This is a genomic window from Geobacter sp. (assembly GCF_027327745.1).
Lineage (GTDB): Bacteria > Desulfobacterota > Desulfuromonadia > Geobacterales > Geobacteraceae > Geobacter.
Genome location: NZ_DAHVYG010000018.1, coordinates 1 through 47,044, shown reverse-complemented (window position 1 = coordinate 47,044; position 47,044 = coordinate 1). Strand labels below are relative to the sequence as shown.

Here is a 47,044-nt window from a genome sequence, read left to right as displayed (position 1 = left end):
ACTCCCAAACGGTCCCAAATTGACAACCGGCCCGGGAGGGCTAGAATTTCCGGGGATATCCACAACAAGGAGCAAGCCCATGAACCGCAGCCATCGTTTCCTCGCCGGAGGGTTTTTCCTTTTCCTCCTTCTCGCGGCACTTCCCCTCATCGCTTCCGCGGCCCGTGGCGCCGGCCGGGACACCATCGTCGTCGGGATGGAGCTCGCCTATCCCCCCTTCGAGATGACCGACACGGCGGGCAAACCGACCGGGGTGAGCGTCGACCTCGCCACCGAGCTCGGCAGGTACCTCGGCAAGAAGGTGGTTATCCGGAACATCGCCTTCGACGGCCTGATCCCGGCGCTCAAGACCGGCAAGATCGACCTGATCATCTCCTCCATGACCGCCAACGAGGAACGGGCCAGGTCCATCGACTTCTCCGCCCCCTACCTCAACACCGGCCTCTGCCTGCTGCTGAAGAAGGATTCGCCGGTCAGATCGATCCGGGACCTGGACCAGCCCGACCGGACGGTGGCGGTGAAGAAGGGGACCACCGGTCACGCCTATGCCGCCAGACACATCAAACAGGCGAACCTCCTGGTGCTCGACAAGGAAGCGGCGGCGGTGCTGGAGGTGGTGCAGGGGAAGGCCGACGCCTTCATCTACGACCAGATGTCCACCTACCAGAGCTGGCGGAAGAACCCGACCACCACCCGCGCCATCCTGGAGCCGTTCCAGAAGGAATCCTGGGCCATCGGCATCCGCAAGGGGAACGGCGGACTCAAGGCCAGGGTCAACGCTTTTCTCAAGGATTTCCGCAGCAGGGGTGGCTTCGAGAGGCTCGGCGACAAGTACCTGAAGGAGCAGAAGGAGGCGTTCAGGAAGCTCGGCTACCCATTCTACCTCTAGCCCGATGCGCCCCCTGCTGACCCGCCTCTTCTGCGCTCCCCGTCCCGGGCCGGAGGAACGCCCCATCCCCCTCCCGGCCCGCATCGCCGGCTTTCTCTCGGCATTTCTTCTCGTGGCCCTCGTCTTCGCCTACGCCTTCCACTCCCTCCAGTACCACTGGGGGTGGGAGTCGGTCTACGCCTACCGGCAGAAGTTCGTCCTGGGGTGGCTCATGACCCTCGCCATCTCGGCGGCGGCCCTCTGCCTGTCGCTCCTGATCGGGCTATTCTTCGCCCTGGCCCGCCGGAGCCGCTTCCTGCCGCTGCGCTACTTCGGCACCCTCTACATCGAGGGTATCCGGGGGACGCCGCTGCTGGTCCAGATCCTCGTCTTCTTCTACGTGGTGGCCGACGCCTTCGGGGTGGAGGATCGCTACCTGGTGGGGGTGATCACCCTCTCGCTCTTCGCCGGGGCCTACATCTCGGAGATCATCCGGGCCGGGATCGAGGGGGTGGGAGAATCGCAGCTGGAGTCGGCCCGGGCCATCGGCCTGACCAAGGGCCAGATCTACCGCTACGTGATCTTTCCCCAGGCGCTGCGCCAGACCCTCCCCCCGCTGGCGGGGCAGTTCGCCTCGCTCATCAAGGACTCCTCGCTTCTCTCCATCATCGCCGTGAGCGAGTTCACCCTCAACGCCCAGGAGGTGAATGCCTTCACCTACAGCACCCTGGAGAGCTACCTGCCGCTGGCGGTGGGGTACCTTCTCCTCACCCTCCCGATCTCGCTCCTCTCCCGCTGGCTGGAGAAGAAATACCGCTATGAGACTTAGATTCTCCGGCATCACGAAACGGTTTGGACCCCTTGCGGCGCTGGACTCCCTCTCCCTCGACCTCCCGGAGTTCAAGGCCCTGGCGGTGATCGGCCCCTCTGGGGGTGGGAAGACGACGCTCTTGCGGGTCATTGGCGGGCTCATCGCACCGGACGAGGGGGAGCTGGAGATCGACGGGGAGCCGGTGGATTTTGCCGAAGAGAGCCTTCTCGCCCACCGGCGGCGGATCGGGACGGTCTTCCAGGCCTACAACCTTTTTCCCCACCTCTCGGCCATCGACAACATCACCCTCCCTCTCGTGAAGGTCCACGGCTTCGCGCCGGAGGCGGCCCGGGCCGAGGCGGGGACGCTCCTTGACCGCTTCCATCTCGCCCCCCATGCCGGGAAGAAACCGGCCCAACTCTCGGGGGGGCAGCAGCAGCGGGTGGCGCTCGCCCGCGCCATCGCCATCCGTCCGCGGTTTCTCCTCCTCGACGAGCCGACCTCGGCCCTCGACCCCGAGATGACCGCCGAGGTCCTCGACATCATCACGGAACTGCGGCAGGAAGGGCGGGACATCATCATGGCGACCCACCACATGGGGTTTGCCCGGAGCGTGGCCGACCAGTGCATCTTCGTCTGCGACGGCGGGATCGCCGAGGCGGGGCCGGCGGCGGAGCTCTTCGCCAGGCCGCGGAGCGAAAAACTGCGGAACTTCCTGGCGAAGGTCCTGAAATACTGAGATGTCCCGCCCCGACGGACGGGGCAACGCTTGACTCCGCGCCGGCGCCCGCTACCATTAATCTATGCCCGAATCGACCCTCGCCACCTTCTCCGTCAGACGGCTGGAGATCATCGACCCGGAGGGGAACGCCGACGAGGCGCTTCTCCCCGATCTTTCCGGCGACGAGCTCCGGCGGCTCTACTATCTCCTTCTCCTCACCCGCACCTTCGACGGCCGCGCCCTGGCTCTCCAGCGCGAAGGGCGCATCGGCACCTACCCGTCGGTCCTCGGCCAGGAGGCGGCCCAGGTGGGGAGCGCCGTCGCCCTCGCCGGGGGGGAGTGGATTTTCCCCTCCTTCCGCGAGATGGGGGTCTTCTTCACCCTCGGCTACCCGATCCACCAGCTCTTCCAGTACTGGGGGGGTGACGAGCGGGGCCTGCGCACCCCCGACGGCCTGAACGTTTTCCCGGTCTGCGTCTCGGTCGGCACCCACCTCCCCCACGCGGCGGGGGCGGCCCTGGGGGCCCGGACCAGGGGGGATCGGATGGCGGTGGTCGCCTACTTCGGCGACGGGGCCACCTCCAAGGGGGACTTTCACGAGGCGTTCAACCTGGCGGGGGTGTTCCGGCTGCCGGTGGTCTTCATCTGCCAGAACAACCAGTGGGCCATCTCGGTCCCCCTCTCGGCCCAGACCGCCACCCGAACCCTTGCCCAGAAGGCCCTCGCCTACGGCTTCGACGGCATCCAGGTGGACGGCAACGACGTCCTGGCCGTCCACCGCGCCACGCGGGAGGCGCTGGAGAAGGCCCGTAGCGGCGGCGGTCCCACCTTCATCGAGTGCCTCACCTACCGGATGGCCGACCACACCACCGCCGACGACGCCAGCCGCTACCGCCCCGCCGAAGAGGTGGCGGCCTGGCGGGAGCGCGACCCGCTCCTGCGCTTCGAGCGGTTCCTGGCGAAACGGGGGCTTTGGAACGAGGACTACGCCGCCGAGATGAAGGGCAAGGCCCAGGGGGAGATCGACGAGGCGGTGCGGCGCTTCGAAGCGGTGCCGCCGCCGGCGCCGGGGGAGATGTTCGATTTCGTGAGCGGGGAGCTGTCGCCGCGACAAAAAAAGCAAAAAGAACAAGCAAGCTAGCCACAGAGGACACAGAGGGTAAAGAGAGCGAACCAGCCCAGAGGGCAAGATCCGGGGAAATCTTCGCGTTTCCTTGCACGAATCAATTTTTCTGCGTTTTTTCTCTAGTTTTTCTCTGTGACCTCTGTGCCCTCTGTGGCGATAAAGGGTTGTTCGCATGCCACAACTGAACATGGTCCAGGCAATTAACCTCGCCCTGCGGGAGGAGATGACGCGGGACGACCGGGTGGTGGTCCTCGGCGAGGACGTGGGACGGGACGGCGGGGTCTTCCGGATCACGGAAGGGCTCTTCGAGGAGTTCGGCGCCGCGCGGGTAATCGATACGCCGCTCTCCGAGTCGGCCATCGTCGGCGCGGCGGTGGGGATGGCGGCCTACGGGCTGCGGCCGGTGGCGGAGATCCAGTTCATGGGGTTCATCTATGCCGCCATGGACCAGCTCTTCGCCCACGCCGCCCGGATCCGGACCCGTTCCCGGGGGCGCTTCACCGCCCCGCTGGTGGTCCGCACCCCCTACGGCGCCGGGATCAAGGCGCCGGAGCTCCACGAGGAGAGCACCGAGGCCTTCTTCTGCCACATGCCGGGGATCAAGGTGGTGGTCCCCTCGGGGCCTTACAGCGCCAAGGGGCTGCTGCTCGCCGCCATCCGCGACCCCGACCCGGTCCTCTTCCTGGAGCCGACCCGCCTCTACCGGATGGTGAAGGAGGAGGTGCCGGAAGGGGAGTACACCCTTCCCCTGGGGAAAGCCCGCATCGCCCGGCCGGGGGGCGCCGTGACCGTCGTCGCCTGGGGGAGCATGCTTCAACGGACCCTGAAGGCGGTGGAGGGGTACGACGCCGAGGTGATCGACCCCATGACCCTCTCCCCCTTCGACTGGGAGACGCTGCTGGCGTCGGTGGAAAAGACCGGCCGGCTCGTGGTCGTCCACGAGGCTCCCCTCACCTGCGGCCTCGGCGCCGAGATCGCCGCCACCGTGGCGGAGGAGGCAATCCTCCACCTGCGGGGGCCGGTGATTCGTGTCGCCGGCCCCGACGTCCCGGTGCCGCTGGCGAAGCTCGTCGATCACTACCTGCCGTCGCCGGAGAGGATCCGGGGGGCGCTGGATGAGGTTTTGCGTTACTGAGGAGAATCCCCATGCCCTACGACTTCAAACTCCCCGATCTCGGCGAAGGAATCACCGAGGCGGAGCTGCGCCGCTGGCTGGTACGCGAGGGGGAGAGCGTCCGCGAGCACCAGCCGGTGGCGGAAGTGGAAACCGACAAGGCGGTGGTGGAGGTCCCCTCCCCCCGGGCCGGGAAGGTGGGACGGCTGGCCCGGCGCGAAGGGGAGACGGTGCGGGTGGGGGAGACGCTCTTCACCATTGCCGGAGAGGAAGAAGAGCCGGCGGCGCCTCCGCCGAAGGTGTCGGTGGGGATCGTGGGCGAGCTCCCGGAGGCGGAGGAGGAGCACGAGATCCTCGCCACGCCGCAGGTCCGCAAGCTCGCCCGGGAGCGGGGGATAGACCTTCGGGAGATCCGGGGAAGCGGTCCCCGGGGGAGCATCATCCCGGAGGACCTGGAAAAGACGGTCCTGCCGGCGAAAGCCGCCGCCGAGGGCTTCGGCCCGGTGGAGCGGATTCCGCTGCGGGGGGTGCGGCGGACCATCGCGCGCAACGTCATCGCCTCCCAGCGGGCCACCGCCTTCGTCACCGGCATGGAAGAGGCCGACATCACCGAACTCTGGACCCTGCGCCAGCGGGAGCAGCCCGAGGCGGAGGCCCGGGGCGCCCACCTCACCTTCCTCCCCGTCTTCATCAAGGCGGTTCAGCACGCCCTGCGGGAGCATCCCTATCTCAACGCCGCCATCGACGACGCGGCCGGCGAGATCATCATCAAGAAACACTACCACTTCGGCATCGCCGTGGAGACCCCCGACGGCCTCATGGTGCCGGTGATCCGGGATGTGGAGAAGAAGAGCATCATCGAGCTGGCGGCGGAGGTTCAGGAGCTGGGCCGCAAGGCCCGGGAGCGGACCATCACCCTGGACGAGATGAAGGGGAGCAGCTTCACCCTCACCAACTACGGCCACTTCGGCGGCATCTTCGCCACCCCCATCATCAACTGGCCCGACGTGGCGATCCTCGGCTTCGGCCGGATCGCCGACCGCCCCTGGGTCCACCGGGGTGAGATCGCCATCCGCAAGATCCTTCCCCTCTCCCTCACCTTCGACCACCGGGTCACCGACGGGGCCGACGCCGCCGCCTTCCTCGCGCAGGTGGTCCGCTACCTGGAGGACCCGGCACTTCTCTTTATCGAGAGCATCTGACCTCGGTCCCGGCGCGCCTGCCTCATCCCCACCCCTCTCAAGCTAATTCCACTTTGCAATCAAGATGACGCCAATTGCCCATGGCTCATCCTTCGCCCTCACCCGGCCTGCGGCCACCCTCTCCCACGGGGAGAGGGTTTTGCCCCTCGCCCTGAGGGAGAGGGGCAGGGGTGAGGGGTTTGCAACCGGCTAATAAATCAAAATTTTTTTCCTCTAATTTTTTCTCCCCCGGCCTTGCAATAAAATTTTTTACGTTAAAATTACCACTATCAAATTTAAGCATCCCGCCATCATGAGTTGGAGCCAACAACGCCCTGAAAGGAATCGTCCATGAAGCGTCTCGTCGCCGGCACTGTCGCTATCATTCTCACCTCCGGTGTTTGCCGGGCCGCCGAGCAGAAGGCCCCGGGCAGCGAACAGGACAGGCTCAGCTACAGCATTGGGTACCAGGTAGGGAGCGACTTCAGGCACCAGGGGGTCGACCTCACCCCCGAGGTGGTGCTGCAGGGGCTCACCGACGGCCTCAAGGAAAACAGGAGCGCCATCCCCCTTGACGAGATGCGCACGATCCTCGTCGACCTGAAGAAGAAAATCGTGGCCGGCCAGACAGAGCAGATGAAACGGCTGGCGGCCAGGTATCGCGACGAAGCGCAGAAATTTCTGACCGAAAACGCCCGGAAGGAGGGGGTGCGGACCCTGGAGAGCGGGCTGCAGTACAAGGTGCTGAAGGAAGGGAGCGGCCGCAAGCCGACCCTCAAGGACACCGTCACGATCAACTATCGCGCCACCCTCACCGACGGGACCGAGTTCGACAGCACCTACCGCGACGGAAAGCCGCGGAGCCTCCCGCTCGGCAAGGTCATTCCCGGCCTGCAGGAGGCGCTCCCGCTGATGGCCGAGGGGGCAAAGTGGCAACTGTTCCTCCCGCCGCGGCTCGCCTTCGACGACCGGGGACCGCTGGCGGACCGCGCCGTGATCTACGAGCTCGAGCTGATTTCCGTGGAACCTCCGAAATGAGGGGTGGCAACTTTGCTCACGGAAACAAGGGGTTGTAAATTTTTCCGATACTCGGACCCCGTTTTTCGTCGGACTTCCTTACAAAATCGGAGGGTGCGATCTTACCCTTCAAGTGATTCCGTCAGGTTACAGTTTGGCACTCTATTTGCGAGTTCTAACTTGATCCAGGCGGTAGGAAATCGGACGTTCACCGTCCGTCAAGCCTAGACAATTTAAGAGGTTTTGAAAAAGCCAAACCCGTCGCGAGACGGGGACGGAAAGCCACGGATCTTCCGCACAGAAGACAGCCGGGTTGCCAAAGGAGTTACCATCCCCAGGCAGTCCGGCTTTTTTTCTTGGGAGCTGCAGCCCGAGAGAGAGGGAAAGGTCCCCCGCATGGGGGGCCATCAATGTTGCAAGGAGGTGAATTGTGTTACGGAAGAGAACAAGCCGTTCCCAGTTCGAACGAAAGGAGGAAAGCATCTTATGACGATCAGACCCAAACCGTGGAAAACCATGCTCACCCTGGGAATCGGCCTGCTCCTTCTGCAGGGCAACACCCACGCCCAGCCGGTCCCCGGGGGGACGCTGGACGCGACGACGATTCCCAAATACGTGACCCCCCTCGTCATCCCGCCGGTAATGCCGAAGAGCACGAGCCAGCCCGGCGCCCCGGCGGCCGACTACAACATCGCGGTCCGGCAGTTCAAACAGCAGATTCTTCCGGGCGGGGTATGGAACACCGTCAACGGCCGGAACGACACCTTCGGCGCGACCACCATCTGGAGCTACGGCCGGGCACAGGATGTCCTCCCGACCAACTTCACGGCGCCGTCTCCCCTGGCGAACAATATCTCCTTCAACTACCCGGCCTTCACGGTGGAGAACTCCTCGGAGAGCCCGACCTCGGTGCGGTGGATCAACGACCTCGTGGACGCCAACGGCAACTACCTCCCCCACCTCTTAGCCATCGACCAGACCCTCCACTGGGCCAACCCGACGGCAAAAGGGTGCGCCGACGGCACCAACCACACCGACTGCCGGACCCTGAACCCGAACCCCTATACCGGACCGGTGCCGATGGTCGTCCATGTCCACGGCTCCCATGTCAATGCCGAAAGCGACGGCTACCCCGAGGCGTGGTGGCTTCCCGCGGCGAAGAACATCCCCGCGGGGTATGCCAGGTACGGCAGGCTCTTCGACCAGTACAACAGGGCCAACAAGGTCCCCGGTTCGGCCTTCTACTACTACGAGAACGATCAGCCGGCCACCACGCTCTGGTACCATGACCATTCCCTCGGGATGACCCGGAACAACGTCTATGCCGGTCCGGCCGGCTTCTGGCTCATCCGCGACGGGGCCAACGGCGACGCGTTCGTGGATGACGGCACGACGCCGGAGGCCAACGACGGCAAACTCCCGGGACCGGCCCCCACCCTGAACGGCGGCGACCCGAACTTCGACCCCGCCGTCAGGGCAACGATCCGCGAGATCCCGATCGCCATCCAGGACCGCTCCTTCAACGCCGACGGCTCCCTCTTCTACCCGAGCAACCGGGCGTTCTTCGAACAGCTGAGCCTGCCGGGACAGCCACCCCAGTCCGGCTTCACCGGGATCCTCGACATCCCGTACATCCCGGTCTCGGACATCTCCCCCATCTGGAACCCCGAGGCGTTCTTCAACACCATGGTGGTAAACGGCTCCACCTGGCCGATCCTGGAGGTGGCCCCCGCCCGGTACCGCTTCCGGCTCCTGAACGGGTGCAACTCCCGGACCCTGAACCTGGCGCTGTTCCAGATGAACGGGCTGGTGCAGGGACCGGAAGTCCCCTTCTTCCAGATCGGCGCCGAGCAGGGGTTCCTCCCCAAGGTGGTGATGGTGCAGACCGGCTCTGCCACGCCGCTTCCCGGCGACGGCACGATCCCCGCGCCCGTTGCCGCCCCCGATCCGCAGTACGCCCTCCTCATGGGGGCGGCGGAACGGGCTGATGTGATCGTCGACTTCAGCAACATGCCCGATGGCACCGTGATCCGGATGATCAACACCGGCCCCGACGCCCCCTTCGGCGGCTTCCCGGATGCCCCGGCCGACCCCGGCACCAGCGGCCAGGTGATGCAGTTCGTGGTGAGAACGGCCCTCGCCCAGCCGTCCGACGCCCAGAGCACGCCGCCCCAGAAGCTGGTCCTCCCGGCCGAAGGCCCCCTGGGTGCTCCGGCCAAGGTCCGCCAGGTCACCCTGAATGAAGAGGAATCCTCGCAGCTCTGCGTGGCGGTCGATGCGGCCACCGGCAGCGTCACCACGCTCTTCAACACGCCGAACGATCCCAACTTCGTGGCCAACTGCGCCGCGGCCGGCGGCGTCCCGATGGCGCCCAAGGCGGCCAAGCTCGGGGTCTTCATGACCGATCCGGTCACCGGCGCCAAGACGATGAGCATGCCGATGATGTGGGCCGACGCCATCACGGAGGCGCCGATCCTGGGCGACACGGAGATGTGGGAAATCTACAACTTCACGGTGGACGGCCACCCGATCCACATCCACATGGTCCGGTTCGAGGTGATCGACCGGCAGCCGTTCGACGTCCTGACCTTTGCCACCACCGGGCCGGCAGTCCCGCCGAAGCCCAACGAACTCGGCTACAAGGATACCGTACTGACCCTCCCGGGACAGATCACCCGGGTGAAGGCCAAGTTCGACCGCCCCGGCCTCTACGTCTGGCACTGCCACATCGTCGAGCACGAGGACAATGAGATGATGCGCCCCTACGTGGTCAAGTTCAACCCGGCCTTCCCGGACCTGAACGGTGACGGCAAGCTGACCGTGGCCGACGTCCTGATCATCCTCCGCCAGCTCAGCGTCAAGACCGAGGCCAAGCTTGCCTACGACCTGAACGGCGACGGCAGGGTCGATCTTCTCGACGCCCTGCTGCTCCTCAAGAAGGTCCTCGCCCAGCCCAGGCTGGTCTGAGGAAAGGAGCAATCGATTCTCACGCCCCGTTCCTTCGGGGACGGGGCGTGAGTAAGAAGGAGGAAACGATGAAGCGAACCCTTGTACTCGGCATTCTCTGCCTGCTGCTCGCCTGCGGACAGGCCCTGGCGGCAAGCATCTCCTTCAGTCCGCTGGACCAGAGCATCTACCAGGGACAACAGGCCGCCATCGGCGTCGACCTGACCCTGGGCCCCACCGAGACCCTGAGCGGCTTTGCCCTCGACATCGCCTTCGACCCGGCGATCCTGGCCAACACCAACCCCGCCTGGGACGACAACGTCTTCCTCAATCTGGGGACGCTTTCGCCCGCCCTGGCCGACTATGCCGCCACGTTCTTCCAGGACCCCTTCGACCAGAGCCTGCTCCACCTGGCGGGGATCGGCCCCGTTGCCTCGGCGGCCGACCTTCTGGCCAACGGCACCTTCAACATCGCCACCCTGACCTTTGCCGGCACGGGGGTCGGCACCAGCCCCGTCGACCTGCTCGGCAGCAGCAGTTATCTCCTGCTGGACGCCACCACCATCGCCAGCTTCGCCCCCACGAGCGCCAGCGTGACCGTCGCGCCGGTTCCCGAACCGGGCACGTTCATGCTGCTCGGGCTCGGTCTGGCAGGATTCTTCACGTACCGGAAGAAGGCGACCCAGGGCTGAGAGCCCGAAGTTTGCGGCTGCCCGGCATCACGAGGCAGGGCCCCCCACGGGGTCCTGCCTTTTTTGCGTTCCGGCCGGAAAGCAGTTCGCATTTTTTTGACCCACATCATAATTTTTTCGCTGCATTAGGGGTAAGGTGGAATCATCACGAACGAGGGAGGACGACAATGGAACTGAAAAACGGTCTCGGCACCACGGCGATCCAGGACGTCATCGCAGCGTACCCCGAAATCGGCGAGATCCTGCAGCGCTACGACATCGGCTGCGTCACCTGCAAGGTGGGGATCTGTCTCCTGAAGGACGTGGTCTCGATCCACGGCCTCTCCAGGGAGGACGAGGCGCGGATCGAGGCGGAAATCAACGACTTCCTGTCGCGGAAAGCGGCTTAGGACAAAACGGCACACAACCCTCACACAACTAAAAAGGAGAACAGATCATGTCACATCTTGGTTGCGGCTGCCCCGGCAGCATGGCTCGCGTCATCGAAAGAGAAGAAACCACCACGAACGACACCGCCCGGACCCCCTCGGAGCTCCGCCAGTGGCCGGTCCAGCTCCACTTGGTGCCGCCGACGGCCCCCTACTTCAGGAACGCCGACATCCTCGTCTCGGCCGACTGCGTCGCCTTCGCCCTCGGCTCCTTCCACCGGGACCTGCTGAAGGGAAAGGCCCTCGCCATCGCCTGCCCCAAGCTGGATGAGACCGGCACCTACGTGGAGAAGCTCGCCACCATCTTCCGCGAGAGCGAGGTGAAGAGCGTCACCGTCGCCATCATGGAAGTCCCCTGCTGCCGCGGCCTCGACGTCATGGTGAAGCAGGCCCTGGCCCAGTCGGGGCGCGAGATCCCGCTGGAGACGATCGTCATCGGGATCGACGGCGAGAGAAGGAACTGACCCCCCGGAAAACGGGAGCCCCACGGAGGTACCGACCATGAAACCGGATATTACGCAGGCACTGGTTCACGAGCACACCCTGATCCTCCGGATGCTTGCCGTCCTGGAACGCAACGCCCTCCTCACCGCGGAGGGGAGATACGTCAACTACCGCTTCTACGAGGAGGCGGTGGATTTCATCCGCAGTTACGCCGACCGGTTCCACCACGCCAAGGAGGAGGATGTCCTCTTCGAGGCCCTGGTCCGCAACGGGATGCCGCGGGAGAACAGCCCGGTGGCCGCCATGCTCCTGGAGCACGACCGGGGCCGGGCCTACGTGAAGGCGATGGAAGAAGCGGCCCGGGCGGCCGCCGGAGGAGACGCCGCCCGCAACCGCGACATCGCGGAGAACGCCCTCGGCTACCTCACCATGCTGCGCGAGCATATCGACAAGGAAGACCACATCCTCTACCCCCTGGCGGAACGGGTCATCCCCGCCGGGATGCGCGACGGCATCACCGCCGCCTACCGAAAGGCCGAAGCCCGCACCCCGGCCGATTTCGAGCAGAAGTACCGGGAAGTGGTGGAGCGGTACGAGGCGGAGGCGGTCGCTGCGGCCGCCTGACACGCCGGATGAACCGGATCTCACTCACAAAAAAAAGCCCGCACATCGCGGGCTTTTTTCACTTCCCCCCTTTATTTCGGGGTTTGTCAGTCACCGAACGAACCGCTCTCCGGAAGCTGTACCGGATCACAGACGTCGGCAGGGTCATGGGCTTTTACGCCACATCTGCTGCACGACACGGTTGCATTGGCCGACAGCGAACTGATTCTGCTGCTCTCTTCGATCGTGCAGAGCTTTTCGTGCGCTCTTTCGTGTCTCATTGTTCACACCTCCTTCGAGGTGACGGCTAACCGCTCTTCCTGTTTTTATTAAAGCACATTTCAGACAAGAATCAAACCGGAAACACGACCGTAACCACCAGTTCCTCCTCCGGGGTCCAGGGGTGCAACGGTCAGCCGATCCGCCGGACCTCCGCCACGAGATCATCGAGGGTGAGCCCCTGGCGCACCGGGACGCCGAGCCGCCCCTCCTCCCCCCGGCGATAGAGGTCGAAGAGTGGACGGCGTTCGCCGTCGTCCCCCTTGACGCTCCTGACGGTGACGATCCCCACCTCGGCCAACTGGGGCTGGGAGCAGGAGTTGGGGCAGCCGGAGATGGACCAGTCGCGGCGAAGCCCTTCTTCCCCCATGGCTTTGATGAGGGCGAGGGTCACGTCGCGGGTGGGGGCGAGCCCCATGCGGCACTCGTGGCTTCCGGGGCAGACGCGGAACGCCACCTGCTGCTCCCGGATGGTGCCGCCGAAGCCGGCGGCGGCGAGGAGAGCTTCGGCTTCGCCGCGCCGAGCCGGGTCGACGAGCCGGAAGACGACGTTCTGCCCGCCGGTGAGCGCCATGAAGCCGCCGGCGAACCGGCGGGCGATGGCGGCCAGCTCCCGCAGCTCGTCGGTGCTGAGTTCGCCGGCAAAGACCGGCGCCTCCAGGTGGCTCCCCCCCCCGGCGGGGGTCGTCGCGAACTGCATGGGGCCGAAGGTGTCGACGAAGGGGAGGTCGTCCCCCCGAAGCTCCTCCACGCGCCGGAGGAGTTCGTCGCGGCCGAGCTCCCGCAGCAGGTGCTTGAGCCGTTTTCCCCTGGGGGTGTGGGCGCGGTAGACCCGCACCACCGCCTCGACCAGGGGGATGATCCGCTCCGCCGGCATCGCCGGCTCGAAGAGGAAGGCGGCGGACGGTTCGCGCCCGAGCCCCCCGGCGAGCCAGACATCGTAGCGGGGAGCGTTGCCGGCCGAATCGGCGAGCACCAGCCCGAAGTCCTGGATCAGGTGGCGTCCGTCGGCGCGGTCGGCGAAGACCCCGATCTTGAACTTCTTCGGCAGCCCCTCGAAGTGGGGGTTTCGGGTGAAATGGTGATGCAGCAGCTGGGCGAAGGCGCTGACCAGGGGGAACGCCGGGGCCCCGGCGGGGCCGCAGGTGACGCCGCGCACCGCACCGCCGCACGCCCCGCGGGTGGTGAGCCCGACCGCCGCCAGCATCCGCCATACCTTGGCCAGGTTCTCTTCTTTAAGCCAGTGGAGCTCGATGCTCCCCCGGGTGGTAAGGTGGACCGAGCCGCCGGCAAAACGGTCGGCGATTTCGGCGATCTGCACCGCCTGATCCGATGAAACAGTGCCGGCCGGCACCTTGATCCGGAGCATGAAATTACCGGGCTGACGCTGCTCGTAAATCCCGTCTATCCGGATCGTCTGGGGGTCTAGGGTCATGGATACCTCTCTGTCGGGAAATGTTTCTGCAGACAAAGTGGCATCCTACGCACAATCGGGCGAAAATTCAATCGGCGGATCGCGGCGTCCGTCCCTTCGACTCAAATCTTCTGAGTCAGCGGGAGCCCCTTCGAGCGCACCGCCGCCTTGCCAGCCACCCTCCTTCGGCTATACTGGTAGCTTATCCGCACCCGCCCGGAGGCCGCCATGACCCGCCCCCCCCTCGACTCCATCCGCAACATCGGCATCATCTCCCACATCGACGCCGGCAAGACCACGGTCTCCGAGCGGATCCTCTACTACAGCGGCGAGACCCACAAGATGGGGGAGGTCCACGACGGCGAGACCGTCATGGACTGGATGCCCCAGGAGCAGGAGCGGGGGATCACCATCACCTCCACCGCCACCGTCTGCCGGTGGGGGGGCTGCTGGATCAACCTGATCGACACCCCGGGGCATATCGACTTCACCATCGAGGTGGAGCGAAGCCTGCGGGTCCTGGACGGCGCAGTCGCCATCTTCAGCGCCGTGGAGGGGGTCCAGCCCCAGAGCGAATCGGTCTGGCGCCAGGCCGACCGCTACCGGGTCCCCCGCATCTGCTTTGTCAACAAGATGGACCGGGTTGGCGCCGACTGGCGGGCTACGCTGCGGCAGATGGAAGAGAAGCTCGGGGCGCGGCCGGTTCCGCTCCAGATCCCCGTCGGGGCGGAGAGCCACTTCGCCGGGGTGATCGACCTGCTCACCCGGGAGTTGGTCACCTTCGGCGAGGCCGATCTGGGGCGAAGCGTCCAGCGCCGGCCGGTCCCGGCCGAACATGCCGCCGAGGCGGATGGGGCCCGGGAAGAGCTCCTGGAGGCCGCGGCCGACTTCGACGACGCCATCCTGGCCGACCTCCTGGAGGGGCGGGAGATCGCCCCCGAGCGGCTCCGCCGGGCGCTCCGGGCGGGGACCATCGCCTGCCGGATCTTTCCGGTGCACTTCGGCTCGGCCCTGCGCAACAAGGGGATCCAGCCCCTCCTGGACGCCGTCGACGCCTATCTCCCCTCCCCCCTTGATCTTCCCCCCGTAACCGCTCGGCGACCCGACGGCGAATCCGTCACCCTCCCGTGCGATCCGAAGGGCCCCCTCTGCGCCTTTGCCTTCAAGGTCCAGTCCGACGAGGGGCGCAAGCTCACCTACCTGCGGATCTACTCGGGGACCCTCAGGGCCGGGGCGGCCCTCTGGAACAGCACGCGGGGATGTTTCGAGAAGGCGGGGAGGCTCTTCCGGATGCATGCCCACAAGCGGGAGCCGATCGACGAGGCGCTCGCCGGGGATATCGTCGCCGCCACGGGGCTCAAGGAGGTGCTGACCGGCGACACCCTCTGCGATCCGGGACATCGTCTCGCCCTGGCTGGGCTCTCCGTGCCGGAGCCGGTGGTCTCCCTGGCGGTGGAGCCCCGGGGGGTGGACGACCGGGAGAAGCTCCTCCCGGCGCTGGAGAAGCTCCAGTGGGAGGACCCGACCTTCCGGGTCCACGAGGACGAGGAGACCGGCCAGACGATCCTGACCGGCATGGGGGAGCTGCACCTGGAGGTGGTCACCGACCGGCTCGGGCGGGAGTTCGGGGTAAACGTCGCCACCGGGAGGCCCCAGGTGGTCTACCGGGAGACGGTCACCCGCCCGGTGGAGCGGCGGGAGGTCTACCGGACCGAGTTCGAGGGAAGGATCCAGGGAGGGGAGGTATGGCTGCGGCTCTCCCCTCTTCCCCGGGGGGAGGGGGTGCGGGTCGTCGTCCCGCCGGCTGAGGAGCTGGGCATCACGCGGGAGCTGCGGGATACGGTGGCGGCGAGCATCGGCCAGGCCTGCTCCGCCGGCTGCCGCACCGGCTACCCCCTGACCGATCTGGAGGTGAGGGTCACCGCCGTCCCCTTCGAGCCGGGGATTACCACCGAGACCGGCGTGCGGGCCGCCGCCGGCAGGGGGGTCCTGCTGGCGGCCCGGGAGGGGGGGGTGACGCTCCTGGAGCCGCTCATGGACCTGGAGATCATCGCCCCGGCCGACTACGCCGGCAAGGTCCTCGGCTCGGTGCAGCAGAAGCGGGGGCGGGTGGAGGGGATCTCGGTGCAGGGGGCGCTGGAGACGATCCGGGCCCAGGTACCCCTGGCCGAGATGTTCGGCTACATGACGGAGTTGCGAAGCGCCACCAAGGGGCGCGGGACCTTCACCATGGAATTCGCCCGCTTCGAGCAGGCCCCCCCGGACCTCCTCAGGCGCTTCGGGCTCTCCGGCTGATGGGTCCAAGACGACAGGAGGCCGGCGTGCCTGTCGCCGGCCTCCCCGGACGGAACAACGAAAATACCGCTTCACACCTGCCTGTGGGGAATCGCCTTCAATTCCTTTTTCAATTCTCCCAGTGCCGCCTCAATCTCGGCGATCTCCGCTTCCAGTACCCGAAAATCACCGCTCGCGTCGAGCTTCCCGGCGAATTCCCGGATAATCCCGATCTGCGCGGCCAGGACCTCCCTCACCCGCGATGTCTCCACAAGGGCCATGGTCTCTCCTCCCTCCGGCTATAATGGGCATCAAAACCCGATACTCAAGTATAGCCGTTCGGCCTTCCTTGACAACCGGCGACGGGCGCCGTCGATAATCTTCAGCGTCGGCTTTTCATCCGCCCAAAGCGTGGGATAATTGGCCCATACTAATCATCGCGCTGTCGCTGTCGCCCGAAACTGCCACAAAGGAGGTCTGCCATGCTGAAGGAGTTCAAGGAATTCGCCCTGAAAGGGAACGTGATCGACCTCGCCATCGGCATCGTCATCGGGGGGGCCTTCGGGAAGATTGTCACGTCGTTCGTCAACGACATCCTGATGCCCCCCCTGGGGCTCTTCCTGGGGAAGATGGACTTCGCCAACCTCTTCATCAACCTCTCGGAAAAGGAATTCCCCTCCCTCAAGGCGGCCAGGGATGCCGGCGCACCGGTCATCAGTTACGGCGTCTTCATCAACACGGTGCTCGACTTCATCATCGTCGCCTTCGCCATCTTCCTCGTCATCAGGCAGATCAACCGGATGAAGAGGGAGCCCCTCCCCGCGCCGCCGAACACCAAGGAGTGCGGCTTCTGCTTCTCGGCAATCCCGACCAGGGCGACCCGCTGCCCCCAGTGCACCTCGGAGCTGAAATAGCCTCCCCCGAAATGGGGAGAGGGCGCCCCTTTCGAAGCGCCCTCTCCCATGCTGCATCTGCCCGCATTTTCCGCTACGCCTGCGGCCGCATCCCCTCCGCCACCACCTCGGCGATGTCGCGCACCCGGGTCTGGCCGGCCTGCTTGTCCTTGAGGCCGTCCTCGAACATGGTCATGCAGTAGGGACAGGCGACGCAGATGGTGTCGGGTCTCTTCTCCAAGGCCTCGGTAACCCGGTTCAGGTTGATCCGGATGCCGGTCAGCTCCTCCATCCACATCCGGCCGCCGCCGGCGCCGCAGCAGAACGATCCCTCCCGTGCCCGGTCGAATTCGGCCGGCGCTGCGCCGGTGACGGTCGCCACCACCTGCCGGGGTGCGTCGTACACATCGTTATGCCGCCCCAGATAGCAAGAGTCGTGGAAGATGATCTTCCCGAGCTCGCCCACCTGCCGGTTCAGCTTCAGGCGGCCCGTGGCGAGGAGCTCTTTGATCAGCTCGCTGTGGTGGATCACCTCCAGCTCGATCCCGTACTGACGGTAGTCGTTCCTGAGGGTGGTGAAGCAGTGGGGGCACATGGTGATGACCTTGGTCACCCCCCGCTCTCGGAACAGGGCGACGTTTTCCTTCGCCATCCGGTCGAAGATGTACTCGTTGCCGAGTCGCCGCAGGCTGTCGCCGCAGCACTTCTCGTCCTTACCCAAGATCCCCCAGGAAACCCCGGCCGCATCGAGAATCGCCGCCAGGTTCACGGTCACCTGCTTGCTCCGGGAGTCGAAACTGCCGGCGCATCCCACGTAAAGGAGATACTCCGTCTTCCCCGCCTCGAACGGCTTCACGTCCATCTGGGCGGTCCATTTGGTCCGCTCGCCCGGGGCGATTCCCCAGGGGTTCGAGCGCTGCTCCATGTTCTCGAAAAGGTTCAGGAGCTCTTCGGGGAATTTCGACTCCATCTCCACCAGGTGCCGGCGCATCCCCACGAGCTTGGGGAGGTGCTCGATCATGACCGGGCAGGCCTGGAGGCAGGCACCGCAGGTGGTGCAGGCCCAGATGGTCTCTTCGGTGTTGGTCCCTTCCCCTTCGGCCCCGATCAGGGGGACCCGCGGCGGTTCCCCCGCCTTGAGGGCCGGCGCATTGGCCAGCAGATTGACCTTCAGGCTGTGCACCACCTGCCGGGGGTTGAGGGACTTGCCGGTGGCGTTGGCCGGGCAGGCGTCCTGGCAGCGGCCGCACTCGGTGCAGGTGAAGGAGTCGAGCAGATCTTTCCAGGTAAGGTCGGTGACTTTCTCCACGCCGTAGCGGTTGCCGACGGCGAACTCCTCCCGGGGCTGGGTGCTGATGCTCCCCAGGTTCTGGAAGAAGCAGTTGGGGATGGCGGTGAGGATGTGCATGTGCTTGCTCATGGGGAGGAAGCAGATGAACGCCAGGAGCACGCCGGCGTGCAGCCACCAGAAGAAGGCGCCCCACGTCTCCAGGTCGCTCCCGCTTTTTTCGAGCAGAGCGGCGGCTACGGTGGAGACCGGCATGAAGTCGGCCGGTTCGATCCCCAGGGAGATCTTGACCCCGTTCAGGCCGAAGGAGGCGAGCATCAGCAGGGCGATGAACGAGAGGATCAGGAACGCCTCGAAGCTCCTGGCGTTTACGTAGGCGCTGTCCAGGTAGGGAGGCTTGAACAGGAGCCGCCGGGCAAAGGAGAGGACGATGGCCCCCAGGGCCAGGAAGGAGACGATGTCAAAGGCGAATACCAGCGGGTGGTAGAGGCTTGGGGGGAGGACGTTCGCCAGCCGGAAGCCGGGGATGAGCCCCTCCAGGATGAAGGCGCCGTTGGCGGCGAGGAGCACGATGAAGGCCCAGAAGATGACGAAGTGGTTGATGCCGAAGGGACGGGCCACCACCCGCTTCTGGCCGAAGGCATAGAGCAGCATCTCCCGCAGCCGTAACGCCGGGTTGTCGAAGCGGTTCTCCGGTCTGCCGAGGCGGATGAGGCTCAGCTTCTTGCCGCACTGCCAGATGAATATTCCGAGGGCGATGAGGAACAAGGGAGTGAAGATGGTCATAGCGAACCTTTCGGGGCCAGGCTAAGGGCTGGTTTGGATCGTGTTGCGCGAGGGTGCGTCAGCCTTTTATTCTCGATGCTTTCAGTTCCCGCAGCCGGCTGATAATGGCCGGAACGACTTTGAACAGATCACCCACGATGCCGTAGGTGGCCACCTGGAAGATGGGAGCCTCCTTGTCGCGGTTGATGGCGATGACCACATCGGAATCCTGCATCCCGACGAGATGCTGGATGGCGCCGGAGATGCCGCAGGCGATGTAGATCTTGGGGCGCACGGTCTTGCCGGTCTGCCCGACCTGCCGGTCATGGGGCATCCAGCCGGCATCCACGGCGCTGCGCGACGCGCCGACCACCCCCCCCAGCTCGTCCGCCAGCTCCTGGAGCATGGCGAAGTTTTCCGGCCCCATCATGCCGCGACCGCCGGAAACGATGAACTCGGCCCCGGCGTTGTCGATCCCCGCCTTCTTGTCCTTGATGATTTCGAGGACCTTGGTGAGGATATCGGCCTCGTTGAGGGCTATCTCCTCCCGGACGATCACGCCGGCGGCGCCTTCCTTGCGCTCGGGCATCGGCATCACGTGGGGGCGGACCGTCGACATCTGCGGGCGGAACTTGTCGCACATGATGGTGGCCATAATGTTGCCGCCGAAGGCCGGGCGGGTCTGGCGCAGGTTGCGCTTGTCGTCCACACCGAGGCCGGTGCAGTCGGCGGTGAGACCGGTTTTGACCCGTGTGGCGACGGCGCCGGCGAGGTCCCGCCCCATGCCGGTGGCACCCATGAGGATGATCTCGGGCTTGTACTTGTCGATCAGGTGGCAGCAGGCGTCGAGGTACGGCTCGGTGCGGTAGAAGCGGAAGACCTCCTGGTCCATGAGGTACGCCTTCGTGGCGCCGTAGGCAAAGGCCTCTTGGCAGAGGGGCTCCACGCCGTGGCCGATGACGATGGCACAAAGCTCGGTGCCGATATCCCGGGCCAGTTGGGCGCCGACCCCCATCAGCTCCCAGGAGACCTTGGCCGGCTCTCCCTCGGTCTGCTCCACGAAGACCCAGACCCCCCGGTAGGCGGCAAGCATCTTCGCCAGGGCGGCCTCCTCGGCGTCTTCTTCCTCGGCAGCGCCCCCTTCGCCGGCGGCCTGCTGTCTGGCCAGCTCTTCGAGAATCTTCAACTCCTCGGGAGTGAAGAACATCTCCAGGGCCGAGGCGGGACAGACCTTGACGCATTTCAGGCAGCCGATGCACTTCTCGGTGAGGACGATCGGTTCCCCCGCCTCGCTCATCTCGATGGCATCCACCGGGCAGGCGCTCTGGCACCGGGCCCCGCATGAAATGCATTTCCCCTCGATGAGGCGGGCCTTCCCCCGGGGTTTTTTCAGTTTCTTAGGTTCGGTCATGTCAATGTCCCCTACAATAAAATCACACCGCAAGGAGATCCTTGCTCAGGAGTCTGTCGATCAGCAGGGCCGCCGTCCCCTCCGGGTCGTTCACGCCATAGCCGATGATCTCCCCCTTGTCGCGCTCAGGGGAGAAGATGCGGCTGACCCAGGTGGGGGATCCCTTCAGCCCCACGGAATTCACGTCCAGCTTCAGCACCTCGTTGTTCCAGACCTTCACCGAGGCGTTCACGGCGGCAAGGCGCATCGGAACGGTGGGATAACGGGGGCGGTTCAGCTCCCGCACCACCGTAATCATCACCGGCAGCGGCGCCTCGACGATCTCGTGGCGCCCTTCCAGCTTGCGGCTGACCCGGATGGTCCGCTTCTCCATATCCAGCGTCAGAATCTTGTCGACCAGGGTCAGCTGCCTGAAACCGAGCCGCGAGGCGATCCCCGGCCCCACCTGGGCGGTGTCGCCGTCGATGGTCTGCTTGCCGCAGAGGACGATCCCCACCTCGTCGCCCGCTTCCTCGGCAATCCGCGCGATGGCGGCGGCAAGGACGTTGCTGGTGGCCAGGGTGTCGGCACCGCCGAAACAGCGGTCGGAACAGAGGATGGCATCGTCGGCCCCCATGGAGAGGGCCTTGCGGAGCGCCGCCTCGGCGTTGGGAGGACCCATGGAAAGGGCCACGGCCCGGAAACCGTGGCGATCCTTCAGCCGGAGGCTCTCCTCCAGGGCATGGGTATCGTACGGATTGACGATGAAGGGGATTCCTTCCCGCACCAGGGTATTGGTCACCGGGTCGATCTGGACCTGGGTCGTATCGGGTACCTGTTTGATGCAGGCGATGGCAAGCATGGTCACTCTCCTGGGGGTCTGGATGATGGTTGGCAACAAGATGCTGCGGCGCAAAGAACGGTCAAACAATCATCATAAAGTACATACTGACGCTAATCAAGCAAAGTATGCCTAAAACATAGGCACCATTTTTTACCAATAGTAAAGGAACGGAACAAGCCGGGGGCGCTCACCACGACGGCCCGGCTATTTTACCTTTACGTAAATGAATGACACGTCCATACCATACGTTTTTTCCCGGAAAGGCGCAACCCCAATTTCACCCTATCCCATGCTTCCCATGGTGGCGAGGGCGAAGATCCGCTCCGGGTCATAGGCCGGCTCAATCCCGGCATACATGAGGGAGGTGGTGCCGGCCGGAGCGAACCCGCTGCCGGCAAGGAGGGTGGGGACGTGGCCGTTGCCGGCCGGCGCATCGAGAAACATCCCGCGCCCCTCCCCTGCAAGGTCACGGGCCTTTGCCAGCAGCTCCGCCGCCCGTTCCCTCCCCTCACAGCCCCATGGTCCCACCTGGAAGCCATCGCCGAAGGGCTGCAGAACGAGGAACCCATCCCCGTTCAGGAGCACCGTTCCGCGGGCCGCAACCGCCTCCAGGAGCAATCGCCGGTCATCACCCCACCCGGCGCGGTCGAGAAGCGTCATTTCCTCAAGATGGGTCGGCTCCCCGCCGCCACGGTGACCGCACCGTCCCGTACCGCGCCAGCGCAAGACCCGGTCGACTTCGCGAAACCCCATCCGCTCGTAGATGGGACGCCCCGCCGCCGAGGCCGTGAGCCAGATCGTCTTTGCTCCCGCATCGAGGAGCGCATCGATGGCGCGCTGCATGAGAAGCGTCCCGTACCCCCGCCCCCGGCGGGCGTTGTCGACGATCAGATTGCCGATCCAGCCGCTCTCGCCGTAGCGAACCGAGGTCACGAAGGCAACGGCGTCATCCCCTTCCGTCAGGGTGAAGCAGCCGCCGGGGAAGGCCCCGAGGAGAAAGTCGAATTCCCAGCGGTCGCAGAGCCACCCCTCCCCATCGGCAAGGGCGAGGAACGCGGGGAAATCCTCCCCGGAGAAGCACCTGACCTCCATCGCCTACCCCGGCACCACGCAGGCCGACTGGCCGACCGTGACATCCTGGCCGATGAGGCCTACGGCGTCGGCGCGGCACTGACGGCAATGCTTGAACTGGCCGATGATCGTCTCGTTCGCCGCCCGGACCGCGTCGAGCGTCTCCGGGGAGGGAGGGACCACATGGGCAAAATCCGCCTGGGGGATGAGGGGCATGATGTTCATGACGAAGGCGCCCAGCTCCTTGATCTTGCGGCCGATGAGCGGCACCTGTTCCTCGTTGATCCCGGGGATGAAGACCGTGTTCACCTTCACCGTCATCCCGTACCCGACGGCCCGGCGGATCCCTTCCAGCTGGTTCGCCACCAGGATCTCCGCCGCCTCGGTGCCGCGGTAGGTCTTGCCGTGGTAGGAGATGTGGCCGTAGATCTTCGCCCCCACGGCAGGGTCGAGGGCGTTGAGGGTAACGGTGAGACTGTGGAGGTCGAGGTCGTGGAGGCGGTCGATGGAGTCGGGGAGAAGGAGGCCGTTGGTGCTCATGCATTTCATGAGGTGGGGGAACTCCTCTCCCACGAGCCGGAACGTCTCGAAGGTCTCCTCGTTGGCCAGGGGGTCGCCGGGGCCGGCGATGCCGATCACCTTGATGATCGGTCCGACCACGGGGCTCGCCATCACCTCCCGCACCTTGGCAATCGCCTCGGCGGGGGTGAGGAGCCGGCTCGTCACGCCGGGGCGCGACTCGTTGGCGCAGTCGTGCTTGCGGGTACAGTAACCGCACTTGATGTTGCAGCGGGGAGCCACCGCCAGGTGCATCCTGCCGTTCTTGTGATGATTGCCGCCGAAGCAGGGATGTCCCTGGATCTTTTTCATCCGGTCGCATGACGTGGCCATGATCTACCTCCCTATGCGTTCTCGTGTCGGTTCGGCCGGCGCCGACCGAAAAAAGCCCGGCGGACTGCTCTCGCCGGGCTTCGATGCCTGTTTCGGACATACATCGTCGTATGGCCTCTCCCCCTCCCCCTATCATTAAGCGTGCCAGAATGTTCCCCGCACACTGCGTCGTCGCAACACTCCGTATTTCGGCGCTTTTCAGCGACACGAAACATACGTTGCGTGCCTACGTCTTGCCATGCTGATGAAATAATAGGCAAAAGTGCCTGTTCCTGGAAGGGAACGCCGGCGGGCCTTTTCCGCAGGCGCCCCAACGGTCTGGGTCCGCGGCTTCGAGACGACCCCGGTTTACTTATTGCATCCCCATCCGTCGTGACCTTACCGATCAATCTTCCCGATATCCGCTCCCGGGCCGCGGCGGCCTTCATCGGTCTGGCGGTGGGCGACGCCCTCGGCGCCCCCGTGGAGTTCATGACCGCCGGCGAGATCGCGGCGAAGTACGGCATCCTGAGTGAGATCGCCGGCGGCGGCTGGCTGCGGCTGAAACCGGGCCAAGTGACCGACGATACGGAGATGTCGCTCTGCGCCGCCCGCGCCATCGTCTCCGCCGGCGGCTGGTCCCTGGAGGGGATCGCCGGGGAGTTTGCCGCGTGGCTCCGCTCGAAACCGGTCGACGTCGGGGACACCTGCCGGCGCGGCATCCGCAACTTCATGCTGAAGGGGGTGCTGGAGACCCCCTTCAACCAGTGGGACGGCGGCAACGGCGCCGCCATGCGGATGCTCCCCACCGCCCTCTTCACCCTCGGCGACGATGGGCTGCTGGAGCGGTGCGCCGTGGAGCAGGCCCGCCTCACCCACAATCATCCCCTCTCCGACGCCGCCTGCATCGCCCTCGGGCGGCTCGTCCACCTTTCCCTCCTCGGCGCCTCCAAGCCGCGCCTGCGCCGCGAAGCGGAACGGCTCATCGCCGCCCACCCCACCTTCGCCTTCGACCCCTACCGGGGGCTCGCCACCGGCTACGTGGTCGACACCATGCAGACGGTCTTCCACCACTTCTTCCGGGGACGCACCTTCGAGGAATGCCTCGTGGGGACCGTCAACCAGGGGGGGGACGCCGACACCACCGGCGCCATCTGCGGCATGCTGGCCGGCGCGTTCTACGGCATGGAGAGCATCCCGCAGCGGTGGCTGAAGAAAATGGACCGGCGGGTGATGGATGAGATATCCGAGCTTTCGGAGCGCCTGATCGTGCTTTCTCCGGCATTTCGCGAGTAAACCGGCAATTTGTTCCCCTCTCCTTGACGAGGCATGGTTTTGCTGCTAAACCTTTAACGCTGCCTAATAAAAGGTGCCGAAATCATTAGCCGTGTTCGGCAAGGAGGGCCATCCATGAAGCGAATGTCGCGCCTCGCCACAACTCTCGCCGTCTTTTTCGCCCTCGGCGCCGCCGCAGCGGTCCTTGCCGCCGGTCCCCCCGTCTTCGAAGTCGACCGCGAGTTCTATCCCTACTACCCCTCGCTCATCAAGTGGAACAAGTCCGACGTCCCCTTCAACGAGCCGAAGACGTGCGGCGGCTGCCACTCCAAGCAGTACCGGGAGTGGAACGGCTCGGTCCACAGCCTGGCCTTCAAGGACCCGGTCTACCAGGGGGAGCTGAACAAGGGGGTCAAGGCGGTGGGGCACGAGATCTCCCGCCAGTGCGAGGGGTGCCACTCCCCCATCGGGATGATCACCGGCGAGATCAAGGGGCCGGGGACCGCAGGGCTCTCCGGGATGGCCCTGGCCGGCGTCTCCTGCGACGTCTGCCACTCCATCAGCGGCACGACCCACTGGCAGACCCCGTCCCATGAGCCGGAGAACGGCTCCTTCATCCTGACGCCCGGGGTGGAGACCAAGGATGGCAAGACCTTCATCAAACGTGGCCCCTTCAAGCCTTCCGACAACTGCGGCGGTGGCTTCCACCAGTGCGAGGAGTCACCGCTCCACCTGAAGGCCGATCTCTGTGCCTCCTGCCACCAGGTCTACCACTATGACGCCCACTTCCCCATCGAGGCCACCTACCTGGAATGGAAGCACGGTCCCTACGCCCAGAAGGCGATCCTCTGCCAGGACTGCCACATGGTCGACATCGAGACCTTCAAGCGCTCCGCCGACCAGTTCGTGAAGCCCCAGCGGGAGGAGTACCACCACTACTTCAGCGGCGCCAACTACCTCCTCACCTACCTGGCCGCCGGGGCGGCCAAGAAGGCGGGAGACGAGAAACTGGCCCAGAGCCTCATGCAGCAGTACGACATGGCGGTGGAGCGGCTCAAGTCCGCGGCCGACCTGGAGATCTTCCCCATTTACCACGACGGCACCCTGGACGAGCTGAAGGTGCGGGTGAAGAACATCCGGGCCGGCCACAACCTGCCGACCTCCCTCTCCAACGTCCGCCAGATGTGGCTGGAGGTCACCGCCAGGGATGAAGCCGGCAAGGTCGTCATGACCAGCGGCACCCTTAACCCCGACGGCTCGCTCCCCGACACCGCCCGCAACTTCAACTCCGACGGGATGGGGAACGACTTCCACTTCGCCATCGACCCGTGGGTGGTCACCGCCTTCGCCAAGCACGACACCATCCCCCCGCGGGGGTACAAGGACGTGTACTACGGCATCCACTTCCCGGCAGGGGTGAAGCAGGTCACCCTGGAGGTCAGGCTCCGCTACCGCCAGGCCGACCAGAAGGTGGCGGAGGCGCTTCTCGGCGCCGTGCCGAAGGACATCGACCTGGAGCAGGTCTACGGCCTGAAGAGCGTGCCCCCCCTCCCCGTGGTCGACATGGCGGTGAAGCAGGGGTCGTTCCCCACGAGCAAATAGCCCCCCGGACGGAAAAAGCCCCGGAAGGATACTCTCCCCCGGGGCTTTTCCGTTCGGTTTCCGAGACGCCTCACACCGTGCACATCACCCGCCGCACCCGGTACTCCCCCCCGATGATGAGGTACTCCCCCTCTCCCTTCATGATGCTGTTGGGGAGGAGGTCGTTGAAGAAAAAGACCTTCACCAGCGGCGCCCGAATCTCCCAGACGGTGGAGCCGAACTCCCAGGCCCGCTCCTCGTCGGAGGTGAAGGAGACGAGGTTGTTGAACCGGACGATCTTCTCCCGCCTGCTTATCTCCTCCAGCGCATCGTACTCGTCCGCATCGCAGGTCCCCCGGTAGAGAGTCACCCACCGCTCATGGGGGAAGCGGCGCGCCAGCTCGTACTGGCAGAACTCGTAGAGGATGTCGAGCTGGGAATTGATGGCGTTGGTGCGGGCGCTCCCCTTGGTCCGGTCGACGGCATACTGGTAGTACGCCTCGGTGTGGATCCCTTCAATCCGGGCCCGGTGATAGGTGGGGACGATCCCCATCCGGCTCTCCACCCACCCCTTCAGGACCGCCCCCTCGACGGAGTTGGAATCCATCATCCACCCCCGCAGATAGCGGAGATAGCTGTTCTTGAGGCTCTTGCGGGCCGTGTCGGTCCGCTGGTCCTGCCAGTGGTGGAGCTGGAACTTGACCGACATGTAGTCGTTGAAGACCTCGCCCCGCTCCTCGGGGGAGCCGATCCCGTCCAGTTTCCGGAAGAGGAAGCGGTTGGCCTGGCGGACCCCCTGGACCTCCAGGAGCTGGGGGTTGTCGTTGAAATGGCGGGAGGCGATGACCCAGGGAGGGAGGTTGCAGTGATTGAATGCCGAATTCAGCATCGGGTCATCCCCTCGTTGTGAAGGAAATGCAGGGGCGATCCTTGTGATCGCCCGATAAGGCATAAAAGACGGGCGAACACAAGGTTCGCCCCTACAAAACCTTGGCGATTTCCACCAGCGTCGCCTTGATGGGGCCGTCGGCCACGAAGGCATCGACGCCGAACCGCTCTATCTCCGTCTGGGGCCCCTGCCCGATCTGGGCGCAGACCACGGCGCGGCAGCCGGCAAGGGCATCGGCAATGCCCTGCAGGATCGGGGCACGCTGGGCATGATCCGCATTGGCGGTGCAGTAACGCTCCACCTTCTTTTCATCCACCAGCCGCGCCTCACCCCCATCCACCTCGAAGATGAGGAAGCGGTCGGCATGGCCGAAGTGCTGGTTGATCTCCCTTCCATCCCTGGAAGCAACGGCGATGAGCATGGGACACCTCCTCTTCTCAAAGACCCCCCGGAGGAGCGAGATATTTCGGGTTCTGGCAAGGCTTCGCGTCTCTCCCCGGCGGAGGCGTAGCAGCGCTACGCCGCACAACGGGGAGAGATGCGAAACGCGGCCAGGTTCCGGAAGAGCTCGCTCCTTTACATCTCCACCGGCGCGAAGGTGAAGCACTTCTTCGAGCAGGTCCGGCCGCAGGCCTGGCAGCCGATACAATTTTCCGGATTGGTGACCTTCATGAACATCTTGGCCGAATCGTCCTCATCCACCTCTTCGAAGGTCAGCACGTCGTGGGCGCAGACCTTGTAGCAGCGGGCGCAGCCGATACAGGTCTCGTCGTCGATGGAGACGACAAACTCGGGGGTATACTCGGTTTTGTTCCTTCTGAGTCCGGTGATGTAAGCCATTTTTTCTTCCTCCATTATGGGTTTTGTAGGGGCAAACCTTGTGTTTGCCCAGGGTTCGGGCGATCACAACGATCGTCCCTACGAAATCAATCGTCCTCGAACGAAACTTCCCGCCCCTTGTTCATCGCCTTGCGCAGCCAGGGAGGGGGGTTCCCCCCGAGAACCTCCTGGAGCTTCCCCACCATCTCGCTCAGGCTCACCGGGGTGTTGGTCTTCATCGGATGGATCTTGAGCGCCACGAGCTTGGCCGCCGCCGGCCCGCCGATGGCCATGGTGTAGACGATGGCGCAATCCTTCAGGGCGCTGGCCCGGGCCGCGATCTTGTCCTCCTCGTCGTCGCCGTGCGCTCCGATGGTAACCGTCTCCACGAAGGATGAGGCCTCGGGGCCGATCTCCCAGATGTGGAAATTTTTCGCCATGCCGAAGTGCTCGTCGATCATCTCGCCGGTCGTCGATGTGAATGCGACTTTCATGATTTCATCCTTTCGTCCCCTCACCCCCAGCCCCTCTCCCTCAGGGAGAGGGTGGCCGAAGGCCGGGTGAGGGCTTAGTTATGCGCCAGCTTCTGCGCCTCTTTCGCGTTGGCCTGGAAGATATTCGCCGTCTCGAACAAAAGATTCATGGTCCCCCGGTACCCGATCCACATCTTCTGGTGGGCGCCGAGCCGGTCGAAGACCGGGAGCCCCGCCCGGAGATGGGCCTTGATGCCGAGCTTCGCCGCCGCCTGGCGGCCGTTGGAGTTGGCCACGATCAGGTCGCTTCCTGCCGCCGCCGTCTCCAGGTCCTCCAGATCCCCCACGAAGACCTCCTTCGCCGGGAGGCCATCGAGCCCCCTGACCCGCGTTGCCGCGATGGCCGCCTGGATCTCGCACCCCATGCCGGCCAGGAAGCCGGTCATCGCCTTCAGGTTGTCCGCCTCCAGGGCGATGGTCACCTTCTTGAGGCCGAACTGGTAGTGGCTGTCCACCATGGCGTCCATGAGCCGGCTCCGCCAGCGGCGAAACTTCTCGGGGACCGGCCGGCCGGCGATGGCCGCAAGGGTCTCCACGAAACCGTCCACCTCGGCCAGGCCGGTGATGGAGGTGAAGCCGTAACAGGGGGTGCCGAACTTCTCCTTCAGGGCCAGCCCCGCCCTGGCCAGGGAATCGCCGATGTAGATGGTCGCGCAGCTTCGTCCCGCCTGCCTGATCCGCTTCATCGACACGCCGCCGGTGGAGAGGGGGGAGACCGTGTCGTCGATGTGGCCGTCCAGGGCACAGGAGATGTCGGGGACCATGATCGGGTCGAGACCGAACGCCTCGCAGATCTCCTTCACCTCCTCCACGTCGGCCGGGGTGAGGTGGGCGCCGGGGAGGACCGTCACCTGCCCGGGGATCGTCTCGCCCCCCTCGGGGACGCTCTTCACGATCGCCTCCACTGCCGCCGCGTACCCCTCCTGCAGGGAGCCGGAGTAGTCGGGGGTGGATGCCCAGATGATGGGCACGCCGTCATGTTCCGGGTTCTCCTGCCGGAAGTGGACAATGGCGCTCCGCACATCATCCCCCATGGTCTCGGTGAGGCCCGAGGTCATGACCCCTACCACCGTCGGTTTGAACTTCTCGATGACCCGCTTGATCCCCTTCTTCAGGTTCTCCCAGCCGCCGAAGATGGCCGTGTCCTCGCTCATACTGGTGGAGTTGAGGGCGATGGACTCCTTGAAGTGCCGGGAGAGCTGGAGCCGGATGAAGGTGGAGCACCCCTGGGCGCCGTGGAGAAGCCCCAGCATCTGGTCGATGCCGAGATAGGCGAGCGTCGCGCCGAGGGCCGGGGAGTTCTTCTGGGGGTTCACCGTGGCGCACTTGGTCGGCACCTTCACCCGCGAGGCGCTCAGCTCCTCCGCCAGATGGGCCTCGGCATGGCCGGCAACCCGGGCCACGTCAGCCGACACCTCTTCCTCCGTCTTCTCCCACGGCGCCTTGCCGTTCAGAACCGGCCAGATGGGGTTGTTCACCGTCAGGTCCAGCTGTTTCGCGAAGGTCACCATCCCCTCGTAGCCGGCATAGGGGTGGGAGCGGCCGTGGTTGATGTCGAGGAACGGCGTCTTGGTCTTCAGGGCCAGGAACTTGGTCTTGCCGCCGGCCACGATCAGGTCGGGCATCTTCTCGTACATGACCGAGAGGAGCCCGGCGGTGCTGGTGTCCTCGATGATCCGGGCATCCTGGTGCATGAGGGCCTTCATCCGGTAGAAATCTTCCAGGGTCGAGTTCTGGGTGCCGGCGGCCAGGATCTCCACCCCCAGCTCCCGCAGGGCGTTCACCATGGACCAGGTCTTCACCCCGCCGGTAAAGAGGACCGAGCGTTTGCCGCTCAGGCGGAAGCGGTACGGTTCGAGCTGCTCCCGGCATTTGCGCTCCTCCTCCTCGATGAGCCGCTCCACCCGCTCCTGCATGATCCGCTTCTCCAGCCCCCCCACGGCGTTGTCCAGCTCCCGGGCAATATCCCGCAGGGCCTTGGCGGTGTCGGTCATGCCGTAGAACGACTCCTCCAGGTACGGCATGCCGTAGCTCTTCTGCATCTTCTTGGCGAGGTTGGTGAGCGATTTCGAGCAGATGATGACGTTCAGCTTCGCCCGGTGGGCGTAGCGGAGCTCCTCGAATTTCGCGTCGCCGCTGAAGCAGGAGAGGATCTGGATCCCGAGCCGGTCAAAGAGGGGCAGCATCCCCCAGAGGTCGCCGGCGATGTTGTACTCGCCGATCAGGTTGATGGGGTATTCCCCCAAAACCTTCGGCTCGGCGGTGCCGATGACCCGCTTGAAGAGGATCTCCCCCGCCAGGCGGTTGCCGATGTTCTTGTCGCCGATGAAACCGGGGGTATTGACCGGTACCAGCGGGATGGAGACCTTCGCCTGGGCCGCCTTGCAGACCGCCTCGATGTCGTCGCCGGTCATGGCGGTGACGCAGGTGGCGTAGACGAAGATCGCCTTCGCCTGGTCGCGGTAGCGCTCCGCCAGCTCGATGATCGCCTTGTAGAGCTTCTTCTCGCCGCCGAAGATGACGTCGTTCTCCAGCATCTCGGTGGTGAAGCCCCGGCGGTAGAGCTGAGAGCCGGAAGAGCGCGCCCCCCGGTTGTCCCAGGAGTTGCCGGCGCAGGCGATGGGACCGTGGACCAGGTGGATCACGTCGGTGAGCGGCATCAGCACCACCCGGGCACCGTCATAGGCGCAGGAGCGCTCGGTCCCCTCCCCCGGTTCCGACTTCTTGCAGAACTTGGGAGCGCCGGCATCGTGGGTTTCGCATTCGGATACGTCGTAGTAATCAGGTTTGGCCATGGGGCACCCCGTTTCAGCAGCTCTGGATCACGTCCCCCGGCACCGCCCGCCGGTCAAATGAAAAGCGCCACTCATCCGTCGGGATGGTGGCGCCTTTGCCACGGGTACTTCGGTTAGCTGTGCCAGGTTGCCTTCGGTAAAGCATGTGACGTGCCAAGCTCACAAGATGCGGCTCCATCGGGCTTTTTGCGCCCCACCCCCCTCTCCGCCCCCCGTCATCGCCGGCAATATGCCTACAAATTAGGCAGCTCCGTGCACGCGACACTCAGCGATCAGCCGAAGCGATAGACGAGCCGCCCTCCCTGGTACAACTCGATGGGCCCGTCCTGGGAGACCTTGATCACCTTCCCGAAGAAGGATGCGGCACAGGCGGCGGTGGTCCTCCCCCCGCCGGTGACCACCTCCCGGGCATGGGAAGTGTCGATGATGAAGCCGGTTTCCAGGAGCTTGCCGCTGCGGCTGAACACTGTCATGCCGTCGGACGAGAGGATGCGAAGGAGGGTCCCCGCCTGTTTCAGGTCGCTGATCGACCGACCCCGGACCCGGCCGATGAGGAGGCGGCCGATCGGGTCGTCCCCTCCCACCGACCCCTTCTTCAGGGGGGCCAGCTGCCTGACCCCGCGTTCATGGACGAGGACGACCGTGCCGTGCCGCATCTTGGAGAGGGCGTAGAGCGTCCAGAGCAGATCGTCGGCGGCAGCCCCTTCGAGGCTCCCGGCAAGAAACGAGCGGATGATGTCGGGGTCGAAGATCGCCCACACCCCGCGGCGTCGCACCAGGAGCTTGTCCGGCGTGATCATCACCTCGATCTCCGAGGCCCCGTTGACCGTGACGGCAAAGGCCCCGGAGCCGGCGTGCCTGACGAGGGAGAAGATCTCCCGGTTGGTCAGCCGTTCCACATCGTTATCCATCACGCCGCCGCCGGTCCTCATGATGCCGGTCACCTGCATCTGGATGTTGGCGATGAAAAAGAGGTTGGTGCCGTCGATGAAGCGGTAGGTAAGGGGGTTGTCGAAGAAGGTCGGGGAGATGGTTTCGGCGGGCTGCAGGGGGAGCAGGGTATGCTTGCGGTAGCGGAGCAGGCGGCGAAGCTCCGCCGGGGTGGTCCGATGGACGATGAAACCGGTTGTGGCCGGCTTTCCTTCGTAGCGCTGGTAGGAGAGGTTCTTCAGGAGCTGGATCAGTTGCTGGATCGGCCAGAACCCCTTCCGGTGGTCCCCCCGCAGCGAGCGGGCCACGGTGATGTCCATGATGGAGGCAAGGAGGGCCGTCCGGAAGTGGGCGGCATACCCTTCCTGCCGGAAACCGGAATAGAGCGCCGAAAACGCCGTGAGGAGCTCCCGGCAGAAGGACTCCTCGGTCCGGGTAAACGGCAGGGAGACACGCCGCGCCGTAAAGAGGTAGGGACGCTCCTCGATCGTGACGGTCTCCTGGATGGTGGTCCTGTCCCCCTTCTCCCCCTCCGCCCCGGGGACGAGATCCACCGCGGCCCCTCCGAGAAAGGATTCGATGTTGCCCCTGATGGCATCAAACACGGCAATCGGCATGGTCGCTCCCCCAATTCTATCAGCTCATTCAACAACTACACCAACGCCAACTCCAGCTTCTGCTTTTTTTGATTCGGTCAAACCAGTCGATGACTCCGTCGAACAGTGTCACCGACCGACCGAAATTCACGAAATCGTCCTTGCGCACAGGCACACGGGCAGATTGAGCCTTATCGAGCATGTGCATCATGTACATCAGGATGCTGTCGGCATTGCACGTCTTGGCGAGTTCACCGACCTCTTTCCAGAAAGCCTTCTTCGTCATGCCGACGGCCGGCACGAAGTCGTACTCCTGCATGCACAGTTTCTTCTGCCTCCCATAGTATTATAACCATCGGAACCTGATTGACGGGCATGAAGTTAACGATGCTCCTAAAAAGAAAAGGGCGCCCCCTGCAGGGAAGCGCCCTTTTCTTTTTGTCCGGTTCCCGGGTTACCGGTCCCGGCCTTATTACCTCATCATCTCGAACTGCCGATCATCGCAGGTCTCATCCACAACCTCGATGAACTTGTTGCAGATGGTGGAGACCATGTTCATCACCCCCTGGTAGCCGATGAGCGGCACCCGGTGGAGGTTCACACGGTCGAAGATCGGGAAGCCGAAGCGGAAGAGCGGGACATTGGCGTCGCGGGCCGCGAACTTGCCGTGAGTGTCGCCGATCACGCCATCGACCGGATCGGTCACAAGGAGGCTCCGCAGGTGCCAGAGGTCCTTGTTGATGTAGATCTTGCAGTCTTTGCCGTAGAGGGAGGTGTCGAGGAGCGCCTGGATATCCTTCTCAAGTTTCTTGGTCCCCTTGGAGCAGAGGATGTGGTGCGGTCTCGCCCCCATCTCCAGGAGGAACGATACGTAGCCGAGGAGGTAGTCGGGGTCGCCGTACACCGCGAACTTCTTGCCGTGGATGTACTGGTGGGCGTCGGTCATGAGGTCAACGGCCCGGCCGCGCTCGGCCTTCAGGGACTCGGGGACCGGCTTGCCGAACAGCTCGGAGATCTTCAGGATGAAGGCGTCGGTCTTGGCGATCCCGAACGGCAGCGGCATGGAGACGTGCTTGCCGGAGTAGTTGTCCTTGATCCAGGCATAGGTCTTGGCCGCCGAGTAGGGGCCGAGGTTCAGGGTAACCTTGCCGTTGATGGAGTCGGCGGCCTCGTCCAGCTTGGTGCCGCCCGGGTAGGGGCGGTAGGTGCCATCATTGGGCGAGTCGAAGACGTCGGAGATGTCCCCCAGGATGGTGTAGGGGACGCCGAAGGCCTCGAGGATCCGCTTGTACTCCCGGAAGTTGCCGGTATTGGCGTCGAAGCCGGGGATCAGGTTCAGTTTTCCCGTGCAGCGCCCTTCCACCTGCTTCCCCGCCGTCAGGGTCTGGAGGATGGAGAGGAGCATGGCGTCGTAGCCGTGGATGTGGGAGCCGTTGAAGCTCGGGGTGTTGGCGAAGGGGACCGGCATGTCGGCCGGGATGATCCCCTTGTTGCGGGCGTTTTTCAGGAACGCGGTCAGGTCGTCGCCGATGATCTCCGGCATGCAGGAGGTGAAGACGGAGATCATCTTCGGCTTGTAGAGGGCGATGGCGTTCTCGAGCCCCTCGTGGAGGTTGTTCTGGCCGCCGAACACGGCGCCGTCCTCGGTCATGGCGTCGGAGACGGCCGGGGCGGGCTCGCGGAAGTGACGGTTCAGCGTCGAGCGGTAGTAGGATGCGCACCCCTGGGAGCCATGCACGAAGGGAAGGGACCCTTCGAAGGCGTGGGCCGCAAGCTCGGCCCCCAGCGGCTGGCAGGCGTGGGCCGGGTTGATGACCAGCGAGGTACGGGCGAAGTTCTTTTCCTTGTACTCCTCGGTGTTGATCCATTCGGCAACCCGCTTGACCTCCTCCTCGGGGATCTCGGTCACCGGCTTTACTGCTATTCCTAGGTTGTTAGCCATAAGATTTCTCCTTTAGTGGGAGACTCATCCGTCACACCACAAGAATGATTTGCATTTACCTGTCGGCGTCCGATTTTTCGTCAGGTCGGCGTCGGACTGAGGGGAGCCGCGGAGGCGTAGCAGCGCTACGCCGCACAAGAGCGAGCCGAAGGCCGGCGGAAAAGCGGGCGCCGTCTTACCTAGAACGGGCTCTTCACCAGGTTCCAGGTCGGGCTGTTCACCGCCATGTCGATGTCGCGGGCAAAGATCGGGAAACCCTTGTAGCCGTGGTACGGACCGGAGTAATCCCAGCTGTGCATCTGCCGGAACGGTATCCCCATCTTCTGGAACAGGTACTTCTCCTTGATCCCGCTGCCGATCAGGTCCGGCTTCAGCGTGTGGGCGAACTGCTCCATCTCGAACTCGGAGGCGTCGTCGTAGACCACGGTGGCGTCGGGCATCTCCGGTGCGGTCCGATCATAGTCGTCGCCGTGGGCGAACTCGTAGCCGGAGCCGACGCAGACCATCCCCAGGTCCTCGTAGGCGTTGATGGTGTGGCGGGGACGAAGCCCACCGACGTAAAGCATCACCTTCTTCCCTTCGAGGCGCGGCCGGTACTCGTCGATAACCGCCTGCATGATCGGGTCGTACTTGGCGATCACCGCCTCCACCTTCGCCTTGATGGTGTCGTCGAACAGCTCGGCGAGCTTGCGAAGTGATTCCCTGATCTTGGTCGGGCCGAAGAAGTTCAGCTCGATCCAGGGAATCCCGTATTTCTCTTCCATCACCTTGCACATGTAGTTCATGGAGCGGTAGCAGTGGATGACGTTGAGCTTCACCTGGTGGGTGGCGGCGATCTTTTCCATCTCGCCGTCGCCGGTCCAGACGGCCTTGACGTTGAAGCCGCACTCTTCCAGCAGGGGCTTGGTCGACCAGGCGTCGCCGCCGATGTTGTACTCGCCGATGAGGGCGATGTCATACGGCCCGATCGGCTCGGCAAACTCGCGGGTCTCGATGATGTAGTCACGGATCGTGTCGTTGGAGATGTGGTGCCCCAGCGACTGGGAAACGCCGCGGAAACCCTCGCAGTTGCAAGGGATGATCGGGATGTCCAACTCCTTGCTTGACTGCTTCGCCACGGCGTTGATGTCGTCGCCGATGAGGCCCACCGGGCACTCGGAGAGGACCGAGATCCCCTTGGCGAGCGGGAAGAGATCCTTCGCCTCCTGCAGGAGGGTCTTCAGCTTCTTGTCGCCGCCATAGACGATGTCCTTTTCCTGGAAGTCGGAGGTGAACTGCATGGCGAAGTTTGTTACGCCGGTGATGCCGCTCATCAGGTTGCGCCGGGTCCCCCAGGAGTACCAGCCGCAGCCGACCGGACCGTGGGAGACGTGGACCATGTCGCGGATCGGCCCCCAGACAACCCCTTTGGCCCCCGCATAGGCGCAGCCGCGGGCGCTCATGACACCGGGGACGGTCTTGCGGTTGGACTTGACACAGGCGGAACCGGAAGCCTGGTCATTGGGGGCCAGGTGCGGGGCGCGCTTCTTCTTACCCTTCTCGGGGTATGCCTCCAGGACCTTGTCGATCATGTCCTGGGTCGTTTCTTTCGTGATCCCTTCCACTTTCCTGACTGCATGGGACATATTAAGCTCCTTATCTAACAGGGATATTCAGGAAAATCAGGATTGAACTTGGAGATGGGCTTCATGATTTGTCTTTTTCCTGAATATCCTGTCCATCCCTGTTAATTCATATTTTAGATTACTTCGCCGCCGCCTCGGCCACGCCCACGATCGACTCGTCCTCCGCCTCCATGATGCCGAACTCCATGAGCAGCGCTTCCAGATCGTCCATCTCCAGCGGGGTGGGAACAACCAGCATCTTGTTCTCGGAGATCTTCTTCGCCAGAGTCCGGTACTCGTCGGCCTGGGGATGCTCGGGTGAGTACTCGATGACCGTCATCCTGCGCAGCTCCGCGCGCTGCACCTGGTTGTCGCGGGGAACGAAGTGGATCATCTGGGTACCGAGCTTGGCGGCGAGGGCCTCAATCAGGTCAGCCTCACGATCGGTCTTGCGGGAGTTGCAGATGAGGCCGCCGAGGCGGACCTTGCCGGAGGAGGCGTACTTGAGGATACCCTTGGCGATGTTGTTGGCGGCGTACATGGCCATCATCTCGCCGGAGCAGACGATGTAGATCTCTTCGGCCTTGTTCTCGCGGATCGGCATGGCGAACCCGCCGCAGACGACGTCGCCGAGAACGTCGTAGAAGACGAAGTCGAGGTCGGGGGTGTAGGCGCCGTTCTCTTCCAGGAAGTTGATGGCGGTGATGACGCCGCGGCCGGCGCAGCCGACCCCCGGCTCCGGGCCGCCGGACTCGACACACTTGACATCGCCGTACCCGACCTTCAACACGTCTTCCAGCTCCAGGTCCTCGACTGTCCCGCGGTCACGCACCAGGTCCATGACCGTTGCCTGGGCCTTGGCGTGGAGGATCAGACGGGTCGAGTCCGCCTTCGGGTCACAACCGACGATCATCACCTTCTTGCCGAGGGAGGCGAGCCCCGCCACCGTGTTCTGGGTCGTAGTCGATTTGCCGATGCCACCTTTGCCGTAAATTGCGATCTGTCTCATGTTCTGTCTCCTTTTGTCCACCAATCCGTGGACTGTCTGGGAATGTGCGGGGCAACAAAAAAAGGCGCCCCATTCTTGATAATGGCGGCGCCTTTGCCTTTGATTTCTGCAAGAACACTACAGCGTATTCTCGTGATTCGCTTTTGACATTCAATTAGCATTGAGCATGCCAACTTCCAACATGGCTATTTTGCTAACTTTTTCAAAATAGCCGTCGCCGCTCAAGCCTCTTTCAGGTGCAGATGCCCAACAATTAATCAATTCGACAGCCAAAAGTCACTCAAAAGTCCCCGGCAGCAGCAAGGAGTAATTTATGCCCAAAAAATAGAAAAGGCGCCGGTACCCACCGACGCCTCCTCCCCCCTATCCCTGCACCGTTCACGCCTCGGTCAGCAGGATCGCCTCGGCAATCTGACGCATGCTTTTCCGCTTGTCCATGGCCAGCTTCTGCATCTTGCGGAACGCCTCGGGCTCCGAAAGCCCCTGCTTCTGCATCAGGATCCCCTTGGCCTTCTCGATGACCTTGCGGCTCTCCAGGGTCTCCTTCAGGTCCTCCACCTGCTCCTTGAGGCTCTCCACCTCGTCGGCACGGGCGAAGGCGAGTTCGATGGCGGGCCAGAGGTCCTGCTCCCGGAAGGGCTTGGTCAGGATGCCGCCGATGCCGCTCTCCTTGGCCCGCTTGATCGTATCGGGATCGTAGCAGGCGGTCAGGAGAATGATGGGGATCTTCAGCTTCTGCCGGATGTCACGGGCTGCCGTCACACCGTCTTTCTTCGGCATGGAGACGTCGAGGATCGCAATATCGGGGAGTCTGCTCAGGGCGAGCTGGACTGCCTGTTCACCATCGCCGCACTCAACGATCTCATCGAATCCGAGCTCCTTGAGCTTATTTTTTAAGCTCATCCTGATAATCGGTTCATCGTCGCACACCAGGGCACATCGCAATGAAATCACCACCTTACGCTGATATTTACCACTTTTGTCCCTCTATCGTGATGAGATGAGCATAAACCGTTCCAATGAGCCGCGGGGAACCGGGCCGTCATAACTTCTTTACAACGCCGCTCAGCGTGACAGAATAGATACTGCACTTTGCCAAGGATACCATTCCCCGGGAGAGTTTCATGAAGAAGAAAGTGGTCATTATCGTGCTGGTTCTGCTCGGCGCTGCTCTCGCGCTCTGGTTCGGGACCCGCCGTAACGCCCCGGGCGACGGAACTGTCAAGGTGTCAGGAAATATCGAGGTGACCGCCGTGGAGGTGAGCTTCAAGGTGCCGGGCAAAGTGCGCGAACGGCTTGTCGACGAAGGGGAGACCGTGAAGGCTGGACAGGTAGTGGCGCGACTGGATGACGAAGACCGACGGCTGGAGGTCGCCCAGCAGGAGCAGCAGATGGAGGCGCTGGCGGCAGTCCTGCGGGAGCAGGAAAACGGTTTCCGGCGGGAGGAGATTGTCCAGGCCGTCGCCGCGATGACGCGAGCCAAGGCCGAAGCCGACCGGCTGGAGACCGATTTCGTTCGCCAGGAGGCCCTGTACCGGCGGGAGGTCATACCGAAGCGCGACTTCGATGCCGCCAAGGCGGCCCGCGATGCGTCACAGGCCGAGCTTCGCGAAGCACAGGCCAGGCAGGAGTTGATGCACCGGGGACAGCGGCGCGAGCGGATCGACGCCGCCAGGGCCCAGTTCAGGCAGGCCTGGGAGGCGCTGGCGCTGGCCCGCACCCGCCTCTCCTACACCACTCTCACGGCCCCCCTGACCGGTCTTGTTCTCTCGAAGCACGTGGAGCCGGGGGAGCAGGTTGCGGCAGGAACGCCGATCATTACCGTCGGCGACGTCACCGACACCTGGCTGCGGGCCTACATCGCCGAGACCGACCTGGGCCGGGTCAAGGTTGGGCAGAAGGCCCGAATCAAGGTCGACACGTGGCCCGACCGGCACTACGAGGGGACCGTCACCTTCATCTCCCCCGAGGCCGAGTTCACGCCGAAGAACGTACAGACCGAAAAGGAGCGGGTGAAGCTCGTCTACCGGATCAAGATCACCGTCCCGAACCCGAAGATGGAGCTGAAGCCCGGGATGCCGGCGGATGCGGAGATAATCGTCGGGACCGGGGACCGGGGACCAGGAACTAGAGCCTCTCGCACCCCGCTACTCACTATCAACATATGGACGCCATCACAACCGACAACCTCACCAAGCGCTTCGGCGAGCTGACCGCTGTGGACGGCCTCACCCTTACCGTGGCCCGGGGGGAGCTCTTCGGCCTCGTCGGCTCCGACGGGGCGGGAAAGACCACCACCATGCGGATGTTGGCCGGCATCATGGATCCCACCGGCGGCGAGGCGCGGGTTCTGGGCCGCCACAGCGTGCGGGAGGCGGAGGCGATCAAGGAGGAGATCGGCTACATGAGCCAGCGCTTCGGCCTCTACCCCGATCTCACGGTGCTAGAGAACATCCACTTCTATGCCGACATCTACGGCATCCCGCGCCGGGGGCGTGACGAAAAAATAGACAGGCTGCTGACCTTCAGCAACCTCACCCCCTTCCGGCGCCGCCAGGCGGGAAACCTCTCCGGCGGCATGAAGCAGAAGCTGGGGCTTGCCTGCGCCCTGGTCCACACCCCGCGGGTCCTCTTCCTGGACGAGCCGACCAACGGGGTCGACCCTGTCTCCCGTCGGGACTTCTGGCGCATCCTCTACCAGCTCCTGCGGGAGGGAGTCACCATCTTCGTGACCACCGCCTACCTGGACGAGGCGGAGCGCTGCAGCCGGGTGGGACTGATCCACAAGGGACGGCTGCTGGCCTGCGACGCCCCGGGCCGGCTCAAGGGGCTGATGCGGGGAACGATTCTCGAAGTCCGCACCGATGCCGCCCGGCAGGCGGCCCGCATCCTGCGCAAGGGGCTCGCCGGCATCACCGTGGGGCTCTTCGGCGACCGGGTCCACGTGGTGACCGAAAAACCGGAAGAGACGGCCTCCGCCATCGAGGCGCTCATGGCACGGGAAGGAGTCGCCCTCCGGGGGCTGCGCCCCATGGAGCCGAGCCTGGAAGATGTCTTCGTCTCGGTCCTCTCCGGTCAGGAAGGTGCGTCATGACCGGCACCGATTACGCCGTCACCCTCCGGGACCTGGAGCGGCGCTTCGGCGATTTCGTGGCCGTGAACCGGATCAGCCTCGACGTGCGCCGGGGGGAGATCTTCGGCTTCCTGGGCCCCAACGGCGCGGGGAAATCGACCACCATCCGGATGCTCTGCGGCATCCTCTCCCCCAGCGCCGGCAGCGGCACCGTGGCCGGCTTCGACATCGTCCGCGAGGCGGAGGAGATCAAGAAGAACATCGGCTACATGAGCCAGAAGTTCTCCCTCTACGAGGACCTGACCGTGGAGGAGAACATCGACTTCTACGCGGGCATTTACAAGGTCCCGGCCGAGAGGCGCCGAGAGCGGAAGGAGTGGGTGATCGAGATGGCGGGGCTTGCCGAGCACCGCAGAAGCCGCACCGCCGTTCTCTCCGGCGGCTGGAAGCAGCGCCTCTCCTTGGGCTGCGCCATCCTCCACGAGCCCCCCATCGTCTTTCTCGACGAGCCGACCTCCGGCGTCGATCCCATCAGCCGCCGCAGCTTCTGGGACCTGATCTACCGCCTCGCCGGCGCCGGGGTCACGGTCTTCGTCACCACCCACTACATGGACGAGGCCGAGTACTGCGACCGCCTCGCCCTCATCTACCGGGGGGAGCTCATCGCCCTCGGCACGCCGGAGGAACTGAAGACCGAACGGATGGCCGAAGAGATCGTGGAGGTGGCCTGCGACCGCCCCCAGGAGCTGATGGAGGAGATTGAGACCATCCCCGGGGTGAAGCATGCCGCCCTCTTCGGCCGGGGGCTCCACGTGGTGACCGGCGACGCCCGGGCTACGGTACCGGCCATAGGCCGAATCCTCGCCGCCAGTGGCGTCACTGCAGAGCACATCGAGAAGATCGTCCCTTCGCTGGAGGATGTCTTCGTCTCCCTCATCGAGGCCCGCGACCGGGAGGAAGGGACGCAGCGGGAGTTCGCCCGATGAAGCTGCAGCGGATCAAGGCCGTGGCCCGGAAGGAGTTCATCCACGTCTTCCGGGACATCCGGAGCCTCATCATGGGGATCGCCATCCCGATGATGCTCCTCTTTCTCTTCGGCTACGCCCTTACCCTCGACGTTGACAACGTCCCCCTCATGGTCTGGGACCAGAGCGGCACCCCGGCGAGCCGCGACCTGGTGAGCCGATTCAGCGGCTCGCGCTACTTTTCGCTGAAGGGATACGCCACCGACTACCGGGAGATCGAAGGGGCCATCGACCGCCGCGACGCCCTCATGGCGCTCGTGATCCCCCGCAGATTCGCCGCCGACCTCCAGGCAGGCCGTACGGTGCGGGTCCAGGCCATCGTCGACGGAAGCGACTCCAATACCGCCACGACGGCGCTGGGTTATGCAGAGTTCATAGTGGACGGTTACAGCCGCGCCGTCACCCTGGAGCAGACCCGCCGCGCGGTCGACACCCTCCCCCGTCCTCCCCTCGCCCCGGAGCCCCGGGTCTGGTTCAACGCCGACCTGGTCTCCCGAAACGCCATCGTTCCCGGCCTCATCGCCGTCATCATGATGGTCATCGCGGCGCTCCTCACCTCCCTCACCGTGGCGCGGGAGTGGGAGACCGGCACCATGGAGCAGCTCATCTCCACCCCCCTCACCGGGGCGGAGCTGATCGCAGGCAAGCTCGTCCCCTACTTCTGCATCGGCCTCTTCGATCTCGTCGTGGCGCTCCTTGCCGGGCGTTTCATCTTCCAGGTGCCGATGCGGGGAGAGCGGTCGCTGCTCCTGGGGACTTCCATCCTCTTTCTCGTGGTGGCGCTCGGCCTGGGGATGCTCATCAGCATCCTGGGGCGGAGCCAGTTCGCCGCCAGCCAGTTCGCCATGGTGGCAACGCTCCTTCCCGCCTTCCTCCTCTCGGGGTTCGTCTTCCCCATCGCCAACATGCCCCTTCCCCTCCGGGCGTTCACCCACGCGATCCCGGCCCGCTACTTCGTCACCATCCTGCGGGGGATCTACCTCAAAGGGGTGGGGCTAAAGGTGCTGGCGGGAGACATCCTCTTTCTCGCCGTGTTCGGGTCGCTCGTCTTCGCCCTGGCAGTACGAAAGTTCCGGAAGAAGATGTAGCCATGTTCGAGCGCCTGAAGACCATGCTCATAAAAGAGGCGATCCAGATCTTGCGGGATCCGAAGATGCGGTTCATCATCCTCGTAGTTCCGGCGGTCCAGATCACCATCTTCGGCTATGCGGTCAACACCGACGTCAAGCATATCGCCACGGCGGTGTACGACCTGGACAACAGCGCCACGAGCCGCGACCTGGTGGCCCGGCTGGAACGTTCCGGCTACTTCGACATCGTGCGGCGGGTGGGGCGGGAGGATGAGGTTCGTGACCTCCTGGACCGAGGAACGGTGCGGGCCGCGGTCCAGATGAACCGGGGATTCGAGGAGGCGATCCGCGCCGGGCGGACCGCCCCGCTTCAGATAATCGTCGACGGCACCGATCCGAGCACCGCCCGGATCGTCGTCAGCTATTCGGTGAAGATCGCGGAGCGGTTCAGCGATCAGATCACGACGGAGCACCTCGTGCGGCAGGGAGGTCGGACCATGAAATTCGGGGCCGTGGATCTCGAAAGCCGCGCCTGGTTCAACGACAACCTGGAGAGCCGCAACTTCTACGTCCCCGGGGTCATTGCCTCCATGGTCCTCATAACCACCATGATGCTCTCCAGCATGGCGGTGGTGCGCGAAAAGGAGATCGGCACCATGGAGCAGATCATCGTCACGCCGATCCGGCGTTGGGAGTTCATCGTCGGAAAGCTCGTGCCGTTCGCCGTCGTCGGCTACATCAATGTCACCATCGTGGCATGCGTTGCCCTTTTCTGGTTTCACATCCCGCTGCGGGGAAGCATCCCGCTGCTTGTGGGCGCCACCGCCCTTTTTCTGATGAGCACCCTGGGCTTCGGCCTCTTCGTCTCCACGGTGAGCCGCACCCAGCAGCAGGCGATGATGAGCTCTTTCATGTTCACCTTCCCCGCCATGCTCCTCTCAGGCTTCGCCTTCCCCATCGAGAACATGCCCCGGAGCATCCAGTACGCCACCTACCTGAACCCGCTCCGTTACTACCTGGTCATCGTCCGGGGAATCTTCCTCAAGGGAATCGGCCTGAACATCCTCTGGCCGCAGGTGGCAGCACTGGCACTGCTCGGCGGCACGATCCTCGTCTTTGCGGTCGGCCGTTTCAGGAAGACGGTCGGGTAGGGAGACAATTCACACACGAAAAAGGGCGCTCCGGATTGCTCCGCAGCGCCCATCGGGTGTACAGTATAGCAAAGGTCAGGATGTCTTTCTGCCCCTGCCTCTCCCGGCTTTGGTGGTCTTTTCCAGCCTCTCGGCGATCCCTGCCACCTCTTCGAACCCTTTGGCATAGAATGCCTCCTCCTCGGGTTCCAAGTGATAGAGCAACTTCAGAAACTCCCCGGCATGAACCCGCTCCTCGTCAGCAATGTCGCGCAGAACCGCCTGGGCCAGGACGTTATCGGTCGATTCGGCCAGCTGAATGTAGAGCTGAATCGCCTCATACTCGGCGGCAACCATGAAGCGAATGGCCCGCACCAGTTCGTCATGGGTCAGCTTTCTGCCGTTGGCAAGAACGGCAAACGGTGATCCGAAGTCAGGCATGGAATCCTCCCTCTTCACAGGAAATTGAATTACGCCGCAGCCAAACGCACAGAGCGTCTCAGGCAACCCCCATCGCCCTGTCAACCACCTCGTACCTGACGGTTGTGTGCGAAGAGCGACGGCTTGCCGAGTGGGCGAGCCCCCCAACCTTGCGAAACATCTCGTCGACGCCGGCAGGAGGAGACATGAACGTTGCCGCACCGATGCCGAACGGCACCTGCCACTCGTTCTGCCTCAAGAGCGCGGTGAGTTGCTCCTGGAGCTTCTTCACGACCACGCGCCCGGACTCGTTGGGGGTCTCGGGAAGCAGTACCGCAAAGGTGGCATAGTCGAGCCGCGCCGCCATGTCCGTTCCCCGGACCGCGGAACGTACCACCTCAGCAACAGAGCGGAGCAACGACGAAATGTGCCCTGAATCCCCCGCCGACCTCAGCGTCGCAAGGTCAAATTCAATGAACGCAAGGGTAAAAGGATGATCATAGCGCTCCGAGCGCCGTACCTCCACGAGTGCCAACTCCTGAAAGAACGTTCCGCTCAGCATTCCGGTGAGTGGATCGAGACGTGTCATCTGCTTCCGGTAGTCTTGAGCAGATTTGAGCGCTGCAAACAGCATGACGAAAACAAGGAAGAGCCCGGCTTGCCAGGCAAGATTCCAGAGCTGGACGCCGAGCACTCCCGGGTCATGGGGATCGTATCTGTTGACGACGTACCAGATGCCGGAAGAAATAAACGCCGCAACAAAGCCGTTGCGGCGAGATCCCGACCAGGTAATGAGCGCAAGAGGAAGAAGATAGAAAGGTTCGATGGTGAGCTGTTTGGTCAGATAATCAATAAGCCCGAGCAGAACTATCAGCACATACCCCAGCGCCACTAATCCCTGCCGCGACTGCCTGTCCATATACTCGGCGACTTCTTTCATCTGGTCCCCGCCCGGCTGACCTCGTCCGGGACTTCCACAGACGTGACTGCTCCGCCGTATCGTTTCCCGGTGCATTTCCCTTTGCCCGTACTCCAATACTATCATTAAATACCAGAGTATACGGCAAGATTCAATTCAGTAGTTGCTAGATGCATGTGCACGGCCCCTGCATTCCACCAGGGGCCGCGGCCGTTTGTGGCAGACTTCCAGGCGTTTTCCTCCGATAGTCCTCGCCGCATCAGGTTCTTTGCTTTGAAGATAATCGCCTTCTCGCCCGGATGCGACTGCCTCATATGCGATTTCTGTTCGTCGGGCCGGGACTTTGCCTGCGGCTTCCTTCAGATTCCGGGTCGCCCCGGACACCCTTGCCGTCCGGCTATCGGTTCCCACCATCAGGGTCCGAAGAGGACTTGCACTTTGAAGTCACCAACCAGCCACCATAACTGATTGGATGGCGCTTACGCGCCACGCGCCACGCCTGGCGCACAACCAAAAAGGGCGGTCCCTCACGGAACCGCCCTTTCGGACTTCTTGTTGCCGGCAGTATTTTCTATTCAGCCTTGGTTACGACAACCTTGAGAGTCGCCGCCACCTCGGGGTGAACCTTGACGCTTGCCGTAAACTCGCCGACATGCTTGATCGGCTCGGCAAGCACGATCTTTTTGCGCTCGATATCTACCCCCTGGGCCTTCAGAAGATCCGCAAGCTCCATGTTGGTGACGGCGCCGAACAGCTTCCCTTCCTCGCCGGCCTGGTGGGCGACGGTGAGGGTAAGCGCTTCGATCTTTGCCACAATAGCTTTCGCCTGTTCCAGAACCTTGTTGCGCTTGTACTCGAGCTGCCGCTTGGCGTGCTCGAGGGCCTTGGCGTTCTTCTCGGTCGCCTCAATGGCAAAACCGCGCGGAATGAGATAATTTCGGGCATATCCCGGCGCTACCTTCACGATGTCGCCAATGTGACCGAGGTTGTCGAGGTTTTCCTTGAGAATCACTTTCATCGTTTTCTCCTCCCAGCCTGATTAGTTACAGGTTTTTTGGTTTTCTCGGCCTGCGGAAGTCCGCCCAGAGGTCAAACAACCCGAGAAGCGCAACCGCGATGGCCAGGTACGCCTGCATCACGAGCATGGCGTAAAAAAGGTACCGGAGCAATGCCGGCACGGAATACGTTTCGAAATAATGCCTGACGATCGCCAATCCCTGTAAGAAGTAGAGGAATCCGGCAACCGTCGCCACGTTCAGGGCGGCGGCGTTCACGACATTGTTGTCGATCAGCAGCGAAAAACCGACGGCAATGGCAACCCAGACCAGATAATCGGGATTGCGAAAGCTGTTGAAGGGAGCGATCCGGATCGGCGCCGGCAGGCGGTTCGCGAAGCGGCGCAGCAGCATGACATTGATTCCGGCCACTATCGACTGCCCGATCAGAAGCAGCGCCGGGTAGAGGCGAGAGAGCACCTCCCCTCCCTGCTCCAGTGCGTCCCGGAACGGCTTGAGCTCATCCCCTTTGATTCCCCTCTTTTCATAGAGAGAGAGGGCCTGGGAGATGCTCTCCCTGATCCCCGCCACGACTCTTTCGTGCAGGTCGACCCCGCTTGCGACGCTATACACCGCTGCAGCGGCAGCAGCAAGCCCGAGCGTGACCAGAACCGCCGTCGCTATCGACCGGCTTGCCGAATATCCTCGGGCTACGCCCCATCCCAGGGCCAACGCCAGGAGGGCCGACTGACCCAGGTAAAGTACGGACGCTTCAGGGCCACCCGCCAGTGCCACGAGCACCGCCGCCAGGAGCACGAGCCCGATTCCCGCCCGGTTGCCGCGCTTGAGTCCGAAGTATAGCGCGGGAAACGGGGTTAGCGCTGCAGCGGGAAGACCGATGACCGGAAGGTTCAGGAAGGCGGCGAATAGTGTGACTGAGACGACGCCCCCCTTGACGACGTCGAGGAGGGCGCCCTTCGTGTCGCTGCTCATCAGGCGGCCGGTCACCTATGCCATGACGTGTGCGGAGGCGATCGGGATCAGGGCGATATTGCGCGCCCGCTTGATCGCCTCGGTGATCTCCCGCTGGTGGGCGGAGCAGTTACCGGAGATACGGCGCGGTACGATCTTGCCCCGCTCGGTGATGAAATAGCGGAGGGTCCGGGGATCCTTGTAATCGATGGTTGCCTGCTTATCGGCGCAGAAACGGCATACCTTCCGCCGCTGGAACGGTCTTTTCTTCCGGGGGCCCGACGGGCGCTGGCCAGCCGGTCTTTCCGGTCTTTCGGGTCTTTCGGTTCTCTCTTCACTCATGACTGGTCACCTCCCTTATTCGTTCTCTGCCGGGGCAGCTACGGCTTCGGCGGCCGGCTCGGCAGGCGCAGGGGCCTGAACTGCCG

At 64.1% G+C, this 47,044-nt stretch carries 44 protein-coding genes and 1 riboswitch; of the genes, 21 read left to right on the top strand and 23 right to left on the bottom strand.

What is annotated here, in order from left to right:
* The first annotated feature begins 79 nt into the window (after window positions 1–79).
* From M6689_RS03305 to M6689_RS03250, 12 genes are all read left to right on the top strand, one after another.
* Window positions 80–889: a transporter substrate-binding domain-containing protein gene (locus M6689_RS03305; protein WP_298267793.1), complete on the top strand. Its 810-nt coding sequence runs from the start codon at window positions 80–82 to the stop codon at window positions 887–889.
* Between the two features lie 4 nt (window positions 890–893).
* On the top strand, window positions 894–1,697 hold the full coding sequence (locus tag M6689_RS03300; RefSeq protein ID WP_298267791.1) for an amino acid ABC transporter permease: 804 nt from the start codon (window positions 894–896) through the stop codon (window positions 1,695–1,697).
* A complete protein-coding gene (locus tag M6689_RS03295; protein ID WP_298267789.1) occupies window positions 1,687–2,418 on the top strand; it encodes an amino acid ABC transporter ATP-binding protein in 732 nt (243 codons plus the stop codon). The genes M6689_RS03300 and M6689_RS03295 overlap by 11 nt, the downstream gene beginning before the upstream one ends.
* Before the next feature lie 64 nt (window positions 2,419–2,482).
* The gene (gene pdhA / locus M6689_RS03290) at window positions 2,483–3,541 is read left to right on the top strand and encodes a pyruvate dehydrogenase (acetyl-transferring) E1 component subunit alpha (RefSeq protein WP_298267787.1); all 1,059 of its coding nucleotides are present in this window, start codon (window positions 2,483–2,485) and stop codon (window positions 3,539–3,541) included.
* Window positions 3,542–3,698: 157 nt separating this feature from the next.
* Window positions 3,699–4,661: an alpha-ketoacid dehydrogenase subunit beta gene (locus M6689_RS03285; protein ID WP_298267785.1), complete on the top strand. Its 963-nt coding sequence runs from the start codon at window positions 3,699–3,701 to the stop codon at window positions 4,659–4,661.
* An 11-nt stretch (window positions 4,662–4,672) separates the two neighbouring features.
* Window positions 4,673–5,842 (top strand): dihydrolipoamide acetyltransferase family protein, encoded by a 1,170-nt coding sequence (locus M6689_RS03280; protein ID WP_298267782.1) that lies wholly within the window; start codon window positions 4,673–4,675, stop codon window positions 5,840–5,842.
* 330 nt (window positions 5,843–6,172) lie between these two features.
* Window positions 6,173–6,859: an FKBP-type peptidyl-prolyl cis-trans isomerase gene (locus tag M6689_RS03275; protein WP_298267778.1), complete on the top strand. Its 687-nt coding sequence runs from the start codon at window positions 6,173–6,175 to the stop codon at window positions 6,857–6,859.
* 220 nt (window positions 6,860–7,079) lie between these two features.
* A riboswitch (cyclic di-GMP riboswitch) is annotated at window positions 7,080–7,159 on the top strand.
* 165 nt (window positions 7,160–7,324) lie between these two features.
* On the top strand, window positions 7,325–9,805 hold the full coding sequence (locus M6689_RS03270; RefSeq protein ID WP_298267776.1) for a multicopper oxidase domain-containing protein: 2,481 nt from the start codon (window positions 7,325–7,327) through the stop codon (window positions 9,803–9,805).
* A gap of 68 nt (window positions 9,806–9,873) precedes the next feature.
* Entirely contained in the window at window positions 9,874–10,476 is a 603-nt protein-coding gene (locus tag M6689_RS03265; protein ID WP_298267774.1) for a PEP-CTERM sorting domain-containing protein, read from the top strand.
* Window positions 10,477–10,643: 167 nt separating this feature from the next.
* The gene (locus M6689_RS03260; protein ID WP_298267772.1) at window positions 10,644–10,865 is read left to right on the top strand and encodes a hypothetical protein; all 222 of its coding nucleotides are present in this window, start codon (window positions 10,644–10,646) and stop codon (window positions 10,863–10,865) included.
* Between the two features lie 47 nt (window positions 10,866–10,912).
* Window positions 10,913–11,368: an iron-sulfur cluster-binding oxidoreductase gene (locus M6689_RS03255; RefSeq protein WP_298267770.1), complete on the top strand. Its 456-nt coding sequence runs from the start codon at window positions 10,913–10,915 to the stop codon at window positions 11,366–11,368.
* Window positions 11,369–11,405: 37 nt separating this feature from the next.
* Complete coding sequence (locus M6689_RS03250) at window positions 11,406–11,972, top strand: hemerythrin domain-containing protein (protein ID WP_298267768.1); 567 nt, start codon at window positions 11,406–11,408, stop codon at window positions 11,970–11,972.
* Window positions 11,973–12,363: 391 nt separating this feature from the next.
* On the opposite strand, the gene M6689_RS03245 is transcribed toward M6689_RS03250, so the two are convergent.
* Window positions 12,364–13,665, bottom strand: coding sequence for a nitrite/sulfite reductase (locus M6689_RS03245; RefSeq protein WP_298267766.1), 1,302 nt, complete (start codon window positions 13,663–13,665; stop codon window positions 12,364–12,366).
* A gap of 207 nt (window positions 13,666–13,872) precedes the next feature.
* Between M6689_RS03245 and fusA the strand changes: the two genes are divergently transcribed.
* Window positions 13,873–15,939, top strand: coding sequence for an elongation factor G (fusA, locus tag M6689_RS03240; RefSeq protein WP_298267764.1), 2,067 nt, complete (start codon window positions 13,873–13,875; stop codon window positions 15,937–15,939).
* Window positions 15,940–16,010: 71 nt separating this feature from the next.
* Here fusA and M6689_RS03235 read toward each other — a convergent pair whose 3' ends face one another.
* Entirely contained in the window at window positions 16,011–16,199 is a 189-nt protein-coding gene (locus tag M6689_RS03235) for a hypothetical protein (RefSeq protein ID WP_298267761.1), read from the bottom strand.
* A 201-nt stretch (window positions 16,200–16,400) separates the two neighbouring features.
* On the opposite strand from M6689_RS03235, the gene mscL reads away from it, so the two are divergent.
* The gene (gene mscL, locus M6689_RS03230; protein WP_298267759.1) at window positions 16,401–16,832 is read left to right on the top strand and encodes a large conductance mechanosensitive channel protein MscL; all 432 of its coding nucleotides are present in this window, start codon (window positions 16,401–16,403) and stop codon (window positions 16,830–16,832) included.
* Between the two features lie 73 nt (window positions 16,833–16,905).
* Here the strand turns inward: mscL and M6689_RS03225 are convergent, their stop codons facing one another.
* The 5 genes from M6689_RS03225 to M6689_RS03205 all read right to left on the bottom strand — a co-directional run bounded on the left by M6689_RS03225 (window position 16,906) and on the right by M6689_RS03205 (window position 23,060).
* Window positions 16,906–18,885 carry a (Fe-S)-binding protein gene (locus M6689_RS03225; protein ID WP_298267756.1) on the bottom strand — a complete coding sequence of 660 codons (1,980 nt, stop codon included), beginning with the start codon at window positions 18,883–18,885 and terminating at the stop codon, window positions 16,906–16,908.
* Between the two features lie 58 nt (window positions 18,886–18,943).
* Window positions 18,944–20,275, bottom strand: coding sequence for an electron transfer flavoprotein subunit alpha (locus tag M6689_RS03220; protein ID WP_298267754.1), 1,332 nt, complete (start codon window positions 20,273–20,275; stop codon window positions 18,944–18,946).
* A gap of 22 nt (window positions 20,276–20,297) precedes the next feature.
* Window positions 20,298–21,116 (bottom strand): electron transfer flavoprotein subunit beta/FixA family protein, encoded by an 819-nt coding sequence (locus M6689_RS03215; RefSeq protein ID WP_298267751.1) that lies wholly within the window; start codon window positions 21,114–21,116, stop codon window positions 20,298–20,300.
* Window positions 21,117–21,380: 264 nt separating this feature from the next.
* Window positions 21,381–22,190 carry a GNAT family N-acetyltransferase gene (locus M6689_RS03210; RefSeq protein ID WP_298267746.1) on the bottom strand — a complete coding sequence of 270 codons (810 nt, stop codon included), beginning with the start codon at window positions 22,188–22,190 and terminating at the stop codon, window positions 21,381–21,383.
* A 3-nt stretch (window positions 22,191–22,193) separates the two neighbouring features.
* Window positions 22,194–23,060 carry a radical SAM protein gene (locus M6689_RS03205; protein ID WP_298267744.1) on the bottom strand — a complete coding sequence of 289 codons (867 nt, stop codon included), beginning with the start codon at window positions 23,058–23,060 and terminating at the stop codon, window positions 22,194–22,196.
* A 372-nt stretch (window positions 23,061–23,432) separates the two neighbouring features.
* Here M6689_RS03205 and draG point away from each other — a divergent pair, with 372 nt between their 5' ends.
* The gene (gene draG, locus M6689_RS03200) at window positions 23,433–24,335 is read left to right on the top strand and encodes an ADP-ribosyl-[dinitrogen reductase] hydrolase (protein WP_298267743.1); all 903 of its coding nucleotides are present in this window, start codon (window positions 23,433–23,435) and stop codon (window positions 24,333–24,335) included.
* 114 nt (window positions 24,336–24,449) lie between these two features.
* Window positions 24,450–25,916 (top strand): cytochrome c family protein, encoded by a 1,467-nt coding sequence (locus tag M6689_RS03195; RefSeq protein WP_298267740.1) that lies wholly within the window; start codon window positions 24,450–24,452, stop codon window positions 25,914–25,916.
* A gap of 70 nt (window positions 25,917–25,986) precedes the next feature.
* Here M6689_RS03195 and M6689_RS03190 read toward each other — a convergent pair whose 3' ends face one another.
* The 11 genes from M6689_RS03190 to M6689_RS03140 form a co-directional block, all read right to left on the bottom strand.
* Window positions 25,987–26,784 carry an NAD(+)--dinitrogen-reductase ADP-D-ribosyltransferase gene (locus M6689_RS03190; protein ID WP_298267738.1) on the bottom strand — a complete coding sequence of 266 codons (798 nt, stop codon included), beginning with the start codon at window positions 26,782–26,784 and terminating at the stop codon, window positions 25,987–25,989.
* Between the two features lie 91 nt (window positions 26,785–26,875).
* Window positions 26,876–27,205, bottom strand: coding sequence for a NifB/NifX family molybdenum-iron cluster-binding protein (locus M6689_RS03185; RefSeq protein WP_298267735.1), 330 nt, complete (start codon window positions 27,203–27,205; stop codon window positions 26,876–26,878).
* A 155-nt stretch (window positions 27,206–27,360) separates the two neighbouring features.
* The gene (gene fdxB / locus M6689_RS03180; RefSeq protein WP_298267732.1) at window positions 27,361–27,624 is read right to left on the bottom strand and encodes a ferredoxin III, nif-specific; all 264 of its coding nucleotides are present in this window, start codon (window positions 27,622–27,624) and stop codon (window positions 27,361–27,363) included.
* An 86-nt stretch (window positions 27,625–27,710) separates the two neighbouring features.
* Complete coding sequence (gene nifX, locus M6689_RS03175; protein ID WP_298267730.1) at window positions 27,711–28,097, bottom strand: nitrogen fixation protein NifX; 387 nt, start codon at window positions 28,095–28,097, stop codon at window positions 27,711–27,713.
* Between the two features lie 74 nt (window positions 28,098–28,171).
* A complete protein-coding gene (locus M6689_RS03170) occupies window positions 28,172–30,931 on the bottom strand; it encodes a bifunctional nitrogenase iron-molybdenum cofactor biosynthesis protein NifEN (RefSeq protein ID WP_298267728.1) in 2,760 nt (919 codons plus the stop codon).
* A gap of 272 nt (window positions 30,932–31,203) precedes the next feature.
* Window positions 31,204–32,478, bottom strand: coding sequence for a hypothetical protein (locus M6689_RS03165; protein WP_298267726.1), 1,275 nt, complete (start codon window positions 32,476–32,478; stop codon window positions 31,204–31,206).
* Window positions 32,479–32,506: 28 nt separating this feature from the next.
* On the bottom strand, window positions 32,507–32,776 hold the full coding sequence (locus M6689_RS03160) for a hypothetical protein (RefSeq protein ID WP_298267723.1): 270 nt from the start codon (window positions 32,774–32,776) through the stop codon (window positions 32,507–32,509).
* 153 nt (window positions 32,777–32,929) lie between these two features.
* A complete protein-coding gene (gene nifK / locus M6689_RS03155; protein WP_298267720.1) occupies window positions 32,930–34,399 on the bottom strand; it encodes a nitrogenase molybdenum-iron protein subunit beta in 1,470 nt (489 codons plus the stop codon).
* Window positions 34,400–34,578: 179 nt separating this feature from the next.
* Window positions 34,579–36,024 (bottom strand): nitrogenase molybdenum-iron protein alpha chain, encoded by a 1,446-nt coding sequence (gene nifD / locus M6689_RS03150; protein ID WP_298267717.1) that lies wholly within the window; start codon window positions 36,022–36,024, stop codon window positions 34,579–34,581.
* Between the two features lie 118 nt (window positions 36,025–36,142).
* On the bottom strand, window positions 36,143–37,012 hold the full coding sequence (gene nifH / locus M6689_RS03145) for a nitrogenase iron protein (protein ID WP_298267714.1): 870 nt from the start codon (window positions 37,010–37,012) through the stop codon (window positions 36,143–36,145).
* Between the two features lie 378 nt (window positions 37,013–37,390).
* Window positions 37,391–37,957: a response regulator gene (locus M6689_RS03140; protein ID WP_366949722.1), complete on the bottom strand. Its 567-nt coding sequence runs from the start codon at window positions 37,955–37,957 to the stop codon at window positions 37,391–37,393.
* A 179-nt stretch (window positions 37,958–38,136) separates the two neighbouring features.
* Between M6689_RS03140 and M6689_RS03135 the strand changes: the two genes are divergently transcribed.
* The 5 genes from M6689_RS03135 to M6689_RS03115 are packed head-to-tail and all read left to right on the top strand — an operon-like array spanning window position 38,137 to window position 43,331.
* Entirely contained in the window at window positions 38,137–39,225 is a 1,089-nt protein-coding gene (locus M6689_RS03135; protein WP_298267708.1) for an HlyD family efflux transporter periplasmic adaptor subunit, read from the top strand.
* Complete coding sequence (locus M6689_RS03130) at window positions 39,177–40,106, top strand: ABC transporter ATP-binding protein (protein WP_298267705.1); 930 nt, start codon at window positions 39,177–39,179, stop codon at window positions 40,104–40,106. Before M6689_RS03135 ends, M6689_RS03130 begins: the two co-directional genes overlap by 49 nt.
* Window positions 40,103–41,071: an ABC transporter ATP-binding protein gene (locus M6689_RS03125; protein ID WP_298267702.1), complete on the top strand. Its 969-nt coding sequence runs from the start codon at window positions 40,103–40,105 to the stop codon at window positions 41,069–41,071. The genes M6689_RS03130 and M6689_RS03125 overlap by 4 nt, the downstream gene beginning before the upstream one ends.
* Entirely contained in the window at window positions 41,068–42,198 is a 1,131-nt protein-coding gene (locus M6689_RS03120; RefSeq protein WP_298267698.1) for an ABC transporter permease, read from the top strand. The genes M6689_RS03125 and M6689_RS03120 overlap by 4 nt, the downstream gene beginning before the upstream one ends.
* Window positions 42,199–42,200: 2 nt before the next feature.
* A complete protein-coding gene (locus tag M6689_RS03115; protein ID WP_298267696.1) occupies window positions 42,201–43,331 on the top strand; it encodes an ABC transporter permease in 1,131 nt (376 codons plus the stop codon).
* A gap of 75 nt (window positions 43,332–43,406) precedes the next feature.
* Here the strand turns inward: M6689_RS03115 and M6689_RS03110 are convergent, their stop codons facing one another.
* The 5 genes from M6689_RS03110 to rpsR form a co-directional block, all read right to left on the bottom strand.
* Window positions 43,407–43,751: a ferritin family protein gene (locus tag M6689_RS03110; protein WP_298267695.1), complete on the bottom strand. Its 345-nt coding sequence runs from the start codon at window positions 43,749–43,751 to the stop codon at window positions 43,407–43,409.
* A 58-nt stretch (window positions 43,752–43,809) separates the two neighbouring features.
* Window positions 43,810–44,670 (bottom strand): diguanylate cyclase, encoded by an 861-nt coding sequence (locus tag M6689_RS03105; RefSeq protein WP_298267693.1) that lies wholly within the window; start codon window positions 44,668–44,670, stop codon window positions 43,810–43,812.
* A 550-nt stretch (window positions 44,671–45,220) separates the two neighbouring features.
* Window positions 45,221–45,667, bottom strand: a complete 447-nt coding sequence (gene rplI / locus M6689_RS03100; RefSeq protein ID WP_298267689.1) for a 50S ribosomal protein L9 — start codon at window positions 45,665–45,667, stop codon at window positions 45,221–45,223.
* A gap of 25 nt (window positions 45,668–45,692) precedes the next feature.
* Window positions 45,693–46,637 carry a YybS family protein gene (locus M6689_RS03095; RefSeq protein ID WP_298267686.1) on the bottom strand — a complete coding sequence of 315 codons (945 nt, stop codon included), beginning with the start codon at window positions 46,635–46,637 and terminating at the stop codon, window positions 45,693–45,695.
* Between the two features lie 15 nt (window positions 46,638–46,652).
* Entirely contained in the window at window positions 46,653–46,958 is a 306-nt protein-coding gene (gene rpsR, locus M6689_RS03090; RefSeq protein WP_298267684.1) for a 30S ribosomal protein S18, read from the bottom strand.
* Window positions 46,959–47,044: the final 86 nt, after the last annotated feature.

Coding starts and splice junctions, on each gene's coding strand:
- M6689_RS03185 (WP_298267735.1), bottom strand. CDS start 27,205: ATGCTCATCGCCGTTGCTTCCAGGGATGGAAGGGAGATCAACCAGCAC.
- M6689_RS03275 (WP_298267778.1), top strand. CDS start 6,173: ATGAAGCGTCTCGTCGCCGGCACTGTCGCTATCATTCTCACCTCCGGT.
- M6689_RS03245 (WP_298267766.1), bottom strand. CDS start 13,665: ATGACCCTAGACCCCCAGACGATCCGGATAGACGGGATTTACGAGCAG.
- M6689_RS03235 (WP_298267761.1), bottom strand. CDS start 16,199: ATGGCCCTTGTGGAGACATCGCGGGTGAGGGAGGTCCTGGCCGCGCAG.
- M6689_RS03110 (WP_298267695.1), bottom strand. CDS start 43,751: ATGCCTGACTTCGGATCACCGTTTGCCGTTCTTGCCAACGGCAGAAAG.
- M6689_RS03255 (WP_298267770.1), top strand. CDS start 10,913: ATGTCACATCTTGGTTGCGGCTGCCCCGGCAGCATGGCTCGCGTCATC.
- M6689_RS03265 (WP_298267774.1), top strand. CDS start 9,874: ATGAAGCGAACCCTTGTACTCGGCATTCTCTGCCTGCTGCTCGCCTGC.
- rpsR (WP_298267684.1), bottom strand. CDS start 46,958: ATGAGTGAAGAGAGAACCGAAAGACCCGAAAGACCGGAAAGACCGGCT.
- M6689_RS03220 (WP_298267754.1), bottom strand. CDS start 20,275: ATGACCGAACCTAAGAAACTGAAAAAACCCCGGGGGAAGGCCCGCCTC.
- M6689_RS03270 (WP_298267776.1), top strand. CDS start 7,325: ATGACGATCAGACCCAAACCGTGGAAAACCATGCTCACCCTGGGAATC.
- fusA (WP_298267764.1), top strand. CDS start 13,873: ATGACCCGCCCCCCCCTCGACTCCATCCGCAACATCGGCATCATCTCC.
- M6689_RS03250 (WP_298267768.1), top strand. CDS start 11,406: ATGAAACCGGATATTACGCAGGCACTGGTTCACGAGCACACCCTGATC.
- M6689_RS03215 (WP_298267751.1), bottom strand. CDS start 21,116: ATGCTTGCCATCGCCTGCATCAAACAGGTACCCGATACGACCCAGGTC.
- nifK (WP_298267720.1), bottom strand. CDS start 34,399: ATGGCTAACAACCTAGGAATAGCAGTAAAGCCGGTGACCGAGATCCCC.
- M6689_RS03280 (WP_298267782.1), top strand. CDS start 4,673: ATGCCCTACGACTTCAAACTCCCCGATCTCGGCGAAGGAATCACCGAG.
- M6689_RS03300 (WP_298267791.1), top strand. CDS start 894: ATGCGCCCCCTGCTGACCCGCCTCTTCTGCGCTCCCCGTCCCGGGCCG.
- M6689_RS03095 (WP_298267686.1), bottom strand. CDS start 46,637: ATGAGCAGCGACACGAAGGGCGCCCTCCTCGACGTCGTCAAGGGGGGC.
- M6689_RS03170 (WP_298267728.1), bottom strand. CDS start 30,931: ATGGCCAAACCTGATTACTACGACGTATCCGAATGCGAAACCCACGAT.
- M6689_RS03105 (WP_298267693.1), bottom strand. CDS start 44,670: ATGAAAGAAGTCGCCGAGTATATGGACAGGCAGTCGCGGCAGGGATTA.
- M6689_RS03195 (WP_298267740.1), top strand. CDS start 24,450: ATGAAGCGAATGTCGCGCCTCGCCACAACTCTCGCCGTCTTTTTCGCC.
- rplI (WP_298267689.1), bottom strand. CDS start 45,667: ATGAAAGTGATTCTCAAGGAAAACCTCGACAACCTCGGTCACATTGGC.
- M6689_RS03115 (WP_298267696.1), top strand. CDS start 42,201: ATGTTCGAGCGCCTGAAGACCATGCTCATAAAAGAGGCGATCCAGATC.
- M6689_RS03210 (WP_298267746.1), bottom strand. CDS start 22,190: ATGGAGGTCAGGTGCTTCTCCGGGGAGGATTTCCCCGCGTTCCTCGCC.
- M6689_RS03130 (WP_298267705.1), top strand. CDS start 39,177: ATGGACGCCATCACAACCGACAACCTCACCAAGCGCTTCGGCGAGCTG.
- M6689_RS03285 (WP_298267785.1), top strand. CDS start 3,699: ATGCCACAACTGAACATGGTCCAGGCAATTAACCTCGCCCTGCGGGAG.
- M6689_RS03260 (WP_298267772.1), top strand. CDS start 10,644: ATGGAACTGAAAAACGGTCTCGGCACCACGGCGATCCAGGACGTCATC.
- M6689_RS03225 (WP_298267756.1), bottom strand. CDS start 18,885: ATGACCATCTTCACTCCCTTGTTCCTCATCGCCCTCGGAATATTCATC.
- fdxB (WP_298267732.1), bottom strand. CDS start 27,624: ATGGCTTACATCACCGGACTCAGAAGGAACAAAACCGAGTATACCCCC.
- M6689_RS03165 (WP_298267726.1), bottom strand. CDS start 32,478: ATGCCGATTGCCGTGTTTGATGCCATCAGGGGCAACATCGAATCCTTT.
- mscL (WP_298267759.1), top strand. CDS start 16,401: ATGCTGAAGGAGTTCAAGGAATTCGCCCTGAAAGGGAACGTGATCGAC.
- M6689_RS03125 (WP_298267702.1), top strand. CDS start 40,103: ATGACCGGCACCGATTACGCCGTCACCCTCCGGGACCTGGAGCGGCGC.
- nifH (WP_298267714.1), bottom strand. CDS start 37,012: ATGAGACAGATCGCAATTTACGGCAAAGGTGGCATCGGCAAATCGACT.
- M6689_RS03305 (WP_298267793.1), top strand. CDS start 80: ATGAACCGCAGCCATCGTTTCCTCGCCGGAGGGTTTTTCCTTTTCCTC.
- M6689_RS03135 (WP_298267708.1), top strand. CDS start 38,137: ATGAAGAAGAAAGTGGTCATTATCGTGCTGGTTCTGCTCGGCGCTGCT.
- M6689_RS03295 (WP_298267789.1), top strand. CDS start 1,687: ATGAGACTTAGATTCTCCGGCATCACGAAACGGTTTGGACCCCTTGCG.
- nifX (WP_298267730.1), bottom strand. CDS start 28,097: ATGAAAGTCGCATTCACATCGACGACCGGCGAGATGATCGACGAGCAC.
- M6689_RS03190 (WP_298267738.1), bottom strand. CDS start 26,784: ATGCTGAATTCGGCATTCAATCACTGCAACCTCCCTCCCTGGGTCATC.
- M6689_RS03160 (WP_298267723.1), bottom strand. CDS start 32,776: ATGCAGGAGTACGACTTCGTGCCGGCCGTCGGCATGACGAAGAAGGCT.
- M6689_RS03205 (WP_298267744.1), bottom strand. CDS start 23,060: ATGGCCACGTCATGCGACCGGATGAAAAAGATCCAGGGACATCCCTGC.
- pdhA (WP_298267787.1), top strand. CDS start 2,483: ATGCCCGAATCGACCCTCGCCACCTTCTCCGTCAGACGGCTGGAGATC.
- M6689_RS03120 (WP_298267698.1), top strand. CDS start 41,068: ATGAAGCTGCAGCGGATCAAGGCCGTGGCCCGGAAGGAGTTCATCCAC.
- nifD (WP_298267717.1), bottom strand. CDS start 36,024: ATGTCCCATGCAGTCAGGAAAGTGGAAGGGATCACGAAAGAAACGACC.